Annotated in this window: 41 protein-coding genes and 1 pseudogene (1 of these 42 running past the window's edge); 20 read left to right on the forward strand and 22 right to left on the reverse strand. The window is 40.9% G+C overall.

What is annotated here, in order from left to right; translation table 11 throughout:
• The 4 genes and pseudogenes from EQO05_RS00005 to EQO05_RS00020 all read left to right on the forward strand — a co-directional run.
• Positions 1-1,185, forward strand: a pseudogene (locus EQO05_RS00005) (hypothetical protein); the annotation flags it as partial.
• Positions 1,182-1,805, forward strand: a complete 624-nt coding sequence (locus tag EQO05_RS00010) for a sarcinarray family MAST domain-containing protein (protein WP_128502565.1) — start codon at positions 1,182-1,184, stop codon at positions 1,803-1,805. The pseudogene EQO05_RS00005 and the gene EQO05_RS00010, both read left to right, overlap by 4 nt.
• A gap of 17 nt (positions 1,806-1,822) precedes the next feature.
• Entirely contained in the window at positions 1,823-3,376 is a 1,554-nt protein-coding gene (locus EQO05_RS00015; protein ID WP_240664219.1) for a hypothetical protein, read from the forward strand.
• Between the two features lie 2 nt (positions 3,377-3,378).
• Complete coding sequence (locus tag EQO05_RS00020; protein ID WP_128502567.1) at positions 3,379-4,005, forward strand: sarcinarray family MAST domain-containing protein; 627 nt, start codon at positions 3,379-3,381, stop codon at positions 4,003-4,005.
• A 146-nt stretch (positions 4,006-4,151) separates the two neighbouring features.
• On the opposite strand, the gene EQO05_RS15835 is transcribed toward EQO05_RS00020, so the two are convergent.
• Entirely contained in the window at positions 4,152-4,778 is a 627-nt protein-coding gene (locus EQO05_RS15835; RefSeq protein WP_370273512.1) for a tetratricopeptide repeat protein, read from the reverse strand.
• Positions 4,676-5,233 (reverse strand): tetratricopeptide repeat protein, encoded by a 558-nt coding sequence (locus tag EQO05_RS15840; protein WP_240664221.1) that lies wholly within the window; start codon positions 5,231-5,233, stop codon positions 4,676-4,678. Before EQO05_RS15840 ends, EQO05_RS15835 begins: the two co-directional genes overlap by 103 nt.
• Positions 5,234-5,626: 393 nt before the next feature.
• Between EQO05_RS15840 and EQO05_RS00030 the strand changes: the two genes are divergently transcribed.
• Positions 5,627-6,919, forward strand: coding sequence for a TIGR00341 family protein (locus EQO05_RS00030; protein ID WP_128502569.1), 1,293 nt, complete (start codon positions 5,627-5,629; stop codon positions 6,917-6,919).
• 104 nt (positions 6,920-7,023) lie between these two features.
• Positions 7,024-8,025, forward strand: a complete 1,002-nt coding sequence (locus EQO05_RS00035; protein WP_240664222.1) for an MBL fold metallo-hydrolase — start codon at positions 7,024-7,026, stop codon at positions 8,023-8,025.
• Between the two features lie 778 nt (positions 8,026-8,803).
• Here the strand turns inward: EQO05_RS00035 and EQO05_RS00040 are convergent.
• Both EQO05_RS00040 and EQO05_RS00045 read right to left on the reverse strand, forming a co-directional pair.
• Positions 8,804-9,502 carry a formylglycine-generating enzyme family protein gene (locus tag EQO05_RS00040; protein WP_240664223.1) on the reverse strand — a complete coding sequence of 233 codons (699 nt, stop codon included), beginning with the start codon at positions 9,500-9,502 and terminating at the stop codon, positions 8,804-8,806.
• 178 nt (positions 9,503-9,680) lie between these two features.
• Positions 9,681-10,238, reverse strand: coding sequence for a nitroreductase family protein (locus EQO05_RS00045; protein ID WP_128502573.1), 558 nt, complete (start codon positions 10,236-10,238; stop codon positions 9,681-9,683).
• A 317-nt stretch (positions 10,239-10,555) separates the two neighbouring features.
• Here EQO05_RS00045 and EQO05_RS00050 point away from each other — a divergent pair, with 317 nt between their 5' ends.
• Positions 10,556-11,356 (forward strand): winged helix-turn-helix domain-containing protein, encoded by an 801-nt coding sequence (locus tag EQO05_RS00050; protein ID WP_128502575.1) that lies wholly within the window; start codon positions 10,556-10,558, stop codon positions 11,354-11,356.
• Positions 11,357-11,367: 11 nt separating this feature from the next.
• On the opposite strand, the gene EQO05_RS00055 is transcribed toward EQO05_RS00050, so the two are convergent.
• Positions 11,368-12,153: a DUF429 domain-containing protein gene (locus tag EQO05_RS00055; RefSeq protein WP_128502577.1), complete on the reverse strand. Its 786-nt coding sequence runs from the start codon at positions 12,151-12,153 to the stop codon at positions 11,368-11,370.
• A gap of 319 nt (positions 12,154-12,472) precedes the next feature.
• Between EQO05_RS00055 and EQO05_RS00060 the strand changes: the two genes are divergently transcribed.
• The gene (locus EQO05_RS00060) at positions 12,473-13,099 is read left to right on the forward strand and encodes a restriction endonuclease (protein WP_128502579.1); all 627 of its coding nucleotides are present in this window, start codon (positions 12,473-12,475) and stop codon (positions 13,097-13,099) included.
• A 373-nt stretch (positions 13,100-13,472) separates the two neighbouring features.
• Here the strand turns inward: EQO05_RS00060 and pheT are convergent, their stop codons facing one another.
• Positions 13,473-15,101 carry a phenylalanine--tRNA ligase subunit beta gene (gene pheT / locus EQO05_RS00065; protein WP_128502581.1) on the reverse strand — a complete coding sequence of 543 codons (1,629 nt, stop codon included), beginning with the start codon at positions 15,099-15,101 and terminating at the stop codon, positions 13,473-13,475.
• Between the two features lie 747 nt (positions 15,102-15,848).
• On the opposite strand from pheT, the gene EQO05_RS15845 reads away from it, so the two are divergent.
• A complete protein-coding gene (locus tag EQO05_RS15845; protein WP_240664224.1) occupies positions 15,849-16,847 on the forward strand; it encodes an ester cyclase in 999 nt (332 codons plus the stop codon).
• A gap of 457 nt (positions 16,848-17,304) precedes the next feature.
• Here the strand turns inward: EQO05_RS15845 and EQO05_RS00075 are convergent, their stop codons facing one another.
• The 6 genes from EQO05_RS00075 to EQO05_RS00100 form a co-directional block, all read right to left on the reverse strand.
• Positions 17,305-20,283, reverse strand: coding sequence for a type I restriction endonuclease subunit R (locus EQO05_RS00075; RefSeq protein WP_128502583.1), 2,979 nt, complete (start codon positions 20,281-20,283; stop codon positions 17,305-17,307).
• 254 nt (positions 20,284-20,537) lie between these two features.
• Positions 20,538-20,885 carry a hypothetical protein gene (locus EQO05_RS00080; RefSeq protein WP_128502586.1) on the reverse strand — a complete coding sequence of 116 codons (348 nt, stop codon included), beginning with the start codon at positions 20,883-20,885 and terminating at the stop codon, positions 20,538-20,540.
• Between the two features lie 244 nt (positions 20,886-21,129).
• Positions 21,130-22,566 (reverse strand): restriction endonuclease subunit S, encoded by a 1,437-nt coding sequence (locus EQO05_RS00085; RefSeq protein WP_128502588.1) that lies wholly within the window; start codon positions 22,564-22,566, stop codon positions 21,130-21,132.
• On the reverse strand, positions 22,556-23,617 hold the full coding sequence (locus EQO05_RS00090; protein ID WP_080942070.1) for a YhcG family protein: 1,062 nt from the start codon (positions 23,615-23,617) through the stop codon (positions 22,556-22,558). Before EQO05_RS00090 ends, EQO05_RS00085 begins: the two co-directional genes overlap by 11 nt.
• A 103-nt stretch (positions 23,618-23,720) precedes the next feature.
• Complete coding sequence (locus tag EQO05_RS00095; protein WP_128502590.1) at positions 23,721-24,590, reverse strand: GIY-YIG nuclease family protein; 870 nt, start codon at positions 24,588-24,590, stop codon at positions 23,721-23,723.
• On the reverse strand, positions 24,590-26,731 hold the full coding sequence (locus tag EQO05_RS00100) for a class I SAM-dependent DNA methyltransferase (RefSeq protein ID WP_128502592.1): 2,142 nt from the start codon (positions 26,729-26,731) through the stop codon (positions 24,590-24,592). The genes EQO05_RS00095 and EQO05_RS00100 overlap by 1 nt, the downstream gene beginning before the upstream one ends.
• A 573-nt stretch (positions 26,732-27,304) precedes the next feature.
• Here EQO05_RS00100 and rnhB point away from each other — a divergent pair.
• Positions 27,305-27,976: a ribonuclease HII gene (gene rnhB / locus EQO05_RS00105; RefSeq protein ID WP_128502595.1), complete on the forward strand. Its 672-nt coding sequence runs from the start codon at positions 27,305-27,307 to the stop codon at positions 27,974-27,976.
• Between the two features lie 109 nt (positions 27,977-28,085).
• Here the strand turns inward: rnhB and EQO05_RS00110 are convergent, their stop codons facing one another.
• The 3 genes from EQO05_RS00110 to purS form a co-directional block, all read right to left on the reverse strand.
• Positions 28,086-29,150, reverse strand: a complete 1,065-nt coding sequence (locus EQO05_RS00110) for a nitrous oxide reductase family maturation protein NosD (RefSeq protein WP_128502597.1) — start codon at positions 29,148-29,150, stop codon at positions 28,086-28,088.
• A gap of 618 nt (positions 29,151-29,768) precedes the next feature.
• The gene (gene purQ / locus EQO05_RS00115) at positions 29,769-30,467 is read right to left on the reverse strand and encodes a phosphoribosylformylglycinamidine synthase subunit PurQ (RefSeq protein ID WP_128502599.1); all 699 of its coding nucleotides are present in this window, start codon (positions 30,465-30,467) and stop codon (positions 29,769-29,771) included.
• Between the two features lie 63 nt (positions 30,468-30,530).
• A complete protein-coding gene (purS, locus tag EQO05_RS00120; RefSeq protein WP_128502600.1) occupies positions 30,531-30,782 on the reverse strand; it encodes a phosphoribosylformylglycinamidine synthase subunit PurS in 252 nt (83 codons plus the stop codon).
• A 438-nt stretch (positions 30,783-31,220) separates the two neighbouring features.
• Here purS and EQO05_RS00125 point away from each other — a divergent pair, with 438 nt between their 5' ends.
• Positions 31,221-31,475, forward strand: a complete 255-nt coding sequence (locus EQO05_RS00125; RefSeq protein WP_128502603.1) for a hypothetical protein — start codon at positions 31,221-31,223, stop codon at positions 31,473-31,475.
• A gap of 303 nt (positions 31,476-31,778) precedes the next feature.
• Here EQO05_RS00125 and EQO05_RS15710 read toward each other — a convergent pair whose 3' ends face one another.
• Both EQO05_RS15710 and EQO05_RS15715 read right to left on the reverse strand, forming a co-directional pair.
• Entirely contained in the window at positions 31,779-32,543 is a 765-nt protein-coding gene (locus EQO05_RS15710) for an HNH endonuclease (protein WP_205793640.1), read from the reverse strand.
• A 122-nt stretch (positions 32,544-32,665) separates the two neighbouring features.
• Complete coding sequence (locus EQO05_RS15715; protein WP_205793641.1) at positions 32,666-33,307, reverse strand: DUF262 domain-containing protein; 642 nt, start codon at positions 33,305-33,307, stop codon at positions 32,666-32,668.
• Positions 33,308-33,518: 211 nt separating this feature from the next.
• Here EQO05_RS15715 and EQO05_RS00135 point away from each other — a divergent pair, with 211 nt between their 5' ends.
• Together EQO05_RS00135 and EQO05_RS00140 are read left to right on the forward strand one after the other, a co-directional pair.
• Positions 33,519-34,985, forward strand: a complete 1,467-nt coding sequence (locus tag EQO05_RS00135) for an asparagine synthetase B (RefSeq protein WP_128502605.1) — start codon at positions 33,519-33,521, stop codon at positions 34,983-34,985.
• 213 nt (positions 34,986-35,198) lie between these two features.
• A complete protein-coding gene (locus EQO05_RS00140; RefSeq protein ID WP_128502607.1) occupies positions 35,199-35,984 on the forward strand; it encodes an AAA family ATPase in 786 nt (261 codons plus the stop codon).
• 274 nt (positions 35,985-36,258) lie between these two features.
• Here the strand turns inward: EQO05_RS00140 and EQO05_RS00145 are convergent, their stop codons facing one another.
• Positions 36,259-36,867, reverse strand: a complete 609-nt coding sequence (locus EQO05_RS00145) for a tetratricopeptide repeat protein (protein WP_240664225.1) — start codon at positions 36,865-36,867, stop codon at positions 36,259-36,261.
• Between the two features lie 290 nt (positions 36,868-37,157).
• On the reverse strand, positions 37,158-38,108 hold the full coding sequence (locus tag EQO05_RS00150) for a tetratricopeptide repeat protein (RefSeq protein WP_240664226.1): 951 nt from the start codon (positions 38,106-38,108) through the stop codon (positions 37,158-37,160).
• Positions 38,109-38,148: 40 nt separating this feature from the next.
• Between EQO05_RS00150 and EQO05_RS15850 the strand changes: the two genes are divergently transcribed.
• The gene (locus EQO05_RS15850; RefSeq protein WP_240664227.1) at positions 38,149-38,328 is read left to right on the forward strand and encodes a hypothetical protein; all 180 of its coding nucleotides are present in this window, start codon (positions 38,149-38,151) and stop codon (positions 38,326-38,328) included.
• Between the two features lie 71 nt (positions 38,329-38,399).
• Here EQO05_RS15850 and EQO05_RS00155 read toward each other — a convergent pair whose 3' ends face one another.
• Both EQO05_RS00155 and EQO05_RS00160 read right to left on the reverse strand, forming a co-directional pair.
• Positions 38,400-38,894: a PASTA domain-containing protein gene (locus EQO05_RS00155; protein ID WP_128502611.1), complete on the reverse strand. Its 495-nt coding sequence runs from the start codon at positions 38,892-38,894 to the stop codon at positions 38,400-38,402.
• 350 nt (positions 38,895-39,244) lie between these two features.
• On the reverse strand, positions 39,245-40,420 hold the full coding sequence (locus EQO05_RS00160; protein ID WP_255420815.1) for a tripartite tricarboxylate transporter permease: 1,176 nt from the start codon (positions 40,418-40,420) through the stop codon (positions 39,245-39,247).
• A gap of 79 nt (positions 40,421-40,499) precedes the next feature.
• Between EQO05_RS00160 and EQO05_RS00165 the strand changes: the two genes are divergently transcribed.
• Positions 40,500-41,822: a tyrosine-type recombinase/integrase gene (locus EQO05_RS00165; protein WP_128502613.1), complete on the forward strand. Its 1,323-nt coding sequence runs from the start codon at positions 40,500-40,502 to the stop codon at positions 41,820-41,822.
• 17 nt (positions 41,823-41,839) lie between these two features.
• Here the strand turns inward: EQO05_RS00165 and EQO05_RS00170 are convergent, their stop codons facing one another.
• Positions 41,840-43,411 (reverse strand): hypothetical protein, encoded by a 1,572-nt coding sequence (locus EQO05_RS00170; protein ID WP_128502615.1) that lies wholly within the window; start codon positions 43,409-43,411, stop codon positions 41,840-41,842.
• A 1,206-nt stretch (positions 43,412-44,617) separates the two neighbouring features.
• Between EQO05_RS00170 and EQO05_RS00175 the strand changes: the two genes are divergently transcribed.
• From EQO05_RS00175 to EQO05_RS00195, 5 genes are all read left to right on the forward strand, one after another.
• A complete protein-coding gene (locus EQO05_RS00175; protein WP_128502618.1) occupies positions 44,618-44,827 on the forward strand; it encodes a hypothetical protein in 210 nt (69 codons plus the stop codon).
• Positions 44,814-48,053, forward strand: a complete 3,240-nt coding sequence (locus tag EQO05_RS00180) for a CHC2 zinc finger domain-containing protein (RefSeq protein ID WP_128502620.1) — start codon at positions 44,814-44,816, stop codon at positions 48,051-48,053. The genes EQO05_RS00175 and EQO05_RS00180 overlap by 14 nt, the downstream gene beginning before the upstream one ends.
• 784 nt (positions 48,054-48,837) lie before the next feature.
• Complete coding sequence (locus tag EQO05_RS00185) at positions 48,838-49,083, forward strand: hypothetical protein (RefSeq protein WP_128502623.1); 246 nt, start codon at positions 48,838-48,840, stop codon at positions 49,081-49,083.
• 909 nt (positions 49,084-49,992) lie between these two features.
• On the forward strand, positions 49,993-52,530 hold the full coding sequence (locus tag EQO05_RS00190; RefSeq protein WP_128502626.1) for a PGF-pre-PGF domain-containing protein: 2,538 nt from the start codon (positions 49,993-49,995) through the stop codon (positions 52,528-52,530).
• A gap of 556 nt (positions 52,531-53,086) precedes the next feature.
• A protein-coding gene (locus EQO05_RS00195; RefSeq protein ID WP_128502628.1) for a type ISP restriction/modification enzyme crosses the window boundary here: on the forward strand, positions 53,087-57,671 show its 5' portion. 281 nt of this gene lie beyond the right edge of the window; 4,585 of the gene's 4,866 nt are visible here — the first part of the coding sequence; the start codon lies at positions 53,087-53,089; its stop codon lies off the right edge, out of view.

Genomic DNA, 57,671 nt, shown 5'->3' on the forward strand with positions numbered 1-57,671 from the left:
TACAACTGGACAGAAAATCTGACAATCATTGTTGACCAGAAACCCAACTATCTTTATCATGATCCTGATTTTGACCTCAGAAAAGAATATGAATGGGTAGACGAAGCAACTGGAAAAACAATTTATCCACTTGGTATCCGAAATACCTGTATTTTCACAACCGGAATTTCAGAGGAAATCGCTGACGGTATATCCTCAAGTAATGAATATGTAAAAACCGAAACCTCTCAGCAGATTAGCCAGAGCATTTCCAACCTGAATACAGAAGTTTTCCTGCTCAAACAAAATCTTAGCGAGCAGAATATCTCACTAGATACAACTCGTCTGAATAATGAGGTCTACAATCTGAAGCATACATATACACAGGAAATGAGATCTCAGATAAGTGAAGATGTAGTAGAAGAAATAAATTTGAATCCGGTTGTTTCAAACTGGATCAAAGAAGAAAAAGTCAGGGCGATTACAGCAAGTTATTTGAATAGCCTTTCTGACAATCAATTTATGCAAAAATCTACTACCGATGAACTCTCAGTCGAACTTTCATCTATTATAAAAAATGAAATCCGAAATTCAAACCCACCTGTTGAATCAGATGAACTTGAAGCTACTCTGAACAGAGTGGACACTGACATCAGAATTGGGGTTGCAAATGGTATCTGTGCAGTTACAGTAAACAAAGGTGCAGTCATTGATGCTAGTTTTGAAAGAATTGATAGTGAACTGAAAAGCCTGGCAAACAAAACTGTTGATATGTATTCGGGGGAGACAGGAAATGAAATTTTTAAAAGACTTGACAGAACAATAGCGGCTATTCCATGCGGACTGCCTGTTTTGCCTCCAAACTGGATTTTTACGGTGAATGTGTGGTCATATGAAATTGTGGGTAAATATCAAACGTTTACTGTTACTGATAACGATAATGAAGTTATCCCCAAACCTTACTTTGGGCATAAGGGACAAAAGTATGTGAGAGAGGATTCCGAAATTGATGATCCTATAAAAACCGATGAAAATGGATATCACTTGATACTAGGAGATAATAGGCCTATTTATTTCGATCTTAATGGATATGCATTAGCAGTGGTCGGACCTGGAGTAATAGGTGTTGGAGATAAGGTTGGAGGAAGCATTGAAAAGTCAATTGGTTATGAGAGTCTTTTATCTGAATATGAGGGGTTATCGTGAAAATAAAATACTTAGCTATTGCAGCAATTATTGGGTTTCTTTGTTTACCAAGTGTAGTTTTAGCAAGCAGTCCCTACTGTAAAATAGATGTTTACTTTAATGACAATGTTTTGCCAGGGAAAGAAATTGCACAACCTAGTTTGAGAGTTAATGAGCCTTTTAATGTTAAAGTAAACGTAGCCGTTTACCAAGAATGCAGGGTATCCGGTAAACTCACAACATTAGGTGAGGATTATTTCAAGGTCATAAATGGGACTTCTAAAATAGACCAGTATTCAAGAGTAATTCTGAAAGCAAACGGATCCCATATGTTTGAATGGACAGTCATACCAACAGATAAATGGGCCGGTGGATCAATTCCAATCAATTTTCACTATTCAATCGTAGAAAAAGGCAATCCTGAACCTGTAGTAAACAGCGAATTCACAGTCGCCTACTGCACTATTTCCAATGAATACTATGAAGGCGAAACTCCTGCTTCTGAGAATTCTGAATCCCAACCTACTCCAGAGCAGCCAGCCTCCGAAAATTCTGCCCCGGCGGCATCTGCACCAGCTTTCAGTTTATTAACTGCTATTGTGGCGCTTGCGCTTGCATTCTTCAGATTCTTCCATCAGTAAATTGATGAAAATGTCAGGTGTTTAATGCTATTGACAATAGAAGCGAAAAGTCCGACTCTTGCTGCTCTGATGCTGCCGACAAATACAGGCAGGCTTACGTGAACAGAGAGGAGTACCTCACATCGTCAGGAAAAATGTACACTTCAAGTGATTCTGCCCGGTACATTGCGAAAAATGAGGCTTATAACAGGCTGATAGAAGACATCGACAGAAAAAATCGTAAACTGGACTCGGATCTCAATGCTTACATTCTTAAAGCTCTGGAGAAGAAAGGCATTGATACCAGTTCGTTTGACAGTGTAACCTCAGGCCCTATGACTCTTTTCAATAATCCGGCAGTGGAAAGGGCTGCTTCAGCTCTAGGAGAGAATATGGGCATAATCTCCACTATGACTGTTACCGGTCAGCCGGAAAGCAAATACAACTGGACAGAAAACCTGACGCTGATCGTTGATCAGAAACCCAACTATCTTTATCATGATCCTGATTTCGACCTCAGGAAAGAGTACGAATTAAAAGATCCAAAAGGAAAAACGATTTATCCTTTGGGCGTCAGAAATACCTGTATTTTCACAACAGGTATCTCCGATGAAATTGCAGACGGTATTTCCTCAAGTAATGAATATGTAAAAACCGAAACCTCTCAGCAAATCAGCCAGAGCATTTCCAACCTGAACACAGAAGTTTTCCTGCTTGAGCAGGATCTCAGCGAACAGAGTGTCTCCATGGATACCGCACTTCTTGATACTGAAATATCGAATCTGAAAAATACATACGCTCAGGAAATGAGAATTCAAATTCCCGAAAAAGTAGCTGATGAAATAAGTTCAAATCCTGTTGTCTCGGGCTGGATTAAAGAGAGTCGGATTAGAGAAGTAACGACGAATTATTTGACCAGTCTTTCTGACGATAATATAATCCAAAAGTCCACCGCGGACGAGCTTTCAACTGAAATTTCTTCCATTATCAAAACTGAAATTCGAAATTCAAATCCATCGGTTGGATCTGATGAGCTCGAAGCTACTCTCAATAGAGTTGATAGTGATGCTAGAATCGGTGTTTCAAATGGAATCTGTGCGACTATGGTAAACAAAGGTACAGTTATTGATTCTAACTTTGGAAAAATTGATAGTGAACTGAAAAACCTGGCAAATGAAACTATTGACACATATTCTGGTAAAGTTGGAGATAAGGTTTCAAAAAGGATGGATAGGACGATGGCAGCTGTGCCATCTGGACTGCCGGTATTGCCACCGCATTGGACTTTCACAGTGAATTTGTGGACTTATGAAATTATGGGGAAATATCAGACATTTACTGTTATTGATAACGATAATGAAGTTATCCCCAAACCTTACTTTGGACATAAGGGACAGAGATACGTGAGAAAACTGGAACCTGTTACCCTTAACGGAAGTTATCTAGGCGAGAATAAGCCAATTACTTTTAGGTTCAGTGGCTACTCTGCTACTATTGTTGGTCCAGGTCCAAAGGGAGTTGGCGATAAAAAAGGTGGTCATACTGAAAAATCAATTGCTTTTGAAGAACTTCTCAACGAGTATGGTGAGTAGATATGAAAATAAAATGCCTGATTATAATATTAATATTAATTTCGGCTATTAATATAGCAACTGCGTCCAATCCTTACGGAAAAATCTATACATATGATGTATATTATAATGATAAGCTTCTTCCCGGAGAAGAAATAGCGAAACCCTTCTTAAATATTGGGGAACCTTTCAAAGTAAAATTAGAAATGAAACTAAACCAAACAAGTACTTTGTTTGTGCAAGTTTGTAGTTTAGGAGGGAATTTTTTTGAAGTTATAGACGGTCCATCAGAGTTCGAAAAAATGAAATATATGAAATCTTTAGATCCGGGAACACATGTTTTTGAGTGGACAATTATACCCACAGATGAATGGGCTGGTGGTTCCATCCCTATAAACATTTTTTATCAGATTAATCTTCCGGATGAAGATGAACCAGCCGTAAATGGTGAATTTACAGTCGCTTACTGCACCATTTCTAATGAATACTACAAAGGCGAAGCTACAGCTTCGGAAACTCAATCCACCCCAGAGCAACCGTCTTCAGAAAACTCAACTTCGCCAGCGTCTGCACCAGCTTTCAGTTTGGTAACTGCTATTCTGGCTCTTGCATTTGTATTTCTCAAATTATCTCATAGTCGAGAAAGATAATAGGGGATGAGATTTAATTTCTGCCTTTATTTTGAAAATCGAGGGAGAATGATAATCATTTATCTTCTCTCTTCCTCTTACTTCAGTTTTGTTAGACTCTCCGGCTTTTCTCATTTTCCCTGTGCCTGAGTTCTTTTCGCTTCCTCTTACTTTTTTCTCCCTTCTCTGACCGGATATTTCTTCATTATCTCGCTTGTTGGTTTTTTTCTTGCCCAGACGCTTTTCCTCATCTTTGGCTTTTCTTCTTCCGCTTTTTCCTCATCGTCTTCATCCAGGTCTATTCCAAGTCTGGAGCTAACTGAAGCCCTGGCTTTTTTAGCATCGGTATGATCCGGATTGATTCTGAGGGCTCTTTCAAGGGCGCCCAGGGCTTCTACATTTTTATCCAGGGTAGAGAGAGCCATGCCTTTACAATACCAGGCGTCGGCAAGATTGGGCTTTATCGAAATCGCTTTGCTGCATGCTTCAAGGGCTCGTTTGGATTTGCCGAGCTTGAGGTGGACAAGGCCTTTTCCTGCCCAGGTCTTTGCATTATCAGGATTTATTTTGAGGGCTGCATCATATGCGATCATTGCTTCCACAGGCCGGCTCAGGCTGTAAAGGGCAAAGGCTTTGCCCTCCAGGGCTCTTGCAAGATTTGGGTTAAGTTTAAGTGCAGCATCGTAAGCTTTTATTGCATCTTCGTAACTTCCCAGACCAGCGAGCACAGAGCCTTTTGCATGCCAGGCGCCTGCAAGCTTCGGGTTGTCGGCAAGGGCTCTTTCAGAGGCAATAAGGGCTTTTTCGTGCTGATTAGCCTGCAAAGTACTGAGGTTCTAAGGTTCCAGGCTTTATCGCTGTCAGGATTTATTTCGAGCAATCTGTCAAGAGCCTGCAGTGCATCTTCTTCCCTATCGAGCTGCAGGAGCACAAAACTTTTTTCATAAAGGTAGCCAGGATCATCAGGCTCGATTTCGAGAGCTTTCTCAATTGCTTTAAGGGAAGCCCTGTACATCCTGTGCCTTAGAAACACTGCCGCCTTACCTGCCCAGGCAGCTGCATCTTCCGGGTTTTTCCCAAGAGCTTTTTCATGGGCCGCAAGGGCTTTACTCAGCCGGTCATGTGCAGTATCACGAGTCTTATCTATACCTTTTCCGGCTGCTTTGCCCTTCCTGCCTTCTTTTCCTACTTTTTCAGGTAGACCTTTCTGTGCTGTCCTGTCAGTCTTTCTTTTAGGGTTCTTTTCCATAGTATCGATCCGGGATTATTTGTCAGGGGCAATGCTTTTTTTAGACACCTGGTACATTTTCACCCTTCCCCCTTAGGGCGGCAAATTCCAGGAGAAGTCCTGTTTCAGACTCCGTACTCTTATTTTAAACTGATCCTGCTAACCTATTTTAAGCAATCGGATAAGCATGGGATTTGTGGAAAGCAGCCCTATAACAATGTTTAATTGGTAGGACTTTTCGACATACTTAGAAATTATCAGTGTAACCCGAAGCATCCAGAAATTCAGAAATTCCAGATGCAATTCAGTTATGGAAGTCTAAAGACATGGGACTTACGGACTTCCGGCTACTATTAACTTCTAGTTTACTTTGATTCGGCTCATATAGATAAATATTCAAGACCATATATTTTCATGCGTCTTGTTCAGGTGCTTATTCCCAATGGGAAGAGAGAAGCAATACTTGAAGTACTGGATGCCGAACAGATCGATTACGCAGTATGGGATGAAACCGGGCGTGGGAACTTTGAGGCTCTTGTGCAGTTTCCAGTGCCTCCGATTGGTGTAGAACCCGTACTTGACAAGTTGCGCAAGGCAGGAATTAGCAGGGATACATACACCATCATTCTCTCACCGGAAACAGTAATTTCCGAACATATAGAAACCCTTAATAAGCGGTATCCTGACAAACGGATTTCCAGGGAAGAGTTGATTGGGCGAGCTGAGGAACTTGCGCCTGCAATCTCAACCTACGCTATTTTTCTTATTTTGAGCACTATTATTGCAACTGCGGGACTTTTGCTTGACTCAGTTGCAACTATTATTGGCGCTATGGTGATTGCCCCACTAATGGGGCCAGCAATTTCCGCAAGTGTCGGAACGGTTATTTATGACCGGAAGCTTGCCTCCCGTGGGATAATTTTGCAGATTGGAGGGCTCTTACTTGCAGTAGTCGTCGCCTGGATGATCGGCTTGCTAATTAAAGATTTATACCTGCTGCCACCGGGATTTGATCTTCGCCAGGTACCCCAGGTAGCCGAGCGCACCAGCCCTAACTTCCTTTCGCTCTTCCTTGCACTGGGATCGGGGATAGCCGGTGCAATCAGCATTATCCGGAGCGCGGGATCAGCTCTGGTAGGGGTAGCTATTGCAGCCGCGCTGATCCCTCCTGCGGCAACATCGGGGCTAGGTCTCGCGTGGGGACTCCCAGTGGTTGCATTCTCCTCGATAGTGCTGGTACTCGTGAATATGCTTGCAATAAATGTGTCTGCTCTTATCCTGTTTTGGGTTTCAGGCTTCAGACCTTACGAATCCTCTGCTGTCCATCTTGCGCGAAAGCAGGTGGCTGGGCACGTGTTTATCCTGTTTAGTTCGATTCTCATACTTTCTACGGTACTTGGACTTGTTACATACGCTTCGTTCCAGGCTGCTCATATGGAGGAGCAGGTAAACGTAGAGGTATCAAGAATGCTTAATGAATCCGACTATGAGAAAATGAGGCTGGCGACAGAAAGCATTGATGTTGATTACAAACCTGCCGATATGATATTAGGAGAGCCTGCCAGAATAACTTTAATAATGTACAGCCGCGTAGGACAGGAGATTCCTCCCGGTATAGCAAAAAGAATTGACGACCACCTGACAGAGGTTACAGGCCGGGAGGTTTGGGTAAGGGTTGGGTTCGTAGAAATGCAGCAAAGTAATTAACTTCCTGCGGGCAAGCAACCGCAGAAACTATTTTGAAAAAAGATATAAAGTTTCCCGTCCTGCAAGTTACATACTTTTAGTTGCATAAACTGACGAAGTTGTATATGGCAACTAAAAAATTGATTAAACGCAGGGTGGTTTACATGAGTGAACTGGAGATTCGGGAAGCCGATTTGCTGGAAGTAACAGTCCTTATGGATAATTATACGGATATATTTCTAATAGAAAGTAATGATGTATGCAGACGACCTCAGATTCCTTTTTTTCCGCAGATACTCTTCGCCGAGCATGGATTTTCGTGCTTAATCAAAGTCTGCGCCGGGAGTGAGGAACACACCGTATTGATGGATGCAGCAGTTACCCCAGCTTCCCTTTTAAGTAACGCAGAGCTTTTAAAAGCTGACCTTGGCAAAGTAGAAGCTATTGCCCTCAGTCATGGGCATCCAGATCATTTTCTCGGACTTGCAGGGCTTTTGAAATTTGTAAGTGAAAAGCAGAATAAAGAAGTCCCACTTATGCTTCATCCCGATGCCTTTCTTGAGCGCCGGTTTAATATTCCTGCGATCGGGCACTCTGTCACAATACCCGCCCTCAATGAAGATATTCTAAAAGAGGCAAGAGCTGATATCATAAAATCCAAAAGAGCTTTTCCAATCGCTAACGGCCTTATCCACACAACCGGAGAGATTGAGCGTAAAGTCCCATTTGAAAAAGGATTCCCCTGGGCTGAGGCGAAAATTAACGATAACTGGATTCTTGACCCCTTCAGGGACGACCAGGGGCTTGTGATAAAGCTGAAAGGCAAGGGACTTGTGGTAATCAGCGGCTGTGCCCATGCCGGAATTATCAATACGGTTGAGTATGCAAAGAAAATTACAGGAACGGACCAGGTTCATGCCGTGCTTGGAGGCTTCCACCTGACAGGTAGGATCTTTGATCCGATAATCCAGCCTACAATTGACAAAATGAAAAAGATAAAGCCTGAGTATGTCGTACCCATGCACTGCACGGGCTGGAAAGCCATAAACCGGTTTGAAGAAGCCATGCCTGAACAATTCCTGCTCAATACGGTCGGCACAAAGTACGTGTTTGAAGGAACGCCCTGAAAGAGAATGAAATGCGCAAAATCCAGACTTTAACTTCAGCAGTTAATGTCGGATAACTTTTCAGCCGTTACTGGAGAATTAAAGTATCAATTAATCAGCAGTATGGAATGGGTTCAGGCTGCCCTTTGATAGGGAATACTGTCGGCATTCAGGATTCTGTATGCTTTCTTTTTCATATTGAGTCCAACTGTGTGCTCCCGAATTCATCCAATGTTTGAGCGGAACAGATTCCCTTCTCCACATTGCATTTTCTTATGTTTATATTTTTTAAATCCAGACCTGATTCAAATACCCGGTCAACATACTCTGTCAACTATTTTCTGTCGATTACTTATTGCCGGATTTATTCCACATAATTTAAAAATAGATATCTGGTTTGCTTAAGAAGATATTCAATATATTTAATATAAAGTAGCACAAAATCTAACAAAGGTATTAAATATTAGTTAGTAGTATAGTTAAATGTCTCTACCAGGCAGACGCGGAATCTATGTCGCCTCCTAAATTGTCGAAAGCACCTGAAACTATTTTACCCCTGCCTGCAAGAAACAGACAGGGGTTATGGTGCGGCAGGTAGAGTCAGAGATTAAGATGCATAACTGATTTTCATAATCACTAATAAAAATTAATTCGTTCACTTCGAAAAGTCTCAATTTAAAATCAGCTTAAAAATCAGGCTGATCATCCCGGATCAAGCCTTTTTTCGAAAAGCATGAGTTTTCGCTCAAGCCTTTTTTGAAAAGGCTTGCGATCAAGCTATTTTTTGAAAGGACCTGTATTATACTTCCCTGACAGCCCTGAATCCAAGGCTGTTTAAACTTTTATCCTGAGGCGCAAAAAGTCTTTCAGCCGATCGACAACAGCCTGCATTTCCATTCCAGCCCCCGCCTCTTCTTATCCGCACTGGCGTGGAAATACTTGGGAAAGAGTTTTCCCAGGCCTTGCCGTTTACCGGGGCGCCTTTGTAACTTATATGATATTCATCCTGCACCCACTCTCCTGCATTCCCATAGATATCGTAAAGTCCCCAGGGATTCGGTTTTTTCAGGCCCACAGGATGGGTTTCAAGCCCGGAATTTTTCAGAAACCAGGCATATTCCGTAAGCTTCGATTCGTCATCTCCGAAAAAATAGGCGGTTGCAGTCCCGGCCCTGGCTGCATATTCCCATTCGGCTTCTGCAGGAAGGCGAAAGATCGGGTTATTTCCACAGGTTTCTTCCAGAGCATTGAGTTTCCGGAAAAAAATCTGGACTTCGTTCCAGGAGATATTTTCAACCGGCTGCTTTTCGCCCTTGAAATAGGAAGGATTGTCCCCCATAACCTTTTGCCACTGTTCCTGTGTCACCGGATATCTGCCCAGGTAAAAAGGCTTCCCAATCTTTACTTTATGCACGGGGCTTTCCCAGAGCTTTCTGCGTTTTTCACGTATCGGAGAACCCATATCAAATTCTCCGGCAGGTATCAGGACAAATTCCATTCCGATGGAGCTGCTTGTTAAGCTGCCGGACACGTTATTTATTGGGTTGTTAGCTGAGTTATTCATTGAATTACCAATTGAGATATTAATTGAATTATTGATCAGGCGACTGAGCCGAGTCAGACCTTAAGCAGGTAAGAGAAATCCAAACCAGGACAGTACAGGAGTGATTTCAGTCTTACTTGATATAATTAATAACATTGAGTTTTCTTGGAGGTGCGATACTTACCTCAGCGTTTTTATAGCCCAGGGCAACAGAAGCATATGGTTTATAACCATCCGGAACACCCAGTTTCTTTAAATATTCTTTAGCCTTCGGGCTGCCAGACATAACCAGCACGAAGCCAATCCAGCATGAACCAAGCCCAATGGATTCTGCTGCAAGTAACATGTTCTGAGTTGCTGCAGCGCAGTCAGACTCGATTGCTATAGCTTTTTCTTCACCAGAAACAAGAATCACTGTAGGAGCATTATAGAAAATATTGAATCTTTCGTTATTCGCCAGGTCTTGCAGGGGTTCATATTGTTTCGCTATTTCCTTTGCTTCAAAATTCAACCAGGCGAGCAGCTCCTTATTCTGTATTACTGTAAAATGCCAGGCCTGCTCATTTGCGCTTGGCGCATAGGTCCCGGCATTCAAAACAGCCTGTAATTCTTCGTCTTTGATTTGTTTATTCTTAAAATTACGTATGCTTCTTCGGTTCTTAATAGTACTTAAAGTTTCATTGGTTAACATAGTGTTTTCCTCCTGGCACAAGTCAATATGTACATATAATGTACTGAACCTCCATTTTCCTTTCCTGGTATTTCCGATAAGTGATAAAAATTTCAGGACAGGCTCTAAAGTTTTATCTTTTCTATTTACTGTCTCCTTCTCAGATAAATAAAACCAGCCAACTTTGATTCTCTGCAGAGACAGGACACAATAAAATAATGAGCAAAATAATAATACGCAACAAAAAGTAAAGTATAGTTAAAAACTTAGTATTCAAAATGAAAAAGTTTTTAAGATATCAGTATAGTAGCAGGGGAAGAGACCTTAAGTGAGAAAAAATGAAACAGTGCCTGCTTAACATGGTTCTCTTTTCGGGCAGAAGAAAAGACCTCCTATTGCTCCTGAAGGAAAAACCAAGAGATATCGATACGATAAAAGAACTGCTTAAAGTAGATGCGAGCTCTATCCAGCCTCATATTAAAAAAATGAAAGAATCCTGCCTTATAATCGAGAAAAACAAAACTTACAGATTATCCGAAATGGGAGAGGCGATAGTCGAAAACATGCAGCCCCTCCTCAGCATGGCTGAAATCTTCGGAGAAAACCCTGAGTACTGGCTGAGCCACGACCTGAGCCCGATTCCCGGTTTCCTGCTGGAGAGAATCGACGAGTTGGAGCACTGCGAGTTACTGGAGCCTGATATCGAGCGTCTGGTTGAAACCCCAAAAATACTTCTCGAGAATATAATGAGCTCAAAGGAAGTCCTTACCTTTACAGGCTATTCTCACCCTCAAGCTCCTTTAATTTACTCCGGGCTTGCGGAGAAGGGAGTCGAGATCACACTCTGCATGACCGAGAATGTTGCAGAGCGCTTATTTTCCAATTATCGGGAGGAAGCAGAGAAACTGTGCGGAGCCAGAAATTCCAGGCTTTTCATAATGCGAAAACCAGCAATGATCCCGTCATTGATTGTGACGGACAGGCTCTTTGCACTCAAACTTTTCGAGACAGACCGAAAGTTAAGGGACCAGATAATCCTGTGTTTCGGGGAAAAAGCTCTATCCTGGGGTAAGGAACTATTCAGCTACTGTATGGAAGCAGCCGAACCCCTGAATGAGAAGGAATTCCTGAAATTATGATCCTCAATCTTTCATTCTTTTTCAGACCTGACTCTGACATTTGACTCAGGAGTACAGAATACCATCTGGATATTCAGTCCTTCAGGATCTTCTTCGGGGTCGCAGGGCACGTATTCAAACCCGTACTTTTGTCCCAGCTGTGCAGTGAGCGCCGCCACAAGCGCATCAAGGATATCATCTTTTGAAACTTCCTTCCGCCTGTACCGTGAAAGCGCACTACCGGCAATCTTATCTGCAGATTGGCAAAGATTTTTAAGGGCTCTTATTCTTTCGGAAAAACCTTCCAGGCTCTTTTTCGGATATCGCATTGGAGAGCCCATAAACGCCTGAAAGCAGACTTCTGGTGCCGTTTCCTTCACTTTACTCCTGAAAGTCTCGTTTCTGATAAGAAAAGTATCCAAATCCCGGATTTTGGGAACTATATTCCAGGACTGTCTGGAAATGCTTTTTCCTGTAAGTCTTTTATTGATTTCACAGGCATTCTCATAATTCTCCGCATAGACAGCTTCCCTGCACGGCACCGGGAAAATGCTTGGTTTCCGGGCTTTCAGGATGCTACGTGCCGCAATGTCCGAAAGCCTCTCTCCGGAACCTCCTTTTTTCAGACCAATTGGAATATCGATCAGGATCAGTGGCTCGAACTGTCCGTAATTCTCTTTCAGGAAATCAATAAGGCACGAAAAATCAGGAAAAACCCCAATCTCCCAATCGTAATTTTGATCGTTTTCCATAGCCAGTAGCACTGCAAACCAGCCGGCTCGACAGCCATCAACCCCGACAAAAACCCTTTTGTTCACATATGCACATAGGGATGCGAATTTAAAACTTTTTGTGGATACGAGGGAATTAGTTGTTGATTTAATATTTATTAAATATTGATTAATATTGATTGAATATTGATTGAATATTGATTAAATATTGATTAATTAGTAATTAATTATTGATTTATATTTATTAAATGTTGATTAATTAGTAATTAATTATTGATTAAATATTGATTAACTGATAATCCATGAATAAGAATCCCGGAACTGGTAAAATCGGAAATAGAACTTAAAACTCTCCGGAAAATTCAGAATAAGAATACCAAATCCAATCGAGGTAGGGAGGCAGATTATGAAGCTCTGGTTGCTCAAAGCTGCAGGCACTCTGGAAGATGAGGAACTGATTCTCGAAAACAGCGTGATTACAATAGGATGGGCCGAATTCCCGGACCTGTCAGGTATTGAAAACGAAGCACAGGTAAAGAAAATAATGCTCAAGAAATATCCCGGGATGCAGGAAGCGCGTAGTTCTGCCTGGGCGGGGGATATCCATGCCTTTATTAAAAAAATAGGAAAAGGAGACCTTGTGGCAGTCCCACTCAAGACCAGGAATGAGGTAGCTATAGGAAAGGTTACCGGTGACTATGAATATCGGCAGCTCAGCGATTTTATGAGCCACATAAGGAAAGTAAGGTGGCTTAAAATGCTCCTGAAAGGGGATTTCGAGGAAGAATATGATATTGACCTCAATTCTCCTGAGGCGCTCTCCCTTGTAGAAGCGGACCCTGAAAAGCTTTCAGGCCTGATAGAAATAAAAAACCTGGGTACCCTTGTTGAAGAACTTAATTTTGCCCTTGAAGAACTTAATTCCCTTAAAGAAGAATTGCTTGAACTCACCTCCAGGCTGGCTGGAACTGAAGATATATCCGAAGTGCGAAAAATCGCAGCCGAAATGGAAAAAACGCTGAGAGGAAAATGAGTTAATACCGAACTGGATAGAATGAAGAGCCTGACAATAAGCGGCTTGAAGGAAGATCGGTCGCTGGATTTTTTATTGAGAGAATTAACTTTTTGCCGGCAGGTTAACTCTTCGAGATTCTTTAACGGACAGCTCTTTATTATTCTTAATATGAGAACTAACAGACCAAGTTGGATTTCCGAGGTTAAAGTTAGATATTAAATAACCATTATTTTCTGTATTTTTAAATAAATAGTTAATAAATAATTAAGTTGCTAACAATTATAGAAATAAGCAAAAATTTTGTAAAAAAAGTTATGAAGGAAATCGCAGAAGCGAATTAAAATTAATGAAAAAAGGTTAAAGAAAAATTAATCCTGTAAACAGGAATTCTTTAACCGATAAGGTCATTAAGATCAAGTTCAAACCCGACAACGGCGTATCCGAGGGCGAAATTGCCTATGACCTCAGGATGGAATTCTCCGAAGCTTCCGAGCTTTTTGCCTCTAACATAGATATCAGCCCGCCTGCCTTCGAGGAAAGCCGGGTCTTCGGACCCTTTTATCTCGTAGGGAAGCATCATTTCCCTCATAAGGGCGTCTACAATCTCATAAACTTCGGTGAAATTGGCCTGCGGGTGAATTGAAACTGCAGCTACGTGCTGGCCTGTTGTTTCGTTGTGTACAACCTCCCCGAACTCGAAGATTTTCTGAGGAAGCTCCCTGTGCTGGTTTAAGGCAAGGATTTCAAGCAGGTTCGGAAGCAGGGCTGTCCTGAGCATTGTCTGATCTTCGCTGATCGGGTGGAGGACATACGTGACATCATCGGTCTTTTGCCTGCGCATGTTCTCGAAATTGATTTTTTCGCTGGTGAGCGTAAAGGGCATAACCTCATAATAGCCGAGGCCGACCATTATCTCGTTTACTGGAGAGCGAAGCCGGGAAATCGGGTGAGATTTTCCTGCGGTATACGTTTCGGGAATCCTTACTTTGATATTCTCGTAACCGTAGCCTTTGGCAATATCCTCTACAAGGTCATAGTTGTGAAGAATATCAGCCCTGTAAGCCGGGACCTTTACCTCAACGGTTTCTTCATCAAGGGCTTCTGCTCCGAAGCGCATTCTTTCAAGCTGTTTAACGATTTCTTCAAGAGAGAGTTCCATGCCGAGAAGGGCTTTTACCTCAGCCTTTGTAAGGAACCTGGACTTCGGCTCAAGGTCAGGCAGGGCTAATTCTTCACCGTCGGGCCTGATAACCTTTACGAATTCAATCTGCCCGCCCCTCTCAGCAAGCGCGGTAACCACAATGTTCAGGGCGGTGTATACGGCTTCTCCAAGCCCCGTGACATCGATAAAAAGGTCGGTTGTTTGCTCGGTCACACTTGTGAGTGTCCCGTTGATGATCGGCGGGAAGGACAGCACATTGTCATTGGCATCCAGAATGATCGGGTATTTGTCAAAGCCCTTTACAAGATGGGCAAACCTGGTGCCTTTGGGGTGCTTTTCCAGAATTTCGGTCATGCTCATCTTTTCGGTATAGTCCAGCGGCACGAACTCAAAGCTCGGGTCGACAGCCATATACCTGAAAGGCGGCTTTACGTTTGAGAGGTCGTGCACGCCTATAGACACTTTTTTCCGGTTTCTTCCAAGCCCCCAGTGCAGGTCTTCCTGAAGGTCCATAAGGGATTTTATGGAAGAGGACGTGAATTTTACGCCTCTTATAACCGCACTCCCGAGAAAAGGCCTGATTCTCAGGATATCCTCGCTGACCGAGATCGAAACGTCTGACGGCTTTACCTCATACTCGGACAGCCCGGTCTCAAGGTCCAGGAAACCCCGCATTGCCCTGGCTGCTCCTTCCACACTATAAAGGTCAGGCCTGTCAGGGAAGAACTCGATATCGATAGACTCGTCTTCAACCCTTTCGATATCAGCCCCTATCATGGGCACCCTTTTTATTATGGTTTCCTTATCGGTTCCTGTGAGTTTCTCGAGGTCGTCATACTGCAAGGTAATTACTGGCATTGGGAATTCATCTCGTCTTTTGCTCGCTAACTTAACCCCAAACATACTCAACTTCAGATTTAATGTTTTTGTTTGTAGAGGGAGTTTGATACAGGAAACAAATATTTTATGGACAGAAGTCTGGAATAATTTTTGTTAAAGATCCAGTTGGAGACCTTAAAAGCTTGATAGCAGGCTCATCAATACGGAAAGACTCATTTTATAGTTACTGAAGAGGTAAGCTTGAGTGATTTTTAATATCAAGTAAGAGAGATAAAATTAGTTCGTTTCATCATTTATACTATCGCATGGTATTCACAGGCAAAGAGATATTCATTAGCGAACACAATGGAACAATAGCAAATATAAACATTTCTTGATATGATATTCATCGTATTAATAGTCGTGTTTGCAGTACTTTGATTACGCGTTCGACACGAATTCTAGATTCCTAAATAATATGTTCGAAATGTTGATGTTTAGGTTTTTCTTGGAACAAATAGCATGGAATAGGCTCAAGATACATAAAAAAGCAATGTTAGATAAATGGAGATATTTTTTAGTGGTTATTTTTATATTAAATGAAAATTATAATTAATAAAGCATATTTTTTGATTTAATTATGCTTAATTCTAAAAATCAATGATTTAAGTCCTCTAATAACGGTTATACTTTATTTTGCATCTCACAAAGGTATTCATAGATTAAACCGATGCCTTGTAGGCTGATTAAATTTCTTACTAATTATGATAATGGGGGTAAATAAATATGGTATTTCTAAGTTTTTCGGACTTTAATGAAAACACTAATTACGCTTATCTCATAATTTCAGGCATTTTAATAGCATTTTTTTATTTTTACGGAAGAATGTACAACGGTGCTACGGAGAAAGAAGAAATTAAAGAAAATTACATTATTACAGGTTTGCATTTTTTTGTACTATTTATTATTATGCCTTTTGCTATTTTTTTAACAAATATTCCTGATTGGTTTCCTCCGTTTTATTATGATTGGGTTCATTGGGTTAATAACTTTCTAACTTTACATCGAGGTATAGCTATCTCTATTCAGCTTGGATTTGTAATAGTACTAGAGCAAATAGCACAACAGACAAAACTAATTGACTTCTTTTGTCCAAATCAAGGTTGTATAAAGACATCTTGTAAAAAGTTGCAACAAAACTGCCTTTTCAAATATCTGATAATTCTGTTTGTCATCCCATTTATTTATCCAAGTTTTTTTCTTGGATCTAAGTTAAGCATTTCTTCAGATTTATCTGATTTCCGGGTTTTTTTTATAAGTATTGCTATTGTTTTGTTAGGTCTTGCATACCTAGCAATGTCCCTCGGAAACTTCCAAAAGCATGTGGAAATCGTAGAAAACACTACATTGATGAGAACATTACACGATGCGTGGAACGATAAAGACTGGCACAAGTTCGAGAAGCTCCACTCTAAAAATACAGTTGTTTATTGGCCAGACGAAACGGAAAAGATAAGTGGAAGGATGGAGAATTGCAGAAAAGCTAAAAGACTTTCTCATAAGTTTTCTCAGAATCGTATTCAGAACGGAAATTATAAAGTACTTTTTGGCCAAGGAGACTGGACATGTTCAGTTGCTATATTTAAGGGCATTATAAAAGACACTATAACAGTTAATGAAACAAAAATTGGACCTACAAATAAGCCATTTGAAGTGGAACTTTGTACAGTAGCTCAATGGAAAGATGGTGAGATTGTCAAAGAGAAGCTTTTTTTGACTTTGTAGGATTTTTTAGGCAGGAGAAGCCTGATGAAACGAAATAAGGTTCATTTGTTTAAAACTCCAAGCTGAAAGCATACTTATGAGCCCATCCAAATACATTACTTACTGCAACTTTATTTAACCATTCATAATTACGGTATCATATATGCTATGTACTAAGTAATCTTGAGTAACAAATGATTTCATAAAATTAGAGTGAATAACTATCCTATTGTAGCCTGCTGTCCTCTTGGTCAACGTTTGCATATAGAGTGCCTGCTTATGCACATTCTCATAAGCCTTTCGATCTGCTTGTCCTTCGTGTGTAGCTGGTCGTAAAAAGTCTGGGCTGAGCTTTCAGGTCTTCGATCCGCGCCAAAGGAGCTAAGAGGGACTTACCGAGAGCACGCATAAATTCCGAGTTGTTTTAGATCAGACTGCCTACCTTAGCAGTAGCTAATAAAATGCTAATGTATTTACATTACGAATAAGTAAGCGAAAATAAAGTATCCAACACGGCACGCTTAAAGGATTCGTTGTCGCTAAACTGCTTGAAGAATTCAGTCTCAACGCTCATTCGGGCAATTGCTGCACGCTGGGCAGCCTTGTCGTGCTCTATACGAGCGTTTTGTTTATCCGAGTTTTTTCGGGCATTCTGGTATGCGACATCAGCCAGCACTGCTGCCGGGAGCTCTTCAGTTATCAGACGAACAATTCGGTCGGCATCAGTCCAGGGGATGCCGCCAAACTGGTCATTAAAACTCCTGATAATATTGCTGAGCCGGTCCAGCTCTGGTTCAGGCTTAAGTCCACTTCCGCTTGCAGGGACAGGTTCGATTTCGGCATCCGAATCCGGAAGCTGGATCTTCACTACAGCCTGTTTTTCAACCCTATAACTGTCCATGTCTATGGCTTCGAGAATGCCTTTCGAAAGGTCTTCTTCGATAGGAGCTGGCAATTTGGGAACCAGAAAGTTAAGGAATATTGATAGTTTTTCCCATTCGGCATCCGTATATGGAAGGACCGAAGCAAGAAAGCCATAGGTACGGTTGAAAGCTTTTGCTTTGCTTTTGAAGTCGACCTGTCCGTCTTCATCAAGCTGGTCTTTATAAGTGGCTACACAGGCATCAAGAATGGGATCGAGTTTATCACGATCAGAGCCGCTGAGGTAAAGCTCAACCAACTGTTCTATGTCCTCAAGCGCATAGACCTGGTAGCTGTCAAGGTCGGACTTGAGATCGTGTAGTTTGTTGGGGTCAGTCTCATCGCTCAGGATTGTCGTGCGGTAGTAATCCGAAAAAGCCATCTGGATTATATCAGTGTTATTCAGGAAGTCAAGCACAAAAACGTCGTGTTTCTGGGGATGTGCCCGGTTAAGCCTTGAAAGGGTCTGAACAGCCTTGATGCCAGCCAATACCTTATCCACATACATCGTATGCAGGAGCGGCTCGTCATAGCCGGTCTGGAATTTGTCGGCACAGATGAGGAACCTGTAGGGATCTTCTTTGATCTTCTCTTCAATCTGATTTGATGGAAAGCTATTGAGCGAGGCCTCGGTAACTTTTACGCCACCATATTCACGCTCTCCCGAAAAAGCGACAATTGCCTTATACTGGCTTTTCCTCTCTATAAGGTAACTGCGGATAGCATGGTAATACTGAATTGCACGGTCTACCCCGTCCGTAACCACCATTGCCCTTGCCTGCCTCCCAATCTTGTCAAGAGCGATTACCTGCTCATGGAAATGATCGACCATGATCTCAGCTTTGAGCTGGATAGCATAGTTATGACCCTCAACATATTTGCGGAGTTTCTTTTTTGCCTTTTTGTTATCGAATTCCGGATCTGCCTCGACAGTTTTTATCAGTTTATAATAACTGTTTACAGGTGTGTAGGAGCTGAGCACATCGAGAATGAATCCTTCCTGAATCGCCTGCTTCATGGTGTAGCTGTGGAAGGGCTTGTGCTTCACCTGTCCGTCTTCCTCATAAGGTTCCCCGAAGAGTTCCAGGGTTTTATTCTTGGGAGTTGCGGTAAATGCAAAATAGCTGGCATTTGGAAGCATTTTGCGGGCCTGCATCCGTTTTTCCAGTGCATCGTTTATGGTATCTTCTGGATCAAAAAGAGCTTGATTCATTGCTGCCGATGTGCGTCCCCCCTGGCTGGAGTGAGCCTCATCGATTATGATTGCGAATTTCCTGCCACGGTGGTCCGTTCCAATCTCGTCGAGGATAAAGGGGAACTTCTGCACCGTGGAAATGATTATCTTTTTCCCGCCCTCTATGAATTTCCTGAGGTCGCCTGAGTGTTCGGCATGCCCGACCGTCGAACTAACCTGGGCAAACTGTTTGATTGTGTCGCGGATCTGCTTGTCGAGAACACGACGGTCGGTAATGACAATAATGGAATCGAATATCTCTTTATCGTCTTTTTTGAGCCCAATTAGCTGGTGTGCAAGCCAGGCAATGGAATTACTTTTGCCACTGCCAGCCGAGTGCTGGATAAGGTAGCGGTTGCCTGCGCCGTGCTGTCCCGTATGCGTAAGAAGTTTTCTAACTACGTCGAGCTGGTGGTACCGGGGGAAAATCTGTACTGCCCTGTCCTTTTTCCTTGTTTTCTCGTTTTTATACTCCACTACCTGCGCGTAATTCTCAAGAATGTCGGTGAGTCCTTTCGGTGTGAGAATACGCTTCCAGAGGTAATCGGTCTTGATGCCGTTCGGATTCGGAGGGTTGCCTGCCCCGTCATTGTAGCCCTGGTTGAAGGGAAGGAACCAGGAGCTTTTGCCTTTAAGGTGCGTGCAGAATTTTACTTCATGGTCATCCACAGCAAAATGAACTATGCAGCGGCCGAACTGGAAAAGAAGCTCTTTCTGGTCACGGTCTTCTTGATATTGTTTTACCGCATCCGCTACTGTCTGTTTTGTGAGGCTGTTCTTTAGCTCAAAAGTAGCTACAGGCAGCCCATTGATAAAAAGTGCAAGGTCGAGGGCAAGCTTTGTTTCATCCCGGCTGTACCTGAGCTGCCTGGTTACGCTGAAACGGTTCAGAGCATTGCGTTCTTCGGCTTTTGTGTTTCCGGGCGTGGGAGTGCCATAGAAAAGCTCGATGTGGTGAGGCCCGTGCTTTATACCCTTGCGCAGCACGTCGATTATGCCGCGCTTTGTGGTTTCCCCCTGCAGCCGGAAAAGAAATTTCTGCCGCGTGGGGCTGGAGTTCCCGAGGTCAAGGACTTCTGCAAGTTCGGGCTGAGTGGATTTCAGGAAAGCAGCCAGTTGAACCAGATCCACCGCATACTCGCGGTTGTAGTCCTGCCAGCGCCCGAGTATCCAGCCGGTCCCTCCGTAAAGAGCACTTGGTTCCCGGCCTGTGTCAGCCTGTGCAGGAGAAGTTACCGGCTTTCCAGCCATCGCTTCGACGATTAAGGTTTCAAGCCCCTTTTCGGTGGTATCGGTTGTCAAGTTTCATAACCCTCTTTCAAGAATCCCTGATAAGTAACAGGATTTTACCGGTTTCCAGACCGTTTTTAATGCTTTGTGGCATTTATTTAAGGGTTTTCTCTCTTAAAGATTCCTATTTAAGCGTTTCCAGGCTTCTAATATACCCAAATAAGCTTGAAATTAAGAAATGTTTGATATTAATCAAACAACCATAAAAAATACGTAACAATTCAGATAACTTGGAAGGGTCCACACTTATTCAGTAACAAGTAAAATTATTTTATATTTTCCAATACGTCCAACAGTAATAACCTTGCGTCTTTATTAATATTTACAATATAAATATCGCAGTTTTTAGATATATTTAGTATAGATTTCATTAATTCTTGACAAATTGGACTTTTAAGTTCATTATAATAGTTCGTATAAAATTGACAGTGATCTATTAAACCCAGTCTATAGTTATTTGCTAGCTTATTACTGGGTGAGAGTACAGGGCATTCCACAATCAGTTCATTCTTTACATATGCAGGAATATTCCGCATACAAATGAAGAATTTTGCAGATGGATTCTCAACCAGTTTTTCATTTAATCGACTGAAATCAGTTTCTTTAATTACCATTTTTATCCACTCCTAATTTAATTTATTTTATCCATAAGTTTGTAATTGTAATTGACATCATCAATTAGATATAGAAACTTTCTCGTGGAAAAAGTTTGGAGCCTTAGAAGGCTGCCTGAATAGTTACAAAAATACAAAACAAATGATTAAAACCGCGGAAAACGCTGAAAATGCAAAATTAAGGGAATAAAGGCGAATTACTTCGCCTCTTTAAGGTTTTATCGGCTATAAATTAAGGAAAGGGTCACGCAAGAACCTCCTCTTCAAGTTCTCCAGCCTGCTCGTTTTCTATTTCGTTGTTTTCAAGTTCTTCATCTTCAGCCAGTGCATCATCGAAAGTTTCAATCTCGTCAGTTTCTTCAGGCAGGTTCGCCGCCGCCTCTCTCACGTCCAGTTTTCCAGTTACAATATCTGCTATCAGGCGGGTGCGATATTCGTGGAGAAGGGAGATTTCTCTTTGGGCTAATTCTATTGGTTTATTTAACTTAGAAAGACTGGCATCAAGAGAAGAGACAATCAAGTCCTGTTCATTTCTCGGAGGAACAACAACTAAGAGTGATTTGATCTCGCTGACATTAATTCGATGGAACGTCGATCCTATGAGAACAAGTGATAACTGTTGCTGCATTGCAGGGCTTCGCATAAAGTAATTCAGAAACCGCCCGTTTTCAGTCTCAGATCGAATCAAGCACACATCCTGACCCATGGCGAAAGTCTCATCACTCGTGACGAATGCACATGCACCCACGCTCACATTCCTGCAATATATAAGGTCACCTTTCTTAGGTTGTCGACCACCATTGATCAGATGAGCATACCATTCTTTGTTTGTTCGCTTCGATGTAGAAAGATTGAGGTCGAAGCTCTGTACTTCGCGAACACTTGCAAGAGGAATTCCTTCATCCACGAAAGGAACTGTTACATGTTTACAGTCAACAACTTCCCAGTAACGGCGAAGTGCAACTACATCCCAATGCTCCGGCACTTCCCCCAACCATTCCACCCCCGACGGCTTGAGCTTAACGTTAGGATCGAGCCCACGGGTGACGGCTTGATGGATAATTGCTTGCTTCTGATCCTCCAGTAGCTTGATAAGTTTCTTTTTTGCACGGATATAGTGCCGGATGCGCCGGTCGATATGATCGAGGTAGTGGACGATAACGGATTGCTCATCCTTTGGCGGAAGTGAACAATAGATCATCTTAAAATGTTCGGGCCTCAAACTCCATTGGTCAGAAGTAATGCCGTAAGACCAGCGTTCGGCCTCTTTAGCAAAGTCAGGTGTTCGGAGAAGATAGTGGGAATAGTTAGGATTTTGTGCACCTCTCGGACGGACTACCACGTAGGCAGGACTTACAATTCCTCTATATCTGGAAACTCCGATAGCCCCCTGCCATGCACGCATCTTGTTATAAGCAATGTCCCCAGGCTTAACGAGTTTGTATTTAGTCTTGTCTTCATTAGAAGAGTCTTTTTTTGAGCTATTGGTGAGTAAATCGGTTTGTTGAATTACGCCCTGTGAAATGGTTACTGATAATAGCTGCTCTTCAGGATAATCTCGTTCTTTTACTTCTTCGAAAAGGGCACGGTTAGGAAGAACTTCCCAATGCTCCGGCACCTCTCCCAGCCAGGGAACACCGGAATCTTTGTATGCAGGGTAGGGTTTGAGGTTATGAAGCATTGTAAACCCCCTTTGCCTCGTGCAGGGTGTAAAACTCGTGAAGTTTGGCCCGGAGAAGCTTTCTGTCCGGCAGGCGAGTCTGGTATTCAGAAACTAAAGCAGGGGAAAGAGTACGGCTAAGGGCGTATTCGACCACCTCGACATCTCTGGTGGCGCAGAGTAGAAGTCCTATACTGGGCTGCTCATGAGGTTTCTTCACATTGCGGTCCAGAGCCTCCAGATAAAATTCAAGTTTGCCCAGATATTCAGGCTGGAACTCATCGACTTTAAGTTCTATAGCTACCAGACAGTTCAGGCTGCGGTGAAAAAACAGCAGATCGAGGGCAAAGTCACGGCCTCCTACCTGCAAAGGATATTGTTCTCCTATGAATGCAAAATCTGCTCCGAGTTCAAGCAGAAAACTACGAAGGTTTGCTACAAGTCCCTGCTGTAGATCAGCTTCGGAATGCTTTTCTGGCAGGTCAAGGAAATCAAGAAGATAGGCATCCTTGAAAACAAAACTCATATCTGGATGCAATTGTTTCAGTGCCGCTGATGCTTTTGGAGGAGAGAGAACAGCCTGTTCAAAGAGTGCACCTGCAAGCTGCCTTTCCAGTTCGCGTTTCGTCCACCGCTCACGCAGACACATATGCAGATAGAATAAACGCTCTTCAGGCTGCTTGCAACGACTCATAATCAGGAGGTTGTGCGTCCAGGGTAATTGTCTCACCAGTGGTGAGACTTTTTCATCGTGGCGGTAAGTCTCGTAAAACTGCCTCATCCGAAAGAGGTTTGGCCTTGTAAATCCCCGAATATCCGGATAATAAGTGGCAATATGTCCGGCAAGCTGGTTAACAACGCCCTCGCCCCATTCCGCAGTCTGTAATTTACGGCTTATATATTCGCCCACCTGCCAGTAGAGATCAATCAGAGCTTTATTGGCAGCGGTAAACGCCCCCTTGCGAGCATTCTGGATAAGCTCTACCACTTCTTCAAAGGCATTTTCGTCAAACTCTGTAGAAACATCATGAGAAGTTCTTGCAATTTCTTGTGGTGATTTAAGCCGCTTCATTTTTCACCTTTCCTTATTTTCAGTTCTATAAAGCCATTAAATACCATGCTCGCCGGAGACACATCAGAATCTTTGTATGCGGGGTAGGGCTTGAGGTCGTGAATCATTTGTCCACCTCAGCTTCCTGAATGGATCTTAGTGTATGTCCGTCAGCAGTTTTCCACTCCGTACGGCCGTTTGCCGCCCTTCCGAGAATTACACCTGCTGCTGTTGAGGGGGTATTAAAAGTATAGTCCTGTATCACTTCATAGTACTGGCTGCGGTCAATAAAAACGCCCTGTTCAACCAGTGAGCGACGCATCTCACTCAGATATGCGTGAATTGACTTAGTCTCGCTCTTAACTGCCTGTGAACCTGCCCGCACGACAAAACCCGTGGTTGCCTCGTAACCTTTGCTCTTTATACCTTTAGCATTCAACACGAATTCGAGAGTTCTCTGCGTGGGCGCGGGTGCTGCTTCAAAAAACCCATATCCCAATACTGGCAGGCAGAGCAGGACATCTGCAAGAAAGCCTTCAGCTTCGGCAATATCCGCTTCTGACAGAGACGGAGGCTGTGGCGTGTTAGCATTGTCGAGCACACATCTCTTTGCAGCCTTTGCAAAATCAATAAGCTTGTACTCAAGAAACTGGATGTGTGCTTTATTCAGGTTCTGATCCTTACTTGTGAAGCCAATCGCCTGTGTCCAAAAGTCTTTGTTTTTCGCATGCTGGTCAAGCCTCGGGCCGATCGGGTCGCCTTCGCCGACATAGACGCGGGGAAGCTGAGACTTTTCATCGGGGCCAATCAAAATATATACACCTGTGCATCCCAGTTCAGGGCGGGACCGGGTCTCGGCAAACAATGATCTCGGAATTACCAGCCCTCTGCCTGTCCAGTTTGACTTCTCCACAGTCTTGACGCCGTCCGGATCGCCGCCCGGAAGAAAGAGGCGCACAGAGAATCCCCTGGGTCTTTCCCTGCAATTGATCATTATTCACCCCTCCCTATGATCTCATCCAGTAGCCCATCAGTCTCTTTTTCCAGTGCCAGAATGTCTGCTCGGATTTCCTCAAGCGAGCGCAGCGGCTGCGGTTTGTAAAAGTAGCGGGTGAAACTTATCTCGTATCCGGTTTTGATGCTGCTCTCGTCGATCCAGGCGTCTCCAGCGTAGGGAAGCACTTCGCGCTGGATAAAAGCCTCTATGCCTCCTTTCTCCAGAAGAGGCACCTGCTCAGTATCGCGAAGCTCAGTATCAGGCTCATATTCTACCACGCAGAGTTTGCCGTCCATAGTGGTTTCAAACCGGCCGTGCAGAGGATCGGCTTCAGCTTTTCCCGGTTTATAAACCTTTTTGATAACAGGTACAGCTGACTCGTCTTTCCGGGCAAGGCTGTTCTGGAGGAGTTTGAGCCGTTTGGCGGTGAGTTTGACTCCGGCTCTGCTCGCAAGAGCCTCGAAAGAAGAAAGGAAAGTATTGAAATCATTATGCGGACCTGGACCGAGATCAACTGGAGCCGTATCGATAAGTGTGGCAAGCTGCTCTTCTTTGGCCTCCATACAGGCTTTTCTGAAATTGGCGGTCGCATCCGGCGTGAGGTCAACAACAAGGCGTAATGGCCTTTCCACTGTCACTTTCCAGTATCCAAAAGCAGCGTTAGGGAAGATTTTTGACTGCTCGGATTCCTCAAAAACAAGGAAGGTTTCACAGATTTTCCGGATATCCTCATCGGACAGCTCACAATTTTTCTTACCCAAATTCTTGCGCAGAGGTCTGTACCATTGTGTTGCATCGATAAGCTGAACCTTGCCCTGTCGGTGTTCTGGCTTGCGGTTTGTGAGCACCCAGATGTAGGTCGCAATGCCGGTGTTGTAAAACATATTCAGAGGCAGGGCAACAATAGCTTCCAGCCAGTCGTTTTCAATGATCCGCCTGCGGATATTGCTCTCACCCTGACCTGCATCGCCAGTAAAGAGCGAAGAACCATTGTGAACTTCGGCAATCCGGCTTCCGAGTTTGGTATCATGCTTCATTTTCGAAAGCATGTTGACCAGAAATAGCATCTGCCCATCGCTGGAACGTGTCAGCAATGAGTATTCCGGGTCGCCTTTATGCTCTGTAACAAAACGCGGGTCTTTAATGCCATCTTTTCCACCCATCCTCTCAAGATCGCTCTTCCAGCTCTTACCATAAGGCGGGTTTGAAAGCATAAAATCGAACTCATGTGCTGGAAAAGCGTCGTTAGCGAGGGTCGAATATTCAGGTCCCCCAACAAGGTTGTCTGCTGCGTCGCCCTCGCCCTTAAGAAGAAAATCGGCTTTGGCAATTGCATAGGTCTCAGCGTTGATCTCCTGGCCGTAAAGGTGAGTTGCAACCTGCTTTTCATTCTCCTCTGCAAGCTGCTTCAGTTCTTCCTCAGCCACGGTCAGCATGCCGCCGGTTCCGCACGCACCGTCATAGAGCAGGTATGTGCCTGATTCGATCCGGTCGGCTACGGGAAGGAAGATAAGCCGTGCCATGAGCTTTACAGCATCGCGTGGAGTCCAGTGCTCGCCAGCCTCTTCATTATTTTCTTCGTTGAAGCGCCTTATAAGCTCTTCAAAAACCGTACCCATACCGTGGTTATCAAGACCAGGGAGCTTTATCGAACCATCGCCGTTTATAACCGGATTCGGGCTAAGGTTTAGAGAAGGGTCAAGGAATTTTTCGATTACTTTACCGAGTGCATCAGCTTTAGAAAGGCGTGGAATCTGATTTCGGAATTCAAAATTATCAAGAATATCCTGTACGTTAGGAGAAAAACCATCAAGATAAGCTTCGAAGTCGGCTTTTAGCTGCTGCTGGCTTGCTCGGGAACGCAGATCATTCAGGGTGAATTGTGATGTGTTATAGAAAGCCTGCCCTGCAGCCTGGCGTAATGGTTGATCCTGGTTTTTTATGTCTGCCCTGTCGAGAGCTACTTTCATATCGAGAACAGCTTGTTTTGTAGGTTCAAGCACCGCATCCAAACGTCTCAGGACAGTCATCGGTAGGATTACATCACGATACTTGCCACGAACATAGAGGTCTCGCAGCACATCATCTGCAATTCCCCAGATGAAGTTAGTTATCCAGTTTAAGTTGTTTTCAATCATTTTGTAGCCTTGAAAATTATGCTCAGTCCATATTTCCAGTGAGAATTCAATTTAACCCTGATCTTACTGTTTGAGGATTTTCTATTCAGGTATATTTAATAACCGTTTTAACTTTTACTTTAACTTAATGATTTACAAAAATAGATTAGTTTTCTTCATCTGGGCACCTATTTCATTTTTTAAAACATTCAAATCCAGAAGAATATTAAATAATATTAAAAAAGTGAATCTTTTAATTAACTATCTTAAATTTGAGAGACATTGACTATATAGAATACAATGTATCCAAACAGCGGAAAGAAAATTTAGATTAGCCAAAAGACGAAAAACGCCACGAGATACCACATAGATTTTTTTCAGCAAGAGCAGCATGAAAATACTGCAGGCCTACCCTATAAACCTGGGGAGGAAGCCGAAGCAATGTGGGAGGCCATGACCGGCGGGAACTACAGCCCGAAAAAGAGAAAAATAGCAGGGAAAAAACTAATAACGTAAGAGGGGAACTATCCTTAAAAATAACCTTTATAAATAGTAAAAAAGTTCTCTTCCCTTAAACCAGGAGGCAGCCGGAAAATGATGATCGCAGGAATTGATGAAGCCGGAAAAGGTCCCGTAATAGGGCCCATGTGTATAGGAGGCGTAAAAATTGAGGAATCCAGAGCCCATATTCTTAAGGTGCTCGGGGTTGCGGATTCCAAGAAGCTGACCCCGAAAAAGCGGGAACAGCTTGCAGCCCAGATTAAGAAACATGCGGACAGCTTTTATATTCTTGAGGTCGGCCCTTCCCAGATTGACGAACTCCGGAAGATCATGAGTATGAACGAGATTATGGTAGTCTGTTTTTCGAAAGTGCTCGAAAAGTTGAAACCTGACCTTTTGTATGCCGATGCTGCGGATGTCAAAGCCGAACGTTTTGCGCACAACATCCGCAGACAGTATGAAAAAACCAGCCCTGCGCATGCAAAAGAGATCGAAATAATATCCATGCATCAGGCAGACGCAGTTTATCCCGTGGTCTCTGCAGCTTCAATTATTGCAAAGGTGCGCAGGGACGAGCTTATAGAGGAACTCAAGCAGGAATGGGGTGTGGACTTCGGCAGCGGTTACCCCTCAGATCCGAAAACAAAAGAATTTCTGCTGAAATGGGGAAAAGAACACTCAGGTGAATTTCCAGGGATAGTCAGGCAATCCTGGCAGACTGTACAAAATATCCGGGAAGAACTGAGAAAGAGCGAACTGAAATGAGAAAAACCGGAAAATGGAAAAAGGAGAAAATATATAAAAAATGAAAAGAACTTTGGAATAGAAAAAGTCTTTTCACTTGAGATTTATCAGATCTGCTGGCAATTTCTCGTTACACAGATGTTCCGGTGTTATTACCATTCAGATTTTCCGGGGTTTCGTCTGAGGGAGCATTCTCCACGATAGGCATGTAGTCTATGCTTCCGCTTGTCTGGTTGACAACATAAGGCGTATCCCCTATGCCGTTTCCGTCAGCATCTGTTCCGTTGTAGTCATTCCAGAAATTCCCTGCCGAACTGCTGTTCCAGATATTCATTCCTTCATCCTCAGCATTAAAGAAGTTGAAGAAACTGTTCTGATAAAGCCTGTTACCGGACGATGCGTTAAGGTATACCCCAAGCCCATTCATATACATGCTGTTATTGGCAAGGATATTCGATTCAGCCATATCAGCAAGAACAACTCCGTTATCGTTTTTCGAAATGAGGTTAGATTCAAGCATATTCATTCTTGACATACCCAGGTAAAACCCTACTTCGTTTGAGTCTGCAGTGTTATTCAGCAGGGTATTGTTAGTAGAATTGATCACCCAGATTCCCTGGCTGTTTGTTGTTACAAGGTTATTTGACAGAAGATTCTCGTTAGAATCGGTCAGGAAGATTCCGCTGGTTCCAAAGCCTATTAAATTATTGTCAAGGACATTACGCTGAGAGTTATTGAGGTCGATGCCAATATCATTCAACATCAGGGTATTATTACTTATTGAGCAATTCTGCACACCTTCAAGATAAAGCCCGACCTCCCCGTATGTATCCATCCCCGAAGGTCCTCCTAAAATATGGAAGCCGCTTATTCTCACGTTATTTGACGTGATGCTGAAAACATCGTTTGTCGGAATTGCACCTATCACATAGGTACGGTTTATCTGGTCGCCCGAGAGCTCGGTGCTTGCGATAATTGAAAGTTCCTTATTCACGTTTATATTTTCCCTGTATATGCCAGGGCTTACAAAGATAATATCTCCGTTCTGTGCGTTGTTGACTGCCTCCTGAATGGAGCTATTATTTCCTTCCCCATTACTGCCCACCGTAAAAGTCGCAGCGCCTGCCTGAGTAGTTACTGCCCCAAGCACAAGAATAAGAGTTATGCAAATACTCTGAATTGATTTCCCTTTCATGAGCTGATACTCCCCTCAATTTTAAATTATATAGATAGAAAGTCAAATCCGTTTTTATAATAATTCGTAAGAATAATAATCTGAGATAATAAAAAGATTTTGAAATATATATTCTGAAAAATAAGCCTGAACTTATATTTACCAGTATATTCAATAGATGCGCCCGTAGTCGGAAATTCCGTACAGTGTAACAAATTCAGGACTTTAAGCCCGGCGGAAATTTTCAAGAAAATGAAAAAGTAATAGGAAGAAAACCGAGATAGATAAAAGTTATAATATAAAATTGTCAAGAACAAATTATCAGGTGAGATTGCAGATTAGGTTGCAAGATTAGGTTGCAAGACTAGATTGAAAGACTAGATTGAAAGACCGGAAGGATATGATTATTAAAATAAAAATCCATCAAGTGAGATCATTTAGGAAAGTGAAAGAACTTAGAATTTCAAAATTATAAAATGTCTGAGTAATAGAATTAGAGAAAAAAGCACAAAATTAACAGAAACGGAAAACAGATTAGAGAATAAAATGAATTAAAAATAAAATGGATTAAAGAATAAAATCAATTAAAGAATAAAATGAATTAAAAATAAAATGGATTAAAGAATAAAAATGGACTAATCAGAAATTCTCAGTGATATAGTCCGCCATGGACTCGAAAACCCGCAGACCGTGATCTGAGCCGAGGATTGATTCGGAGGCTCTTTCCGGATGGGGCATGAGACCGAAGATATTTCTAGAAGGGTTCACTATTCCTGCTATATTTTCAAGAGACCCGTTAGGGTTAGCTGCATCCGTTACTTTTCCATTTTCATCCACATACCGGAAGACAACCTGCTCGTTCTCGTCAAGTTCTGCCAGGGTTTTTTCCTCGGCATAGAACTGCCCTTCCATATGGGCAATGGGCATCCTGATAATCTCGCCTTTCCTGAACTTCGAGGTAAAAGGCGTATCAACGGTCTCTACCCTGAGGTTGGTCCAGTGACACCGGAATTTTGGGTATTCGTTAGTTGTCAGGGCTCCCTCAAGCACGCGGGCTTCGGTAAGAATCTGGAAGCCGTTGCAGATCCCCAGGACAGGTTTGCCTTCGGCTGCAAGTTTTTTTACTGAGTTCATTATCGGAGTGCGGGCTGCAATTGCCCCTGCCCTGAGATAGTCCCCATAGGAGAAACCGCCCGGGACTACGACTCCGTCAAAACCTGTAAGGTTTTCCTGTTTGTACCAGACAGTCTCGGCGTCAATACCCACGACGTCTTTAAGGATATGCAGGACATCCAGGTCGCAGTTCGTGCCTCCGAACTGAAGTATGGCAATTTTCATTTTTTTCCCTCAATTTTCAAAGCTTTAGCTTTTCTGAAACCTCAAACGTTTCTCCGTAGCAGCTCAATTGAGTTGCTTGAGCTCGATTGTATAATTGTGAACGATTGGGTTTGCGATAAGTTTCTGGCACATCTCGTCAACTTTCTGCTCTGCAACTTCAGCAGATTCGGCTTCGAGCACGATTTCGTACAGCTTTGCAGTTTTTACGCTGCTTACCTGGTAGCCGAGTTGTCCTAGAGCTCTTTTTGCGGTAGTGCCTTCAGGATCGAGCATACCTGCTTTCTGTTCAATTCTAACTGTTGCCTGGTACTGCATCTTTATAAGCCTCAATTCTAAATTATGAAATTAACCGAATATCCCTGTTTTCAGGGGTCCCGAGCGCGGGATCTAATGCGATTTAAAAGCAAATAATTGTCAGTTTGCACCATAATAATTATAAGATGCTTAAAAACGTTGCGTATATTGCAGAACACGGATAAAAAGTTTCCTTAAACACGGATAAAAAGTTTCCTTAAGAACTGCTCTCGCTTTCTCACAGCCGACTGCAGATTGGACTTTCAAATTTCCCTGCTCTAGCCCTCGCTATCCTGATACACTTATCCCGCGTATTATAAAACTTTAATATTATAAAAAGAAAGTACAAAACCAGAAAGTTTTAAAAGTATATAAAACATAATTATAAAATGGGGTGAAATTCTGGATTTCAATGAGCTGAACAGCCAGAACTACAACCATGACAGCCTTGAATAGGAGTTGCACCTTACAAGGCAGCTTGTCCTCTGTAAACACGGAGTTCTGCGAGGAAGTAACTGCTGCAGCGCCTACAGGCCTGAAAACAACCTGTACCTGACCCGCTGCTGCTGTCTTTACTGCGCAAACTCAATCTGGATAGGGGACGAGAAAAGCGCAATGAACCCTTTTGCCGCCCTGAAAGGAGATCCGGTCTATGCAATCGAAGTCTTAAGAGAAGAATCTCCGGATGAGGCAGGGATAAAGGCAAGGATCTGAAGTTAAGAAACAAAATTAAAAACGGAATTCCCTTTTTAAATCTATATTTTCATTCCTCTGTCCGTTTTCTTCAAAGTATTCTCTTAATTAGATCATCAGAAGGATAAAAGCTCTAATAAAGAATTTGAAACCAAAGATAAAGTCTCAATAGCGTATATAGGGAAACTTATTCAAAGGAAGGCAATTCACGAGTTTCAAAAAAAGACAAGCGTGTAGCCTGTAGAAACCTATTTTTAAGGATAGGGCGGCTACATGCAATTTGATGTTTAAACATTATATAAATTGGAAAAATTAAAATTTAAATTAATTTTTTATTGTTGAATTACAGTAAGGATGAGTTAACTGTCCGTTTTCTATTGAGCCCATCCCTCCATCCCGTTTTCGTATATTATGATCTATTGAGATCGAATTCCTGTGGATGTATCCGTTACAAATTTTACACTTGAGACAACTATTAAGAGCTTCTTTAATAAATATAGCAGATTTTTTACTATTAGCAAAATCAATTTCTTCAGATTCTGTTTCCTTTTCAATCTCTTTCTTTAAATACTTAAACTCTGAATCTTTTATAATTTCATCTATAATTTCGTTTTCTGTTTTTCCTTCTAATATTTTTCTAATAACTAGCAAATAATAACTCTTTAAATGCTCGTAGCTATTTAGAGCATCTCTATACTTGCGAACTATTTGCGAACTGAAGTAATCATGTGTTAACAGAAAAGCCTCAAATTTTTCGCGAACGTTTATAAAGTCTTTATATAACTGTTTATTCTTTTCGAACTCTAAAATAAGAGCAGTTATTGCAAAGAAGGAGGAAATTTTATGATATCCGTTATACTGGGAGTAAAAGTAAACAGAAGGGTGCAAGCCTAAAGAAGAAGTGTCTGTGCTACTGATTATTTTAGCAATTTTTCTACACTTTTTTAAGAATTCTACAGTTATCGTTCCATCAGTATCATCTTTTAAGTTATTATTTTTTTCATCTGTCGCAATTACGTTAGAAGAACTTCTATTTTTATTTTCAGTTTTAACACTTATGCCATTAACGATATTAACAAAAGTAAACACTAAATTTAGGCTATTTGTTGCGTTTACTTTCCCGGCGATTGGTAAATCGAGTGTTTTAATAGGATAGCTTAGGTTTGGAGTAAATAGAAGACCGTTAATCTCTTTTGCAATAGCTTGTATTTTTACTTGATTCTCGTCAGAAAAAATAGTTCTGTTGAATTTATCGGAGAAGCTTGCTGGTTAATTCTAAAAAAAGATGATTCTGCTTTATCAGCATTACCCTCAACCCATTGTAATTGAATAGCAGAAACGCCTAGTGACCTAACTCTTTCTTTAAATTTTGAATCTAGGTTATTATAGTTTTTCAATGCATTTTTATAATCTTGATATGATCCTATTTTATTATTAATATAGCTTCTAGTTTGCTCTGCAATTTCAACTTGCTTCTCTGGTATAACACCTTCGTAAAATATTTGGGAAATAGCTCCATCGCCATAGTCGTCATATACCCATGAAATTAGAGCGCTAATTCTATGGGCTCCATCTATAACAAAAGTGATACCTCCTGCGCTTCTCCATAAGATAATTGCTGGAATTAATTCTCCATCAAGAAAACTTTGGATAAAATCACATATTTTTTCAGAGTCCCATTCATTTGTTTCTCTTTGAAAATCAGGTTTTCTTAGCCATGGTAGTAAAAATGAGCCTTCATCTAATTGTCTTATTGAAAGCATCGAATCTTTATTTAAAAGACAATTAGTGTTTTCTTGAATTTCAAAATCTTCCTTTGGAATAAGAGCATCTAAGTTTACTTTTGATGACATACTATCTCCTTTATATTCAAAATCTTACTATGTTTAATAAATCTTGTTATATATTCTAAAGATTCTATGTTTCACTTCATTTTATTGTATAATAGTATGCAAAATTGGAAATTTTATAAAATACAGAAAAAATACCTGTTCAAAATGATAAAAAACGATAAATAGGGATAGAGCGCGTGTATACACCGAACAGAACGAAAAAGGAGTAAACATGTGCGGAATAGCAGGAGCAGTCGGAACTCCTGACACGAATAACGAAGTAAAAAGAATGCTTGCAGCCCTTGGACACAGGGGGCCTGATGTTTGCGGAACCTATCTGGCAGAAGGCTTGAGTATAGGAAATACCCTGCTTAAGATCACAGGCGATATGCCCCAGCCCCTTGCTGGAAAAGGGGCTCTGGTACTCAATGGAGAGATCTTTAATTTCAGGGAACTTGCAGCCGAGAAGGGTATCAAAACCGAGTCCGATACCGAAGTGCTTTTTACACTGATAGAAACGAGAATTAAGGAAGGAGATTCGCCGATAAATGCAGTCTTTTCAGCACTTTCCAGGGTAAACGGAGACTACGCTCTGGCTTATATTCTGGATGGCGAGCTTGTACTTGCCAGAGACCCGGTAGGAGTCAAACCTCTTTTTTATTTTGTGAAAAGGAACACTAAGAAACCGGAAATTATCTTTGCATCCGAAAAAAAAGCCTTCTCAAGCCAGAAGGATGATATAAAACCTTTCCCGCCTGGCAGCATAAAGAGTTTCAATATCAGGAGCGGAGCTGTTAAGGAAAAATCCCTTGAAATTAAGCTTCCGCAAAAGAGACTCACGCAGGAGCGTGAAGCAGTATCCCTCCTGAAGGCAGCCCTTGAGAGAGCCGTGGAGATAAGGCTTACAAAAACAGCAGGAATTGCGTTTTCCGGAGGTATAGACAGTGTCTTTTTAGCAGCCCTTGCAAAAAACATTGATCCTTCGATTCCACTTTATGCTGTCGGGCTTCCGAATTCCCATGATCTTGCCCAGGCTGAACGTGCGGCTGAAGCTATTGGCCTGACGGCTTCCCTCAAAATCCGCTTTCTTTCTCCCGGAGAGATCGAAGCTGCAATCCCGGATGTGATCTATTCGACGGAATCAATTGACCCTATGAAAATTTCAATCGGGCTCCCCCTGTATTTTGTTGCGAAAGCTGCAAAAGAAGAAGGGAAGCGGGTCCTTCTTACGGGGCAGGGTGCAGACGAACTCTTTGGAGGTTATAGCAGGCACGAGAGCTTTCTTGAAGAAGGGCCTGAAGTGCTGGACAGTGAAATTTACTCAGATCTTAGAAAAATTTCTACCATTAACCTTGAAAGAGATGATATGGTTACCATGGCAAACTCCGTGGAGCTAAGGGTACCTTTTCTGGATAGGGAAGTAATAAGGACAGGGCTTGCAATCCACCCCGAACTTAAAGTCCTTAAAAGGGACAATCTCTATATAAGGAAGTATATCCTGAGAAAAGCCGCAGAAGGTATGCTTCCGCCGGAACTTCTCTGGAAGGAAAAGAAAGCAATCCAGTACGGGACAGGAGTTCAAAAGGTACTTGACAGGTTTGCCCGGGAGGCTGGATTCTCAAAGCGGGAAGGAAATCATATTGAGAGGTACCTTAAACAGGTCGCTACGGACCAGGGATTCGATTTTATAATCCGGTAAGTCAAATTTGTATTCGATAGACAGGCAAATGTATTTTTAATGCATAGTCAGGTAAATTAATTCCTTAATTCATATCAAACGAAAAGACTTTAAATAATATTATATAAGGAATAAAGTGATGAGCCGGGAAGAAATGAGTAAGTATAAACAGTTTGATGCTCATATCCTTGCTTAAAAATAACTGTAGTTGATCTGACTTAATGCTCAGGGGGAATCCTCATAAAAATAGCAATTACCGGAAAAGGCGGCGTTGGAAAAACAACTTTATCAGGCACGCTGGCAAGACTGCTTGCAAGGGACGGATACGAGGTACTGGCAATAGATGCGGACCCGGATATGAATCTGGCTTCTTCGCTTGGGGTAGAAAATCCCCCAAAGCCCCTGACAGATTTCAAAGACCTGATTCAGGAAAGGGCAGGTGCCGAAGGCGGTGCTTTCATCTATAACCCGAAAGTCGATGATATTGCAAGCAAATACGGAGTTATGGGGCCCGACGGAGTAAGAATGCTTGTCATGGGCACCGTGGATCGCGGAGGAAGCGGGTGTATGTGCCCTGCCTCAGCTTTTCTGAGAGCTCTTCTCAGGCACCTTATGTACAAGGAAAAGAGTGCAGTAATCCTCGATATGGAAGCCGGGATCGAACATCTCGGAAGGGGCACTACAAGAGGAATGGACCTTATGATCGTGGTAGTCGAGCCAGGGGCAAGATCGCTTGAAACGGCTGAAAGAATAAAAAAGCTCTCTTCCGAGATAGGGATAAAACACCTTGCTGCCGTAATCAATAAAGGAGGCTCGGGAAAAGTTAACGATAAGCTTGAAGAGCTGGGTATCCGGGTGCTTGGAGAGATTCCCTTTGACCCCAGGTTAATGCAGGCAGATCTTGAAAAACGGGCTCCTATTGAGGTAGGCGGCGAAGCTGTGGACGCTATAGTAAAAATCAAGGAACAGCTTATGGAAATCGTCGAAGAGATCAGGGAAGAAGAAACGGACAAAAAGTAAAGGCCGGTAACCGGCCCCACTTCCTTCTTGGAAATATTTCAATCCTTTTTAGTAATATTGCTTTTTCTTTTCAATAATATTCTTCTCTGTACGATTTCTGGAATTATTTCTTATCTATTCTATTCTATTCTTCTTTTAGAATCCCTGCAATTCTTTTAACAATATTCTATTTCTTCCTGTGATCCCTTAAACTATTTTGGTATCTGCTTACGACTTATCTCTGATTTGAAACCCATCTCAGGCTCTTAAAATTCCTAAGACCGGTTAATTAAATTCAGTTAAAGCCACTGTCCGGAGAATCCGTTAAGGTTCCTTTCCTATAGATCAGTTCAAGAAGCCTTGTTTGCTTCTCTCTTATAAGAACATCAGTAGGATCGATTTCGAGCGCTCTATCATAACACTTCATGGCTTCCCCGTATCTGCCAAGGCTTTCGAGAGCCAGGCCTTTCTGATACAGTGAAAATACATCATCAGGCTTTACTTTCAGGACTTCGTCGTAAGATTCGATCGATTTTTCAAACTCCTTTAAGTTATTGAAGGCAAAACCCTTGAGGCACCTGATACCTGGGTTTTCAGGATCGATTTCCTGAGCCCTATCATAACAGACAAGAGCCTCTTTTGATTTTCCCATCCTGTCCAGGGCGAAACCTTTCTGGATCCACGCATCAAGATATAAAGGGTCCAGCGTTAAGGCTTTATCATATAGTCTGAGTTTGTCTTCGTAATTGTCAGTCTCGCTAGCCTTCGTAAGGAGCTGTCTGGGATCCTCTGGTTCTCCGGTTTTTCCTGCCGCTTCCGACTCTTTTTGCTTCATTTTATCCATTTTCGCACTCGCATCTTTATCTGTCATATCGGAATCCTCGCTTTTCCAGTGAAAGCTCATTCCGGACCCCTTCCGGGACTTTGCCACACCTGGTCATTTTTACATTTCACGCATGGAACCAGAGCTAAAACTGGTATTCTGCATTTTTGTTTTCAATGAAATATACCTTTTCTGATTGGAATTTTACCGAATATAAAAACTATTCTTTAATTAAAACATAGTCTGTTTTAAGCTCAAAGCATCAGGGTAGGAAAGTAGGAGTAACGGAACAGTATGAAGTACAGGGACTAAGAGAAAGAAATAAAAAAGGTGAAGCGTCAAAAAGATCAGAAAAAAAGATAAAAAAGAGGTTACTGAGAAGCTCTGGCTTTCTGCCTGCGGATCTCCGAAAGGATTTTTACCTTGGTTTCAAGCGCAGGAACGAATCCCGGCTTCAATTCGAGAGCCCGGTTACAACTTTGCAGGGCTTCTTCTTGTTTACCCCCTTCGGAAAGGGCAAAACCCCTGGCTGCCCAGAGGCGGGGTTCGGTCGGGGCAAACTGGAGTGCCTTGTCGTAATTAATCAGGGCTTCTTCGAACCTGCCGAGCCTGGAAAGCAGGCTTCCGGCCGATGCAAGGGCTTCAAGGTAATCGGGCCTTATTCGAAGGGCGGAACTGTAAGCCTCAAAGGCTTCTTCTTCCCTGCCCAGAGACGAAAGTACGGAGCCTTTTCCTGCCCAGGCTTCAGCATATCCCGGATACTTCAGAAGAATATTTTCATAGGTATCGAGGGATTCTTCAAACCTGCCAAGCCTGGCAAGAGCAACCCCTTTATTGTCCCAGGCAACTTCAAAAGCCGGCTCAAGTTCAATTGTCCTGTCATAGGCTTCAATCGCTTCTTCAAGCCTGCCCATCTCCGAAAGGATAACGCCCCTGTTATACCAGACCCGGTGATCGTCAGGAGCAATAATCAGGACCTGCGCAGTAAGCTGCAGGGCAGTCTCAAACCGCCTGGCTTTATACATCAGCACAGCTTTCTGAAAAAGGGCTGTGGCGTCCTGAGGATTTATCTCAAGCCGCTCAGAGCAAACCTGAAGTTCCTCGAAGAAAGGCAGGGAGGCATAGAGATTTCTTACAGCCAGAAACAGAGACAGGATTTCATAGTTTTCCCCGTGAAATGTAAGCAATCCTGTTCCCTTATCATATGAAAAGGCTGCCATTTTCTCCTGATCGGTACTTTCTTCCTGTACATCCTTCTCTCTTTTACCTCTGGGGGATTTTTCTACTCCTGTAGTTTTCTCTTTTTCTATTCCTTTAATCACAGCTTTCAGCCCGGAAAAAGCTGCTGGAGAAAGAGGGGAATTGCCTGAAATCGAAAATGCGGATCTGAAGGATTTTCCGAGTTTTCTATCGTTATTACGCCATAAAGCCTTTGAAACATCCTGGCATTCGACAAGAAATTTTCCCAGGCAGAGCCTCAGGGAGGCCTGGCTCCCGGATTGCTCAAGCGCAGTAAAGGCTGAAATCGCTGCCCTGCAGTAGTCCCGAAGTTCGTTCAGGGAAGTGTTTGTTCTAAAAGAATAAGCCTCCGTTTTAAACCCTCCTGCCTCTGTTCAGCTGTGGTCGGAAAAAGCGCGGCATAATGAGTTTTTCTCAGGTGGCAAATACTTGCCTTTTGCTGCGACTGTGAGCTTTACAGCCGATCCGACCGGGTAGTCCGTCCCCGGCTCCGGTTCCTGTCGGAGAATATCTCCGGCCTTAACCCCTATGGGAAGAATTCCTTTTTTCTCGATGATCTCTCCTGCTCTTAGCCCGGCTTCTTCCAGGGTTTTCAGGGCTTTTTCAAGGGGCTGTTTCATAACGTTTGGAACTTCCACACTTCCTGTTACAGTTCCTGCCCTATCTTCCAGCCCTTGAGTTCCCTCTCTTCCTTCAAGCACTTCTTCGAGCAGGTCAATTGCCCCACTAATCCGGAGGAGAGTTTCACTCAGGCTCTTTTTCCGGTCTTCGAGTTCTGCAAGCTTTAATTCTATGTCTTTAAGGATTTTCTGCCCTGATTCGTATTCTGCCCTGAGCTCAGTTAAACGCTGTTCAAGTTGTGTTTTCATACTCCTGCAAACCCCTTCTTGATCATTGTTTCCATTATGTTATGAGGTATTATTCTACAATTCGACATTCAGTTCAGGTTCAAACCAGCCCTGATTTACGCTTTTGCATATTTTTTCTGTATTTCCAGGCTTAATATTTTGACTTCATGACCGGTTTGACTCTTTTGGCTTTATAGCCTGGTTTTAACCTTTTTGATATACCTGTCGTTTTATTTGTTGTTCTCCTCTTTATATCAGGCTTTTTTTCTTTCTGTACAATTCCAGCCCAACACATTTTAAGTTTTATATTTTTACACGCGGTCGATTGAGACATCAAATTGAAGAAATCGAAGAATATTTTGAGAAATTTTTTATAAAAAGTACAGGATAACAGGCAGTAGAATAACTCCCATTGCATGGGATTTCCTGACATTCATAAAAGAGGCAAGCATACCTATGGGAGTCGAAATTACAAAAATGAAAAACCCGAAAAGCCCGGTGAAGAGATAGACCATTACTGCAAGCCCGATGAGGACTCCTGCACAGAGTTTACTGTAATCGAGTTTTTTTAGGATGAGATGGGCATTGTTCCCAATCCAGACTGTGGAAAAGTAGGAAAACAGCGCTGTTAACACCATAGCGGCAAAAAAGAGCATCAAAGCGGATAAATCAAGCGTATTTGTTCCCAGGATGTCTTCCACAGCAACCATTGCTCCGCTCCGGGTCCTTCCTATTACCACAAAAGCCACCAGCCCGAAAATTGCGTTTGAGGTATTTACTCCGGAATTTGAAATTATGAATTCCTTCGAACTCTCAAGCGTTTCGGGATTGCCGGCGTAGGGGTCAGAATAGAGAGAGGATTTGAGCTTTCCGGGTTCGGGAACTTTTTTCCGGAGTGGAATCCTGTCAAAATCGACTTTAGCAATTAGCCCTGTGATAAGTGCTGCAATTGCCGAGGATAGACCAGGCAGCCATGCCACAAGTGAGCCTGCTGCGCTGCCTGTCAGGATTCCCCGGAGAATCCTTTTTCTGGAAAGCTTGAGTGCCGAAACGGACTCCTCGGGAATATTCGAGCTTGTTAGAAGGCTTATGATTAACTGGGATGATCCGAAGAGCCCGCTGAGGAGGGGAAGGAGTATGGAAGGCTCCCCAAAATTAACAATTGGCACCATAAAAGATTCCCTGGCAAAAGCAAAGAGCCCAAGCACGCCTGTTATCAAAAAAAGTATGAGTGCAAAGGCTTTGTATTTATACTTTGCAAGCGGACCTTTTTCCTTTGAATCCTCGCCCTTCTCTGTTGCAAGCATAAGAAACACGATTAATATAAGAATCACTGCCATATGCGCTTCAATATAGGGATAGACAGCCTTGAAGAAAAGTGAGAATGGCAGCACGAAAATCATAGCAGCAATTACCGAGCCTGCACTTCCGAGTGCTGAAAGCCGGACCGCCTCAGCTCCTGCCCCTTCAATCAGAAGCCTGTGTCCCGGCAGGACCGTGAGCGCAGTATCCCCATCCGGCGCCCCTAAGAACACCGACGGGATAATATCATGAAGTGTTTTGCATTATAAAGTAAGTTTTTAATAAAAGAGAAGTATAAACACTTCAGGATGATCAAGCTTGAAAGTGCGTGAATTAAAAGAAGACGCAACCATAATCGAATGGTTAACCACAATTAATTCAAGACCTAACACCGAGTGCAATTACCTGTTAGGCTTTCAATGGTTCACAGAATGGACAGGTAAAGAGCCAGAAGCCCTATTACTTGAAGCTGAACAGGAGACTAAAGACGGGCTTCTCATGCGGCACAGGAGCATAAAAAAATATCTCATAGGCTTCAGGAAGTATTTACAAGATAAAGGAAATGCACCGCAGACAATTAAAGGATATATTACAGGGGTAAGGAGTTTTTATACAGCATTTGATATTACGCTTCCTAATCTCACAAGGTCAGGAAACAAAGCACAAACCCTTAAAAGACATAAGGAAATACCCTCAAAAGAAGACCTTCAAGAAACTTTAAAAGTATGTGGTCCGCTGGAAAAAGCTATCCTACTTGTTGGGGTTTCCAGTGGATTGAGTGCGCATGAGATATGCAATTTAAAAGTAGCTGATTTTAAGAAAGGATACGATCCTGAAACAGGGATAACAACTTTAGATTTACGTAGGGGTAAAGTAGGCTTCGATTTTATAACATTTTTAAGCCCAGAAGCTTCAAAAGCTGTTCAGGATTACCTCACATATAGAGCAAGGACAGCGAAAACTAACGAAAAACGCAGGTTAGACCAGCTTGAGAAGCAAAGGGTATTTTCGGATAATGACTACCTTTTTATAAAAAGGTCTATTGACCCTAGTTATTTAAAAAGCCATGATGATGAGCTACGAAACCTTAATCAATACTCTTTTTCGAAGGTTTACCGCAATATCTCTGAGAAGGCACAGAAAAACACACCTGCAGGATACTGGAATTTAATTCGATCCCATAATATGAGAAAATACTTTAACAGCGCATTACTCAACGCAGGAGCTGATTCTTTTCACGTTGAATTTTTTATGGGACATACCCTAGATGATACAAAGGCTGCATACTTTAGGGCAGATAAGGGGAAATTAAAGGAAATTTACAAAAAATATATTCCCTATATCACGATTGAAAAAGCTCTTGATCCTGAGCAGCACCCAGATTTCATAATATTGAAAAAGGAATCAGAGACTTACGCTAGGGCGGCGGCAAACGCAACAGTAGAAAGGAACGAACTTATTGAACTCCGGGCAGAAATGGAGAGGCTGAAGCAAGCCGGATCAATAAAAGATGGGTATATGCAGTTTGCAGATGTGAACGAAATTATAGAAATGAGAAATAATTTAGATCAAAAGCTTAAAGACTTAGAACAAGAGTTGGAGGAAATTTCTAAATTAAAGGAAATGATGCTTAAGGGTGGGAGATAACTCTCCCAAATAAAATATTATACAGTATAAATTTCTGGGCTCTCCGATTTTTCCTTACGTTTTTCCATATAGTTCTCACAGAATCTGTCTAAAGCAAGAATGTCTCTCTCGCTTGGTACTAGATTCTTTTTTAGCCCAGCTTGCAACCTTCTCATAATAATTACATATTTTCTTTCATCTTCTGAATCAATTCCACTTTCAATATCTCTATGGAAATAGTGCTCGAACATTACTTGATAGATTGAAAATCTTACCGTATATTGGTGAGCTAATATTTCACCTAATATTGAATTCATACCCATTATTAATTCTTCTATTTTTTTTCGGTGTTCCCACAGCTCTATTTCGTATTCCGACATTAATCCTTCCAGGTATTCTTGATATCGTTCTTGGTACTCTTGAAATTCTTCTTCTGATCTCTGAGTATCTTCTTGGTATTCTTGCAATCCTTCTTGGTATTCTTGGTATATCTTTCTTATTTCTTCTGGAGAAGCTTGCACTTTTTCTGGGAAACCTTGCATCTCTTGTATTACTGTTCGAAATACCTTTACCAATACTTCAATCAATACTTTACAGATATTGTCTGGTATAGCAAGGAATTCTCCGGGAATTTCTTTAAACATTGTCTGGAATATTTCATAAGAGATTTTAACAGACAGCTCTTTAAGAAGAATATAATTCTCAATATTTGACATATCATCAGGAATATCTGCTAAGAACTTCTCCAAAATATAAGTGGATAATACCTTCAGGTCATAATTCCGTTTATAAACCCCTCTATTAATTTTATGCAGCATTTTTTGGTTCATCAAATCAGCCATTTTTATGGCATATTCTTCCACAAACTTTAGTTCCCAATTACCAATGTCTACTCCCCATAAATCTGTAGTTTCAAATATTTCTCGAAAAGTTTTTTCATTTATTTTAACATTTGGAAGAACTATTATGGAATTTGAACAAACCTCTACTTCTGAAATATTGTCTATGTTCTCTTTATAAACGTCTAACCAAATTGTAGGGCTAACTGAAATATGTTCTATATAAGTATTGTAGAAGGTTCTAATGTCATTTAGGATATGATCATACTCTTCATAACCTTCACCATACTGAAACATCTTATAAGCCGTGTCAAGTACTGTTTTGATGCCTTTTTCCAAGCACATATTAAATAAAGAATCACAAAGACACAACTGAATACGAAACGCTTTACAATGTACAGGTCCAAAAATGTACTCTTTACAGTCTCGCTCTTCAAGGATTATATTTATAGACTTGTCGTATGTGTTCAATTGTATTTCAGGAAAATGTTCCCAGATACTTCGTAAGCTTTCCATTTTTTCAATTTTCCATTTGTTCTCCAATCCTGGTTTACGTCGGATTTTTTCTATACAACATTGGTTTTTTAAATCGTTTAAATGATTCCTGATGTTGTTCTCATCTACTATATTATATTTTTCTAGTAGATATTTTGTTATATCCGGTCCAGATACTTTGTCATCTTCACTGATAATATACCTGATAATCCCGATTTTTACTTCATTCTCCTTTAAACGCTCTCCTCTACTTCTAGTCTTTTTATTTTCAGCCATATGTAGTAAAGACCTAAAGGATATTTAAAATTGTCTATTTATGACTAAAATCGCATTGTGCATAGCTTGTTTTTAATACCACATGGATATAAATTTCGAGAAATATCCATAAGATTATACCTTTTTATACATTTAATGCCCATTAGGAATTGCAGTTAAGGCATGCTAACCCGTGGAAACAGAAAACTGTGACAGGTAGGGGTTCGATTCTTATTCCCTTACCTCCAGAAAGGATAAAAAACAATATGAAAAAAATAATAACATGGTAATTAAAATGTTTGATGACAGAGATTTAAAGATTTGCCCGATCCCTCAGTCCGGGCAAGGCACTAAAGGGATCGGAGTACCGACAAACGACCGTTTGAAGGAGATGTGCCGGTTATGAAAGATACGCCTCAAAGTAATTTATCATTTTTGGAGTGGACTAAACGAGTAATTACCGAACATCCTGACATACTTGAATATATGCTAAAAAGTTCGGATTTATTGGACAGGGTTATAGCAAAGCGAATCATACAAAACGCTACCAGTAGTGACTAAGAATGCTTCCTGATGTTATAAAGCCTTTAAAGATTAAAGATTGAAATCAGGACTGCTGAGAAGGCAACCATGTTTCTTGTGCGGTAAAACATGCGGAAAAGAGTGCACATGTGGAGATGATAAAGAGCAATCCAAAAAGTGCAGTGACTTACTATATTTCGGATAGGCTATAATTACTCATTATCTTTACGCAATTAAGCCTAATAAGCACTTATTGGTCTATTAAAGCCTTTTACCTTCTGTACTAGCGAAGGTTTATTAATAACTTCTAATAGATATTTATAGTAATTATAATAAAAATTTGCAAGGTGAGAGATGACTCGATCTATAATAAGTTTGTATTTGGATGATGATTTGATTAAGGAACTTGATCACGTACGGGAAGACTTTTCACGATCTTCATACGTGCAACATACCCTAAAGAATGCTTTAAAGGTTAAAATTGAGCCTTAAAAGGGTGATAATAGAGAAAAGAGAATCAGTTAAGATGTAAAGAATGAGCAAAGGTTAAAGGAGAGATATGGAGGAGCGTCCCCTCTTCCACATCTCGGCATAAAATTGTGTATATAATATAACTTTTCGTTGTTATTAACTACGTGCTGTTCTTATTTATACCTTTTTGATGCCCCCCGCTTTAGCTTTTGCTATCTAAAATGGAGGATTATTATGAAAGAATTAAGGACACTTGGTCAGATACTAAGCACAGTATCATCTGAGCATGAGAAGAATTTAATTGACCGATATTTCGAGAACATATTCTATGAGTTGGGTGCAGACCCGCTGTTGGCTAAGGAAATGTTTCAAGCGTTTCCGTTAGCCATGATAAGATTTGGTGATACTACGTTAACTAGGGAGGGATACGATGACCTCCCCTAACCGAGACATAATAGATGAAATCAAAAGCAAACTCGACATCGTTAATGTAATTGGAGAAGAGATTGAGTTACAGGATGAAGGCGGTGGTCATTTTGTTGGATCAGTTCCACCTGTCGGGCATAGTGGTAAAAGCCTGAAAGTAGATCAAAATTTGCAGATATGGCACGATATGAAAAATAGTGATGGTGGAGATGTGTTTGATTGGATCGGTAGGAGCTTCAGTGATCCAAGAGGAAGGGACTTTCCGGAGGTACTTAGGATAGCCGCAGAGCGAGCAGGTGTAGAGCTTATAGAGATAACAGCCGAAGAGAGGGAAAGAGTAGAAGTCTATAATCTCTTGACTAAGGTAGCTGGAATTTACCACCAAAATCTAACACCTGAACTTTACGACACCATTAAGGAAAAATGGGGGATTGATCGGGAAACTGTTGATCGGTTACAGATCGGGTATGCAATTTCAGGCGATGATTTATTAAAGCTGGATAGGTTGACACTTCAACAATCAGGTCTTATATACGAGAGTTTTAGCCATGTAGTGTTTAACCACCGGATAATATTTCCATATTGGAAAAACGGTAAAGTTGCCTACATGATTGGTAGAACACTGGATGGGCAACCAAAATACCTAAAACTTCTAGTCAGTAGTGAAAAATATCCTGAGATAAAAGTACAGAATTCTTGTTTTTACGGTGAAGACAGCCTTCGTGGTGTTGATTATTGCATTATAACCGAGGGAGTGACAGACTGTATAGTAATGTTACAGGCTGGGTTTCCTTGCATATCCCCGGTTACGGTACAGTTTAGGGAGAAAGACCACACTAAATTAATAAGCCTCACAAGGGAACTCAAATGCGTCTACATCTGCAATGACAATGAGGAAAATGAGGCAGGAATCAAAGGTGCATTGAAGACAGCCGAAGCACTTGAGAGAGCGAGAATTGAAACCCGGCTTATCATACTGCCTAAGCCTGAAGGCTGTGATAAAATAGATATTGCCGACTACATGAAGGAGTACAGCCCAGAAGACTTCAAAAAGCTCATGGATTCAAGTATGGAACTCTGTGACTACCTGTTAGAGCAACAGGTAATATCAACGACCTCAACAAGCACAACAAGGCTCAAAGCTTTCAAGGTTTTTGCTGTAAATGACCTTTCTTTTATGCCAGATGATGAATGGGAGGTTTTTGTAAAAAACGAGGTCGCAAAAAAGTTCAGATTGAACAAAACAGACATTAATAAAGTGTTTGCAGCTATAGAAAAGGAAAGGCAAAAGAAGAACAGAAACGAAGCAGGCGAGCAGAAGACCCAAGAAAACGGAGAAGAGGGAGAGGAAGAAAGTACACGGTACAAACTCCCGCCCCTAGAAGAGAGGCTTAAGGCATACCCTGAGGAAGTAATCAGGAAAGCAAACGAAATACTAGACAGCGGTGATCCATTCCTTTATATATGCGACACATGGAACGAAATTCATGTTGGAGATAGGAATTTAGGGGAAATGCTAGCCTGTTCTATAGCCTGCACCCAGTTATTAAACGCAGGTATAGGAATCCATGAAAAGCCTTCTGGTGACTCCGAATCGGGAAAAAGTCACGCTTGTTTGTCAATGGGTAAGTTATGTCCTCCTTGGAAATTCAGAGCAACCACATTTTCACCTAAAGTACTGTACTACATGCCTGATCTGATACCAGGGACGATACTTTACACTGATGATATAGACCTTTCAGATAAAGGCGTTGTATCGACAATAAAAAAAGCAACAGCGGACTTTGAAAACGAAACTGTAATGGATACCGTTATAGATGGAAAGCCTGTTACTAAGTCAATTCCAGCGAGGATTGATTTTTGGCTTTCATCAGTAGATAGTATTGATGATGTTCAGCTAGGAACTCGATTCATATATTCCAACACCGAAAGCGAAACGGGGCATGACCACGAAGTAAACCACAAGCAAAAAGGAAGATGTTTAGGAATCGCACCGGAAGAGAGCAGCGAGAAGGTTTTGATCTGTAGATGTATGTTAGAATACATCTGTGATAACCTGTATAACGTCTTCTCAGCTTACGGTTTTGTTTCTACTTGGAGCGAGGAATCAAAGAAAAGGAATCAAGAAAAGTTTCTTGATGTCTTATTATCTGTGACAGTGTTTAACTATCGGCAGAGAGAGACGGTTCATGGAAACTTAGTAGGCACGTTGGAAGACTGGAAACAAGCTGTTTCTATCTATTCGTATGTAGCACAAAACAATTCGTGTATGTTAACCGATGAGGAAATTGTAATACTCCATACAATTCACGAAATGTGTCAACTCTACTGTGATGGAGCACAACACAAAAAGCTATTCAAAGAACTGAAGGAAACTAACAAATTCAAAAAATCGGAGTCCACTTTAAAAAGAATCTTGTTAGGGGATACCAAAGGAAAGCAGGGATTCAAAGAGAAAGTGCCGGGATTCACCTATGATAAAGTAGAGCAGCCTATACTTGGTGAAAACGGTTTCGAGATAAGGGGAGCAGGGAAAACCAGGGCTTTGTGCTATTCATACGATGGTGACCTTTTCGATGGATTACCTGAAGGCGTTGACGTTGTTGAAGCTATAAAAAACGGTATTTTCGTGAGCTGTGATTATGAGATTGCGGAAGCTTTGGAGCAGGTTTTTAAGGATGATCCTGTTCAAGTGTACAAACTTAAGGACAACTCAAGGGAGTTGTACAACTGGAAGCGTGAGTACAGAAATCAAAAAAAGCCCTCAGAAATCAGCAGAAATCAGCAGAACTCAAATGCTCAGAATTTCGCCTCAAGCAATTTCCCGATAGTGAATAATAATAATAAAAATGATAATAATATGGGCAGAAATCATAAAAAGGGGGATGAAGAAGGGGGTGAAATAAACATGTATCCCTCCTCCCCGCAGATGGAAAAAAATACATGCATTTCTAAGACCCCCTTGAAAACCGTGAATTCTGTGAATTCTGCGAATTCTGCCTCAGCCAATAGCGATCAGGGTTTGATTTCTGCCCCATGTAGTTTGAATTCTGAAGCCAGTATTTATAGTCGTCTTAGAGAAATTTTAAAACGTTTCGTTCAATCACGGTATCATTTTGTAGTTGACAGCGTGCCAGAAATGGTTGAGAAGTTTAACACGAAATATCCCGGCTTCAAACGTGAGCTTGGGGAACAAACGGTTTTGGATGTAGCGAATAAGCTTAATGAACGGGGGTGGAATTGATAAAAAGTCTTTAAAAAACCCCACTTTCTTAGTTTACAATTTACCAGTTTAAAGAACCTGTTGAATTATATAAAATTTGAAGTATGCTCGCACAGAGTGGATGGATAAGTTGGATATTGACTTGTTAAGTATGAGGCTCAAGATTGAATTTTTTCTAAAAATTTTTAAATTTTTTAATTTTTTCCTAATTCAGAGCCTTTATAAGCTCTGTAGCTGAATTGTTTTTGTTTCCGGTAATTTGAAAACCTGTATGTTTTTCTTTCTTCTATCACCCTCTCAGTGGATTTAGTGCAGGTCACAGCTTAATTACAGATTTGCCTTTAATAAAATGCGCTAGGAAATTCACTAATACTATCGTGCAAAAGCAAAAGCACTATGATTGCAGCCAAGATAATAATAATATCTTCCCAATTAGGCGGCTTTATGCGTCCCATCTAATCAATCCATTTTGATTCTTCCGTGTCACATGATGCAAATACCTGCACTAATGGATTCTCCTTATAGCAGCATACATATCTTTAGGTTCATACTCCATACAGTATCCGAAACAGCCGAAAAGCCCCATATGATATAGTATGAGCTCATCACAAAACTCAAATTTGCGTCCTTGTACTTCAAATATGGAATTATTAATTAATCTATTGATTAGGACAATTATCATGAATTTTTCATTAATGTCTGAATAAAGTAGGTTTTGTGATGAGCTCAATAATTACTTAAACAAAACTGGCATATATCCCTATAAGGATTTTTGGGTATTTTATTAAAATAATAGGAAGATAAAATGCAAAGATATAGCGTGCGGATTAAAGGTGAAGCGGTGAATATTTATCATCCGTTTGTCAAGGAATTAGAGATTAAAGCAGAGAATGAACTGGAAGCAAGGATAAAAGTAACTGATATACTGAAAGATCGTGAATTAAAAAATTGCGAATTCATAATAGACCCTGCTTCAGAAGGATCACTATACCCATATACTCAAGGTTCTGAATTTGGACTATGCACGATTGAAGTTACGAAATTATACTGAAAATAATAGGATTAAACCCTTAACATTATAATTCAGTTGTTGAAAATGTACCAGAAATGGTTAAAGACTTTAGTAAGAAATATCTAGGTTTTGTGAAAACAGTTGGGTATGATACAATTCTGACAATTACAGAACAGATGAACAATTGGAATGGGATCAGAACTAATCCCCAATTATCTATTATTGGATCAGGATTGGATCAAGGTCAGTAGGCTTGGATCAACTAGATGAGGCATTTGAACTTTTACATTAGTAACACTATATTTTGTAATTAGAAACAGTATATGCGTTATATAAAAAAAATTGTTTTGACTACCCCTGATCCAACAGATTGACCTCCAGCCGGTATCGATTTATTTGATCAACCGTCTCCCGATCCAAGGTTGTGAGCATACTAAACAAACTTTACTACATATCGAGATACTTTTCTACAAGCACAGTATAAATATGTATAAACGGTTTGACTATAAATCTATATAGAGTATGCTTCCACAAAGAGGTACTTAGTTTAAACAGACAGGGGTGCTAAGGATCGCATGCAAAAGTCAATAAAATTTTTTAATTTTTTCCTAATTCAGAACCATTCTAACGCTCATTTATCTCAACTTAACTGAACTTCTGGTCTAATAATTGAATAAGGTAACTGCTTTATCTAAATGGCTAGCTCCTGAAATCATTTTGGTTTAATTATCCTTCAGTCACAATCTATTCCCATCCAATTTACAATAATTTTTCAACTATCAGTTACTGATTGTTTTTATGTGAATTAACAGTTGCGTTTTTTGATAACTCTAAATTATAATCATATTTTGAGTACCGAGCCAATTAAAGTTGAAGGAAAGATTTAAAGAATATTGGAATGTAATCTGTATTTGTATATTTTAAATGTTAGGTGACGAAGGAAAATAAATGACAAATAAGAAAAAACTGTATTCAATACCTTTAGCATTACTAGTTTTATTCTTTTTAATTTTCGGCTCATCTGTGGCGTTGGCTGGAACAGAAACTCAACTCGTACATGGGCAGCGATTAGTAGAGGGTACTAGAATCCACGGTAACATAGTTACATGGTATGATAATTCTGGGAATAGTATAAACGTATATGATATAGCTGCCGGAAAACAAATAGATATTACTGGATATACATTCGGTAATATTCCTGTATATGGTGATAAAATTGTATGGAGTGAGGGTCTAAACGAAAAAATTATGATGTATAATCTTTCCACTGGTGAAAAAACTCAAATAATTCCAGTAGATTCTGGTACAGATAGTCCTGATAGTTACGGACATAGTATAGAGTATTTAAATCCAGATATTTACGAAGACAAGATAGTATATGTAAAATCTGAGTATTCCAATAGCAGTCCAACTAGTAGATTTTATAGTTTATACTTGTATGATCTTGTCACTCACAAAGAAACGCAAATTGCTACAAGTGACTATAGTATTCATTGCGTCGTATACGGGAACAAGATAGTGTGGTCAGAAAAAGGAGATATTTACATATACGATATACCCACGCAGCGGATAGGTAGCATAAGTACTAGTGGCGCAGCCGGAAACCCTGATATTTACAATAATATTGTAATATGGGGAGAGACTCACAATGAAGAGAGCAGCACATATATGCGGGATATTGCTACCCATATAACAACTCAGATTAATACTAGCGGAGGGATGTATAATCGTGCTTTTCATGGTAATCGGATTGTATGGGAAAGCGAATACAATGTGGATGGTAAATGGATGAGTAACATCGACATGTATGACATATCTACTGGCAAAATGACTCGGATCACGAACAGCGGTACTGCACACTGTCCATCTATTTTTGAAGATAAAATCGTATATGCGGACCTTCGCAATGATCCAGAGGATCGTGAAGAAAGTAGTATTTATTTATATGATCTCTCATCAACAGTAGAAAATTCTCCTACAGCTGAATTTACTGCAAACGTGACTTCTGGAAATGTACCTTTAGTTGTGCTATTCGATGATACCAGCACTGGTGGAGTACCAACTTCCTGGCTATGGGATTTTGGGGACGGGATTGACTCAAAACATGCCATGAATGCAACACACACATTCACTAAGTCGGGTGTATACAACGTTTCTTTAACAGTGGCAAATGAAGCAGGCAATAGTACAGTGACGAAACTGAATTATATTACTGTAACTTCCCCACAAACACCAGTGGCAGATTTCTCTGCTAATGTAACTTCTGGAGCTGCACCTTTAGTTGTTCTATTCACTGATACCAGTACTGAAAGAGCACCTAATACGTGGTACTGGGATTTTGGCGATGGTAGCAGTTTATCGTGGTACAGTGGTATCGATTCAAAGTACTCCATGAATGTAACTCACACGTTTACAAAACCAGGAAATTATACAATCAGTCTGACTGCGGGAAACGATGTAGGGGACAGTACAGCGACAAAACCGGGATACATAGTTGTTAGTGATCCAAACGCTCCAGTTGCAAATTTCAGTAGCAATATTACTGAGGGTTATGCTCCCCTAACAGTGCAGTTTTATGATCTTTCTCAGAAAGCAGCTTCATGGGCTTGGGACTTCAATAGTGATGGACAGCCGGACTCCAATGATACAAGTCCAGTTCATATATACGCAAATGCTGGAACTTATACTGTCAACCTAACTGTAAGCAACGAAAATGGAACTGCCTCAAAGAATGCTGCAATAAATGTACTTACACCAAGCAGCTCAAGTGGTAGTAGTGAAGGAAGTAGCCACAAGAACAGTGGTGGAAGCGGTGGCGGGGGCGGATCACCAGAACCTGCAAAGAATGTTCAAGCCAAGGAGATTTCACAGGCTCATGTTGCAAATGGAAAGCCCATAAAGTTTGATTTCACAAAGAATGCAACCTGCGTTGCATATGTGAGCTTCGATGCAAAGAAAACTACCGGAAAGACCACAACCATTGCCGAGCAGCTCAAGGCAAAATCAACCCTGACTTCGAATCTATCCTCAGGTGAGGTTTATAAATACTTCAACCTCTGGGTGGGAAATGCAGGATTTGCAACGGAAAAGAACATTGAGAACCCTGTAGTGTGCTTCAAGGTTGAGAAATCCTGGCTTGAAGATAAGAAGATTGACCAGAACTCAATCGCGCTCAACAGGTACAACGAGAAAAAATGGTCACAGATGCCTGCAAAACTATTGAAAGAGGATGAAAGATATCTTTACTTCACAGCAGAAACTCCGGAGTTCTCATCCTTTGCAATAACAGGGAAAGCCGTAGAGAAAGAAACCGGAAACGAAACTGAACCTGCAACCGGTGTCCAGGATGCTGGCCAAGAGAGTATTGCCGCCGGGAGTAAGGATGGACAGAAATCTGAGACGGGAAAGATTACAAGCATACCCGGATTTGGAATGGTCTGTGGGATAGTTTGCCTTATTATGGTGTTCCTGTATAAAAGAAAGTAAAAAAGGCAAAATACGATGTGAAAAATGAGGGGTTAATCCTCTCATCTTTTTTTTTCAACTGCTTCTGAGTCCCGGTGAGTTAACAAAGTATGCTTAGCAAGTTTAAGTTTTTAATCGAATGAGTAAGTGTATATATCTTCGCCGTCAGCATTGGTTAAACCACACAAATGGACATATCTAAGCGGTGTAGATAAATTTTGAGAAATGATTCACTCAGGGAAGCATCAGAGGCTCTTAGCTGAGTTATTGTTTGCTCCCTTTGTGATTCTACCTTTCTGTGTTTAAAAACTCAACTAAGTGCTTCTTATAAAGCCTGTTATATTCAAATGCACCTATAAATATCAGTAATGCTTGGTTGACCAGTAGTGCTTTAGCCCATGTTCAATGTGTCCCATTTTTTACTTACATTAAATGTCGCAAAAATCTTATTTTAGATAACCACTGTAATTTTTCAAATCACTCTCGGAGTTTGAAAAAATATGTAATACTCGCCGATCAAATCATTATATCTATATATAGATTGATGCAGAAGTTACTTTCAAAGAGACTGATTGACATGAGATTTCAGACTATCCTTAATAAACATCGAGAATTATCTTTTTCTGAAAGAGATAAAGGTGCTCGCTTTGAGCGACTAATGAAAGGGTATTTGTTAACAAATCCAATATATGAAAACAAATTTGAAAAGGTCTGGTTATGGAATGAGTTTCCTTATAACGATCAATTTGGGAAGTCTGATATAGGCATTGATTTGGTTGCTCTAACTAAAAACAAAGAATATTGGGCAATTCAGTGTAAATGCTATCAAGAAGATACTAAAATTGATAAAAAACATGTAGACTCTTTTTTAGCTACTTCTAGTCGATTTTTTTTAATAGACGATAAAAAAGAACGATTTTCACATCGTCTTTGGATTTCAACTACTAATAAATGGGGTCAGAACGCCGAAGAAACTCTTCACAATCAAACCCCTCCTGTATCACGAATAAATTTTTTTGATTTAGAGTCTGCTCCTATTGATTGGGAAAGACTTGATAAAGGAATATTTGGTACTGGTGCTCGACTTACCAAAAAAACTATCAGGCCACATCAACGGGAAGCTATCGATAAAGTCCTTGAGCATTTTAAGGAAGCTGATAGAGGAAAACTCATTATGGCATGTGGGACAGGTAAGACCTACACTGCCTTAAAAATTGCTGAGAAGCAAACGCAGGGTAAAGGATTAATTCTTACTCTAGTTCCTTCTATTGCCCTTATGGGACAGACGTTAACGGAATGGTATTATGATGCTGATGAGCCCATCAATGCTATTTGTGTCTGCTCTGATGCTGAAGTTTCAAGGAAAAAAGAGAGTGATAACGATGATAGAGATTCTACGAGTATAGTAAATTTAGCTTTACCCGCTAGTACAAGTGTTGACAATGTTTTAAAACAATGTGAATATATAGAAAAAAATGGAAATGACAGTCTGACTGTATTTTTTTCGACATACCAAAGCATTGATGTTGTTTCAAAAGCGCAAAAAAAACTGGGAACTATTTTTGACCTTATTGTTTGTGATGAAGCCCATCGCACTACAGGAGTTACCTTAGCCGGTGAAGATGAATCTGCTTTTGTAAAGGTTCATGATGATCAATTTCTAAAAGCGAAAAAACGCCTCTACATGACCGCAACACCACGAATTTTCAGCGATGATAGCAAAAGTAGAGCTGATCTCAATGATGCGGTTCTCTGCTCAATGGATGATGAAAATCTGTATGGTAAGGAAATTCACAGGCTTGGTTTTGGTCAGGCCGTGGACGAGGGATTACTTGCTGACTACAAAGTGTTAGTTCTTACTTTAAGTGATCAGGATATTTCTCCGTCCGTACAAATAATGGTGGCTGACAAGGAGCATTCAATAAATGCTGATGATGCTTCGAAGCTGATAGGTTGCATAAATGCTTTGTCAAAACAGATTGTAGGTGATGAAGGGATTATAAAAGAGACAGACCCTCTACCTATGAAAAGGGCTGTAGCATTTTGTCAAAAAATTAGTGTTAGCAAAGAAATTACTGACAATTTCAATGCCGTTTCTGAGAAATATATTGCTGATTTACCTGAAGAGAAACAAGAAAAAATTCTCAATGTTGAATCTCGGCACGTTGATGGAACTATGAATTCAACAACCAGAGATGATTTGCTAGGATGGTTGAAAGAAGAGAGTGATGAGTGCAGAGTACTTACTAATGTCAGATGTTTGAGTGAAGGAGTAGATGTTCCTTCTTTGGATTCTGTGATGTTTTTATCTGCTCGTAATTCGCCGATTGATGTTGTGCAATCTGTCGGCCGTGTAATGAGGCTTTCTGAAGGGAAAAAGTATGGTTATATCATAATTCCTGTAATCGTTCCAAGTGGTATCCCGCCTGAAAAGGCATTGGATGATAATAGCCGATACAAAGTGGTTTGGACGGTATTAAACGCTCTCAGAGCACATGATGACCGCTTTAATGCCACGATAAATAAGATTGAGCTTAATAGTAAAAAACCTGATAATATTTTGATTGGTAAACCTGACACCAGCTTCGATGAAAACGGTAATCCTATTTCAGTTGAACGTAGTAGGTCAGAAAGGACCATCCAAACAAAATTACTATTGCAGTTTGAGGAATTACAAAATTTAATTTTTGCTCGGATGGTCAATAAAGTTGGAGACCGTCTTTATTGGGAACAATGGGCTAAAAGCGTTGCAGAAATAGCTGAAAAGCAGATTGCACGCTTAAATAATCTGGTAAAGAATGAGGATGTTAAGGATACGTTTGATGAGTTTTTATCAGAACTTCAACAAAATATCAATCCTAAAATTACCAGAGAACAGGCTATTGAGATGTTATCACAACACATGATTACCAAACCTGTTTTCGAGGCTATTTTTGAAAATTACTCCTTTACAGAACATAATCCAATATCAAAATCCATGCAAAAAATGATTGATTTGTTAGAATCGCAGGCGATTGAAAAAGATGCTAAGACCTTAGACCGTTTTTATGATTCTGTGAAAAAAAAGGTATCAGATATAGATAATGCTGAGGGCCGACAGCGTGTTATTAAAGAACTCTATGAAAAGTTTTTTAAAACTGCTTTCCCAAAGATGGTCGATCAACTTGGTATCGTATACACTCCCGTAGAAGTTGTCGACTTTGTTATCCGTTCAGTTGATGATGTTTTGAAGAATGAATTTGAAAAAGGTCTTACAGACGAAAATGTTCATATCCTTGATCCATTTACAGGCACGGGTACGTTTATTACTAGATTACTTCAAAGCGGATTAATAAAACCAGACGATCTCAAGCGCAAATATTTGGGTGAAATACACGCCAACGAAGTTGTTTTACTGGCGTACTACATTGCTGCCGTAAACATTGAAAATACGTATCATGATCTATTGCCCGAAACACAGGATTACCAGAGTTTTGGCGGTATCTGTTTAACAGATACTTTTCAATTAGGTGAGCATATTCAAGGTGATCTCCTTAGCCCTAACTTCTTCCCAAAGAACAGTGAACTTGTTGGAGCTCAACAAAAGACACCAATAATGGTAATAATGACCAATCCTCCCTATTCCGTTGGACAAAACTCAGCAAACGATAATGCACAAAATATGTCATATCCAAAACTGGAAGAGCGCATCGCAGACACTTATGCCAAAGAATCAAATGCTACTAACAAAAACTCACTATATGATGCATATATTAAGGCTTTTCGTTGGTCATCTGACCGGTTGGATAAAAAACGTGGTGGGATTATCTGTTTTGTATCCAATGGTAGTTGGATTGATGGTAATGCTCAAGATGGTTTTAGAAAACGTTTGGAAAAAGAATTTAATCTTATCTATGTATTCAATCTGCGAGGAAATCAACGTACCAGTGGAGAGTTGAGTAGAAAAGAAGGGGGGAAAATATTTGGTTCTGGTTCACGAACCCCGGTATCTATAACATTACTTGTTAAAAATCCAAATAATACTAATAAAAAGGCTACAATCTACTATTATGATATTGGTGATTATCTCTCTAGAGATGAAAAACTATCAATTATTAAAAAATTCGGAACTATTGTTAATTCTGAAATAGACTGGAAGCCTATAACCTCAAACAAAGAAGGAGACTGGATTAATCACCGTAATATTGCCTTTGATACTTTCATTCCAATTACACCACAAAATAAGTTTGACATGAAAAGTAATTCTTTTTTTGTAACTTATTCACTTGGTTTGGGCTCTAGTCGTGATGCGTGGGTATATAATTCATCTTCTTCTTCTGTTACGAAAAATATGGAAGCTACAGTCCATTCTTACAATGAACAGATAACTATTTTTCAAAATTGTTTGAAAAATAATCCAAATTTTGACTTTAGTAAAATACAGGACAATGATCCAAAAAAAATAAGTTGGTCAAGCAGTCTAGTTTCTTATGCTAGCAGGTGTATAAAAGCTGTTTTTGATAAAAACAATATTATAATTGGTCATTATAGACCGTTTTGTAAACAATATCTGTATTATGAGAAGACTTTTAATCACAGACTAGGCCAACTGCCTAAACTTTTTCCTAACTCTCAAACTAAAAATTTTGTGATATGCGTACCTGCCCCTGGTGGTAAAAAAGAATTTTCAGCAATAATTGCTGATTGCATACCAGACTTACATTTAAATGGAGATTCGCAATGTTTCCCCTTGCACTATTATGAAGAAATCGGAGACAAGAATAATAAAAAGATAAACGCTTTTCAAACTCTTCTTGATACAAATGAGCCTGAAACATTAAATAGATTCATAAAAAGGGATGGCATAAGTGATTTTATTCTCGAAAAAGCTAGAAAGCAGTATGGAGAACCTGGTTTAACCAAAGAAGATTTATTCTATTATGTTTATGGCATATTCCACAGCCTTGATTATCGTAAAACCTTTTCAAATGACCTAAAAAAGATGTTACCTAAAATACCTTTAGTTAACAACGTTGAAGACTTTTGGAGTTTTAGTAAGGCTGGAAGAAAATTAGCAGACTTACATATGAACTATGAGACTGTTCCCCCTTACTCTGACGTGGGGGTCACAGGCACTGAAAGCGAATACTTTATAGTTAGTAAGATGAAATTCCCTAAAAAAG

Source organism: Methanosarcina sp. MSH10X1 (assembly GCF_004099695.1).
Classification (GTDB): domain Archaea; phylum Halobacteriota; class Methanosarcinia; order Methanosarcinales; family Methanosarcinaceae; genus Methanosarcina.

Excerpts from the sequence above, each read along its gene's own strand:
- EQO05_RS00020 (WP_128502567.1), top strand. The coding sequence starts at position 3,379 with ATGAAAATAAAATGCCTGATTATAATATTAATATTAATTTCGGCTATT.
- EQO05_RS00040 (WP_240664223.1), bottom strand. The coding sequence starts at position 9,502 with ATGGAATTTGTCCTGATACCTGCCGGAGAATTTGATATGGGTTCTCCG.
- EQO05_RS00045 (WP_128502573.1), bottom strand. The coding sequence starts at position 10,238 with ATGTTAACCAATGAAACTTTAAGTACTATTAAGAACCGAAGAAGCATA.
- EQO05_RS00175 (WP_128502618.1), top strand. The coding sequence starts at position 44,618 with ATGAAAGAATTAAGGACACTTGGTCAGATACTAAGCACAGTATCATCT.
- EQO05_RS15840 (WP_240664221.1), bottom strand. The coding sequence starts at position 5,233 with ATGGAAAAGAACCCTAAAAGAAAGACTGACAGGACAGCACAGAAAGGT.
- EQO05_RS00060 (WP_128502579.1), top strand. The coding sequence starts at position 12,473 with ATGAAGCTCTGGTTGCTCAAAGCTGCAGGCACTCTGGAAGATGAGGAA.
- EQO05_RS00145 (WP_240664225.1), bottom strand. The coding sequence starts at position 36,867 with ATGAGCTTTCACTGGAAAAGCGAGGATTCCGATATGACAGATAAAGAT.
- EQO05_RS00095 (WP_128502590.1), bottom strand. The coding sequence starts at position 24,590 with ATGATCAATTGCAGGGAAAGACCCAGGGGATTCTCTGTGCGCCTCTTT.
- EQO05_RS00190 (WP_128502626.1), top strand. The coding sequence starts at position 49,993 with ATGACAAATAAGAAAAAACTGTATTCAATACCTTTAGCATTACTAGTT.
- EQO05_RS00080 (WP_128502586.1), bottom strand. The coding sequence starts at position 20,885 with ATGGTAATTAAAGAAACTGATTTCAGTCGATTAAATGAAAAACTGGTT.
- EQO05_RS15715 (WP_205793641.1), bottom strand. The coding sequence starts at position 33,307 with ATGTCATCAAAAGTAAACTTAGATGCTCTTATTCCAAAGGAAGATTTT.
- EQO05_RS00170 (WP_128502615.1), bottom strand. The coding sequence starts at position 43,411 with ATGGCTGAAAATAAAAAGACTAGAAGTAGAGGAGAGCGTTTAAAGGAG.
- EQO05_RS00085 (WP_128502588.1), bottom strand. The coding sequence starts at position 22,566 with ATGCTTCATAACCTCAAACCCTACCCTGCATACAAAGATTCCGGTGTT.
- pheT (WP_128502581.1), bottom strand. The coding sequence starts at position 15,101 with ATGCCAGTAATTACCTTGCAGTATGACGACCTCGAGAAACTCACAGGA.
- EQO05_RS00090 (WP_080942070.1), bottom strand. The coding sequence starts at position 23,617 with ATGAAGCGGCTTAAATCACCACAAGAAATTGCAAGAACTTCTCATGAT.
- rnhB (WP_128502595.1), top strand. The coding sequence starts at position 27,305 with ATGATGATCGCAGGAATTGATGAAGCCGGAAAAGGTCCCGTAATAGGG.
- EQO05_RS15845 (WP_240664224.1), top strand. The coding sequence starts at position 15,849 with ATGGTATTTCTAAGTTTTTCGGACTTTAATGAAAACACTAATTACGCT.
- EQO05_RS00030 (WP_128502569.1), top strand. The coding sequence starts at position 5,627 with ATGCGTCTTGTTCAGGTGCTTATTCCCAATGGGAAGAGAGAAGCAATA.
- EQO05_RS00100 (WP_128502592.1), bottom strand. The coding sequence starts at position 26,731 with ATGATTGAAAACAACTTAAACTGGATAACTAACTTCATCTGGGGAATT.
- purQ (WP_128502599.1), bottom strand. The coding sequence starts at position 30,467 with ATGAAAATTGCCATACTTCAGTTCGGAGGCACGAACTGCGACCTGGAT.
- EQO05_RS00155 (WP_128502611.1), bottom strand. The coding sequence starts at position 38,894 with ATGAAAACACAACTTGAACAGCGTTTAACTGAGCTCAGGGCAGAATAC.
- EQO05_RS00035 (WP_240664222.1), top strand. The coding sequence starts at position 7,024 with ATGGCAACTAAAAAATTGATTAAACGCAGGGTGGTTTACATGAGTGAA.
- EQO05_RS00180 (WP_128502620.1), top strand. The coding sequence starts at position 44,814 with ATGACCTCCCCTAACCGAGACATAATAGATGAAATCAAAAGCAAACTC.
- purS (WP_128502600.1), bottom strand. The coding sequence starts at position 30,782 with ATGCAGTACCAGGCAACAGTTAGAATTGAACAGAAAGCAGGTATGCTC.
- EQO05_RS00185 (WP_128502623.1), top strand. The coding sequence starts at position 48,838 with ATGCAAAGATATAGCGTGCGGATTAAAGGTGAAGCGGTGAATATTTAT.
- EQO05_RS00050 (WP_128502575.1), top strand. The coding sequence starts at position 10,556 with ATGAAACAGTGCCTGCTTAACATGGTTCTCTTTTCGGGCAGAAGAAAA.
- EQO05_RS00135 (WP_128502605.1), top strand. The coding sequence starts at position 33,519 with ATGTGCGGAATAGCAGGAGCAGTCGGAACTCCTGACACGAATAACGAA.
- EQO05_RS00110 (WP_128502597.1), bottom strand. The coding sequence starts at position 29,150 with ATGAAAGGGAAATCAATTCAGAGTATTTGCATAACTCTTATTCTTGTG.